This is a genomic window from Streptomyces sp. NPDC048182, from assembly GCF_043202555.1.
Classification (GTDB): domain Bacteria; phylum Actinomycetota; class Actinomycetes; order Streptomycetales; family Streptomycetaceae; genus Streptomyces.
On record NZ_JBIDAQ010000007.1, the window covers coordinates 217,986 to 273,663 of the forward strand.

Here is a 55,678-nt window from a genome sequence, read left to right on the forward strand (position 1 = left end):
CCGACATCGTCAAGGGCTACGAGGTGGGGGAGGGGGAGTACGTCGTCGTCGAGCCCGACGAGCTGGACGACATCGCCCCGGGACGCTCGCGCACCCTCGACATCACCGACTTCGTCCCGCTGGACGAGATCGCGCCGGTCTACTTCGGCCGCGCCTACTACCTCGCCCCGCGCGGAGAGGAGTACCGCAAGGTCTACGAGCTGCTGCGCTCCGCCCTGGCCGAGGCGGGCCGGGCGGGCATCGCGACCTTCGTCCTGCGCAACCGGCAGTACCTCACGGCGCTGCGCGCGGAGGACGACGTGCTGGTCCTCCAGACGCTGCACTGGGCGGACGAGGTCCGCGACCCGGGCACGGAGCTGCCCGACCTGCCCTCGGGCCGCACCGGCCGGGGCAAGGAGCTGGACATGGCCCTGCGTCTGGTCGACGCGCTCAGCACGCCCTGGGACCCGTCCCGGTACGAGGACACCTACCAGGAGCAGGTCCGCGAGCTGGTGCGGGCCAAGGCGGAGGGGCGGGAGATCGCCACCGCCGAGGGGCCGCCGCAGGCCACCGACGTGGTCGACCTGATGGACGTCCTCCAGGGCAGCCTGGACCGGGCGAAGGGGGCGTCCAAGGCGGCGGCGAAGGAGACGCCCACCGGCTCGTCGAAGGAGAAGAAGGCGTCCCGACGCGCCGAGCTGCAACGCCTCGGCAAGGCCGAGCTGTACCGCATGGCCACCGAGCAGGACGTGCCAGGACGCTCGAAGATGACCCGCGATCAGCTGGTCGACGCCCTGGCAGGCGGCGGGGCCCGCCGGAAGCGGGCGTCCGCGGCCTGACCCCGCCTGTCTCCGCCGGAACCAGCCGGTCCGGTCGGTACTTGGGTCGGTGGCTCAGCTGGTGGTGAGCATGCCCTCGCGCAGGCGGCCCAGGAGGCGGGAGATCAGGCGGGAGACGTGCATCTGGGAGACGCCCAGGCGCTCGCCGATCTCCTTCTGGGTCAGCTCCTCCACGAACCGCCAGTGGATGATCTGCCGGTCGCGCTCGTCCAGCTCGGCGATCATCGGGGCCAGCGCGTGGAAGTCGTCCACCAGCGCCAGGGCGGCGTCGTCGGCGCCGATGAAGTCGGCGAGCGCGGACTCGCCGTCCTCGCTGCCGCTGAGTGCGGCGTCCAGGGAGGCGGAGTTGTAGCCGTTGGCCGCCAGGCGGGCCTCGACGACCTCGTCCTCGGGCAGGCTCATCAGCTCCGCCAGCTCCCGGGTGGTGGGGTTGCGGCCGAGCCGGGAGCGCAGCTCCTCCGTGGCCCGGGCCAGCTGCACCCGCGCCTCCTGCAGGCGGCGGGGCACGTGCACGGCCCAGGAGGTGTCGCGGAAGAACCGCTTGATCTCGCCGACGATGTAGGGGACGGCGAAGGAGGTGAACTCGACCTCGCGGGTCAGCTCGAACCGGTCGATCGCCTTGATCAGGCCGATCATGCCGACCTGGACGATGTCCTCCATCTCCTCCGGGCCACGGCTGCGGAAGCGGCCGGCCGCGAAGCGGACCAGGGACATGTTCATCTCGATCAGCGTGTTGCGCGCGTACTGGTACTCGGCCGTGCCCTCCTCCAGGCCGGCCAGCTGGTCGAAGAACAGCCGCGACAGCTCCCGCGCGTCGCGCGGAGCCACCTTCGACGGGTCCGTGATCTCCGGCACGCCGCCGAGCCGCCCGGCACCCCGAACCGTCCCCGTCGTCGTCTCAGTCACGGTCGTCGTCATGCTGCGCCCTCCCCGGCGGTCGGCCCCATCGTCGTCCGGATCTCCTCGGACGATCACGCGATTACCCCGGTCGGCGCACCTCATGCATGCGAGTTGCGAGCGGATGCGGGGAACTAGACAGGGAGTGCGTCCTGCTGAGGGCCGGAAGGGAAGAATGGGCATGTTCGAGGCTGACAACATCCGAGACTGGCGTGGCCATGACGTCGTCGACATCGAAGGCCGCAAGATCGGGAGTCTGGAGTCCATCTACGTCGACACCGCCACCGACCGGCCGGCGTTCGGCGCGGTCACGGTCGGCCTGCCGACGCGCCGCCGGCTGGTGTTCGTCCCGCTGGAGAAGGCCACCGTGGGACCGGGCTACCTCAAGGTCACCTACGACAAGAGCCTGGTGAAGGACGCGCCCGGCATCGATCCCGACGGGGAGCTGGCCGCCGAGGCGGAGAGCGGGGTGTTCGCGCACTACGACCTGCCGTACGAGCCGGGCAGCCGCGGCGAGCGGCGCCTCGCGCGGCGCTGACCGGACATCCCGTGCCGCCCGCCGGCGAGCCCCTTCACGAGCCCACTGACGAGGAGAGCCCCCTGTGAGCCTGTTCCTGCTGCTGTTGCTGGTCGCGGTCGTCCTGGGCGCGGTCGGCCTGGCCGCCGAGGGACTGTTCTACCTGTTCGTGATCGGCGTGCTGGTCCTGGTCGCCGACCTGGTCCTGGCGGGAGTGCTGCTCGGGCGCCGGCGCCGTCCGGCCCGCTGAGCCCCGCGGCACCAGGAAAGGGGCCGGCCCCCGCCCCGGGGGGCGGGGGCCGGCCCCTTCGCGTCGACCGAGCCCCGGCTCAGCTGAGCTTCGCGCCGCGCGCGGCTGCCTCCGTCTCGGAGTCCGCGTCGCCCGTGGCCAGGGTGCCGCCGGAGCTCTCCAGGTGGGCCCGGACGAACCACTGGAACTGCTCCAGGTCGCGCAGCTGGCCGATCAGCAGGTCCTCGGTGGCGGGGTCGATGTCCCCGGCCTCCTTGACGGCGGCGCGCATGTCCTCGACCACGCCGGTGTAGACGACGTCCAGCGCGCCGAGGTGGGCGATGGCGTCGGCCCGGCCGATCGAGTAGTCGTCCCACGACCGCTCGGAGACCAGCGCCCCCGGCGTGCCCTGGGCCACGCCGCCCAGCGCGGCGATGCGCTCGGCGATGTCGTCGGCCATCTCGCGGACCTGGTCGACCTGCGGGTCGATCATCTCGTGCACCGCGATGAAGTGCGGCCCCACGACGTTCCAGTGCACGTGCTTGAGCGTCAGATGGAGATCGTTGAGCGCGTGCAGCCGCAGGCGCAGCACGCCGATCAGCCGTCCGGCGGCCTCGCGCTCGATGCCGGGGACCGTGTACTTGGGGGTCAGATCGTGCGTCATGGCGGACCTCAGCTCCTGATGCGTCGCGTTCGTTGTTGCCTGTGGACGACTGCCCCGCATCGGCGAGGCCAGACATGCACATTGCGCCTGTTCGGCACGAAGGGGGTCAGGACGGCGGTGCCGGCAGCGGCATCGCGCTGAGGGCGCGGGCGGCGTGGACCAGGTTGGAGGCCATGGCCCGGCCGGTCGAGGTCGCCCAGTCGTGGCCGCGGTCGTCGTCCAGGTAGTCGGGGCCCGGCCCCGGGCCCAGGTGCCAGTACGTCCACGCCTGGCCGGGGACGGTGTAGCCGATGTCGCCCAAGGCCCCGCCGATCTCGCTGATGACATGGTGCGCGCCGTCCTCGTTACCGGTGACCAGGACGCCGGCCACCCGGTTGTAGGCGACCGGCCGCTCCTCGTCGTCCGTCTCGCTGAGCATGGCGCCCATGCGCTCCAGGACGCGCTGGGCGATGGAGGAGGGGCGGCCCACCCAGGTCGGCGAGGCGATGACCAGGATCTCCGAGGCCAGCAGCTTCTCGTGGACGGCCGGCCAGGCGTCGCCCTCGCCCATGTCGGTCTCGACGCCGGGCCGGATGTCGAGGTCCACGGCCCGGACGACGTCCACCTCCACCCCGTGCCCCTTGAGCGCCGCGATGACGGTCTCGGCCAGGGCCTCGGTGTTGGAGGGCTGGGGGGACGGTTTGAGGGTGCAGTTGATGACGGTTGCGCGCATGAAGCTCTGTGTTCCCCGTCCGGGGGCCCTCCATCGTGGCGGCGCGGCCGGATTCACCCGGCCGCGCGACGACCGCCGCGGCGGGTCAGGCGCGCGCGACCCCGTCCAGGCCGCCGCGCTTGGCCTCCTCCAGCAGGGAGGAGAACTGGTCGGCGCTCATCTGCACACGCTGCCCGAAGTCGTCGGTGAGGACGACGCGCCGCTCGGCCGGGGCGCCGGGGTCGACGAACAGCTGCGGGCAGCCGCAGTCGCAGTTGCCGCAGAACGTCGCGACGGGTTCCAGGCCGTGGAGTTCGGTCATGCCGGTGCACCTTCCGTAGAGCCCCTGCCGGTGTCCGCACCGGCGGTCAGGGGGACTGCCCGGGGAGATACCCACCCGGGCCGCCGAGAACGCGCTCGGCCCGGGGGCGCGGGAAGCACGTGGGAGCCGTCCCGTGCGACCCCTCGCCGCCGGCGTTCCCGGCCCGGGTGTGACGGACGCATGCCATGATCACCCTGGATCCAGGGCGGCAACGCGTGCGTGCGCGTGTCGACCCGTCACCACGGAGGTTCCCGCATGACCGACGACCTGACCGACGACCTGACCGACGACCCGACCGACATCCTGAGCGACGACCGGCCCACCACCCCCCGCACCATCGCCGTACTCGGCCCCGGCGGGGTCGGCGGACTGCTCGCCGCGCTGCTCTCCCGCGCCGGACACCGGGTCGTGTGCCTCGCGGGCGACGCCACCGCCGAGGCGCTGCGCGCGGGTGGAATCACCGTGCGCAGCGCCCAGTTCGGCGCCTTCGACGCCCGGGTGGAGGCCGACACCGCGCTGCGCGGGCCCGTCGACCTGTGCCTGGTGGCCGTCAAGCACACCGCGCTCGAAGCCGCCCTGGACCGGGTGCCCGCCGAGGCGCTGGGCGAGGGGCTGGTCGTCCCGCTGCTGAACGGCGTGGAGCACCTCGCGCCCCTGCGCGAGCGCTTCGGCGCGGGGCGCGTGGTTCCGGCGGCCATCCGCGTCGAGTCCACCCGCACCGCCCCCGGCGTCATCGAACATGGCAGCCCCTTCACCGAGGTCGACCTGGCCGGTCCGGCCGACCGCCTCGCCCCGCCCGCCGCGCTGCTCACCTCGGCCGGCGTGCGGGTCCGCGTCGACGCCGACGAGGACGCCGTGCTCTGGACCAAACTGGCCTTCCTGGCCCCCTTCGCGCTGCTCACCACCCGGCACCGGCTGCCCATCGGCGGCATCCGCACCGAACGGCGCGCGGAACTGGCCGCCCTGGTGGCCGAGACCACCGCCGTGGGCCGGGCCTGCGGCACCGCCGACCTGGACGCCGACCTGATCCTGGCGCGCTACGACGCCTTCCCGCCGGAGGCCAAGTCCTCCATGCTGCGCGATGCCGAGGCGGGCCGCCCGCTCGAACTGGAGGCGATCGGCGGCGCGCTGCTCCGCGCGGCGGAGCGGCACGGCGTCCCCGTGCCGGTCGCCACCCGGCTGGTGGCGGAGCTGTCGGCGATCCGCTGACGCGGCCGGCTGTTCCGGGCTCGCGGGAGCGCGGTGGCGCGCGAACGGCGCACACGGTGAGCGCATGAGCCCTGGACGCGCCCCCGCGCTGCCGCGGACAATGCCAGTGACCGTGATCACGCGGCGCGGACGCACCCCGCCCCACCGCCGCCGCTCGGGGAAAGCAGGTCGATCACCGTGCTGTTGCGTCTGCCCAGGTCCGTGTCCGAGGCCCAGGAGGGCCTGGCCGAGGGGGCGGTGCCCATCGGCGGAGCCACCCTCGTGTGGGCGACCTGGCAACGCGACGGCTTCCCGCAGCAGGCCATGACGCTGCGGGAGGTGCCGGAGGCGAACCTGGTCGAGCCCGAGGCGCTCGGCGCGGCCGTGGTCCTGCACCGCGTCGACGAGCGCGTGCCGGAGGTGCTGCGCCGGGCGGCGGCCTCCGTGGGCACCGGAGCGGTCCGCCGCACGGCCACCGTCGGCGGCAACATCGTGGGCAGCACCCTGCGGTGCCTGCTGCCGGCCGCCCTGGTGCTGGGGGCGCGGGCCACCGTCCTCGACGCGGAGCGGTGCTACGAGGCCGAGCTGGCCGAAGTCGTGGCCAAGCGCCCCCTGATGCTCGCCCTGCGCTGGCGCACCCCGGTGGCCAGCGGCTACCGCAAGCTGCCGGCGGAGGCGGGCGGGCCGCCCCCGCTGGTGGTGGCCACCGCCGTGCACGCCGACGAGGAGGACCGGCTGCTGCTGCGGGTCGCCGTCCGCGACGGCTACGACGTGCTCAGCGAGGCCACCGCCGGCAACTCCGGCGCCGAGCGGGCGGTCGCCGCCCTGGAGCGCACCGGCCTCGGGGCGCTGCCCCCGGCGGCCCGCGCGGTGGTGCGCGAGCAGGTCGTCGCCGTCCTCGACCCGCTCAGCCGGTAGCCAGCTCCTTGACCCGGGCCAGATCGCCGTTGAACCGGTCGTGGTCGCCGACGGTCGCGCCGGTCGAGGTGTACTGCCACATGGTCTGGAAGGACCAGCCGGCCGGCAGGGTGCCCACCGTCGAGGCGTACCGGGCGACCCACAGCGGGTTGCGGGACCCGAAGCCGCTGTAGTTGCCGGTGCACTGCGTCCACCAGTTGGTGGAGGTGTAGATGACCGCCTCCCGGCCGGTGCGGGACTTGTAGCGGTCCAGGAAGGACTTGATCCAGCTGACCATCTGGCTCTTCGTGCGGCCGTAGCAGGTGGCGCCGTACGGGTTGTACTCGATGTCGAGCACGCCCGGCAGCGTCTTGCCGTCCTTGGACCAGGCGCCGCCGTGGTCGGCGAAGTAGTCGGCCTGCGCGGCGCCGCCCGAGGTGTCGGGGGTCGCGAAGTGGTAGCCGCCGCGGATCATGCCGGCGTCGTAGGAGCCGCGGTACTGCTGGGTCCAGTACGGGTTGCGGTAGGACGTGCCCTCGGTGGCCTTCACGTAGGCCCACTTGACCCCGCTCTTCCACAGGGTCGGCCAGGCGACGTTGCCCTGGTGGCTGGAGACGTCGACGCCCTCGGTCCTGGCCACCGCCGCGCGGTCGACGTCGGCGGGGCGGCCGAGCACCCCCTCGTGTTCGAGCACCCCCTGGCCCATGCGGGCGGTGCCGCGGGCCGGGACGGGCTGTCCGCCGTCGGCCGCGGCCGGGACGGCGGACAGGCTCAGCAGGAGCGACTGGGCGGCGAGGACGACACCGGCCGCGAGCAGGCGTGAGTGGCCAGGGGCCACGGCTATGGGTGAGCGCATGGCCCCATCCGACCCGCTGCCGCCCCGCCCCGCACCCCGCACTGCTCCAGACGGCGCCACCACCCGTCCGGGCGCTGCCACCCGCCTGGCAGACTTCCCGGGGCGTCCCCGCCCCCGTGACCAGGAGGTCCCCGCATGACCGAGCAGCCGCCGGCCCGTATCGCCCGCGTCGGGCGCCGGTTCGACGCGCTCTTCGAGGAGTACTTCGCCGCCCTGCCGGCGACCCTCGGCGCACCGGCCTTCAGCCGCTTCACCCCCGAGTGCGTCGACCTGCTGCGCGCGCTGTCCCTGCGGGGCGGCAAGCGGATGCGGGTGGTGCTGCTGCACGAGGCGGCCGGCCTGGTGACCGACGCCCCGGTGGCCGGCCTGGACGCCGCCGCGCTCGCCGTCGAACTGCTCCAGACCCACGGCCTGGTGCACGACGACCTCATCGACGACAGCCCCACCCGCCGGGGCGGCCCCTCCACCTACTACGCCTACCGCGAGCGGCTGCCCGGCCACCCGCGGGCGGCCCTCGGCCTGACCGTGCTCGCCGGCGACCTCGCGCTCGCCCTGTCCCTGCGCGCGCTGCTCGACGCCCCGGTCCCCGCCGAGACCCGGCAGGCCATGGTCGAGGTGCTGACCCGGGCCGCCGCCGACACCTTCGTGGGCCAGATCATGGACCTGGAACGCGACTTCGCGGACGGGGCGGTGGACGACTCGGTCCTGCACGACGTGGCCGACCACAAGTCGGCCCGCTACTCCGTCCTCGCCCCCCTGCGCCTCGGCCTCCTGGCCGCCGGGGCGCAGGGGGGCGAGTGGGACGCGGAACTGCGCCACTACGCCCGCCTGGTCGGCATCTGCGGCCAGATGCGCGACGACGACCTCGACCTGTTCGGCGACGCGGCCGTGCTGGGCAAGCCCATCGGCACCGACCTGCGCGAGGGCCGCCGCAGCTACGCCGTCGCCCGGCTGCTCGCCACCGTCACCGGCCCCGACCGCTCGGTCGTGGAGAAGGCCCTGGGCGATCCCGCCTGTACGCCCGAGACCGTCGCCGCCGTCCGCGAGATCGGCGAGCGCCACGGCGTGGCCGACGCGCTGCGGGCCGACATGCGCCGGCACGCCGAGCGGGCCGCCGAGGTGGCGGCCCGCTGGCGCCCCCGCTGGCGGGCGGAGGCGGTCGGCTTCTTCGAGCAGCTGCCGCTGTGGAGCGTACGGCGCGACAGCTGACGCCGGGCGTCAGTTCCGGTACGTCCGCAGGTAGGAGAAGCGGGCGGTGGCGCCGGCGCTGTTCATCGAGACCAGCCCGATGCCCAGCGCCTGCCCCGGCTCCCGGGGCAGCGTCCACACGCCGGTCCGCGTCCGGTGCGTCCCGTCCGTGCTCGTGGCGGCGCGGACCTCGTGCTCGTTCCCCGCGGTGTCCGCGTGGTACGACAGCCGCATCCACAGCGTCCCGGCGGCCGGACCGCCGAACATCGGGCCGTACGCCACCGGCTGCGGCGGACTGGTGGTGGGCCGGGCCCCCTCCTTGGCGAACTCGGTGACGTGCGTGACCTTCCCGGCGGTGTGCGCCACCGGCAGCACGGCGTGCACCAGCTTGAAGAAGCGGTCGTCACCCCCGTACAGCACCAGCCCCGCCTGCTGGTCGGCGGGTCCCGACGCCAGGTGCAGCTCCGTCTCCACCGTGAAGTCGCCCGCGGGGGCCGCCCGGGTGAGCACCGGGGCGGTGTTGCCGCCCAGGTACAGCTCGGTGTCGCCGGTCGGCCGGCTCAGCTCGCCGCCGGCGGTGGCGGCGCCGGGCGCCGGGCCGCGCACCCAGCTCCAGTCGGCGGACAGCGCGTCGCCGTCGAACTCGTCGCTGTAGGCGGGCAGCGCCGCGCCGGGCCCCGGTTCGGGGACGCGCCGGGCCCCCGGGCCGCCGCCCCCACCCGGCCGCCGTGGACGGCCGCCACCGGCACGTCCCGCTCCTGGACGGCCACCGCGTCGCGCAGCCGGTCGGTGCCGACCTCCACCGTCAGCCGCGTCCCGCGCAGCTCGGCGGCGGCATGGTGCCAGGTGTCCCACCGGAACCCGGGCGGCAACGGCGTCACCCTGGTGCCCCGGTCCACCCCCTGGACCCGCACGGCGGTGACCAGGGCCCCGCGGTCGCGGTCCAGCCAGACGGCGAGGTGGTCGCCGGCGCCCGAGTAGCCGAGGACCAGCCCCGAGGCGCCGCTCGCGCCGGTCACCCGCAGGTCGGCCTCGGCACGCACCCGGGCGGGCGCCGGGCCGGCGGACACGAGGTAGGCCGGGGCGGTGCCGCCGGTGTGGGCGGCGTGGGGATGCAAAATGTAGCGCACCTGTTCGGCCCCGGCGGGCTCTCCGACGGGCCGGTGGGCAGCGGACGAGACCGTTGACACGTTTCGGTGGTGAACGGGCAACTGCCGGACGGCGGCACGGAACTGACGAGACCCTCGCCGGGCTGCCGGCCCCTGTCCACCCCGGGGAGTCTTGGCTCGCGGGCCTCTAGCCCTGTCGTCCGCCCGGTGAGCCGGCGGCGGGCGAGGTCATTCGGCCGCCGCGAGCGCCCGGTTGCGGCGCACCGAGGACCAGAAGGAGGCGCCGATCAGGACGACGCCGACCAGGCCGGTGACGATCTCGTTGATCTCGTACTCGATGGTGACCAGCAGGATCACGGCGAGGGCGCCGATGGCGTAGTGCGCGCCGTGCTCCAGGTACACGTAGTCGTCCAGGGTGCCCTGGCGGACCAGGTAGACGGTGAGCGAGCGGACGTACATGGCGCCGATGCCGAGGCCCAGGGCCATCAGCACGATGTCGTTGGTGATGGCGAAGGCGCCGATCACGCCGTCGAAGGAGAACGAGGCGTCCAGGACCTCCAGGTACAGGAACATGAAGAACGCGGCCTTGCCGGTGAGGGCGATGCCCGAGCGCGCGGTGCCGGTCCGCTCCGCCTTCTCCTCGGCCTCGTGCTCGCGCTCCTCCTCCTCTTCGAGCCGGTCCTCGAAGTAGCCGGAGAGACCGCCGACGATCATGTACGTGACCAGCCCGGCCACGCCGGCCAGCAGCACCGTCTCCGCCTTGTCGGCGTGGGTGCCGCCGTGCTGGTGGGCGTGGGCGCCGACGGTGAGCGCCGAGACGAGCAGCACGATCAGGGCGAGGCACACCGACAGCATGTCGACCTTGCCGAGCCGGGCCAGCGGCCGCTCGAGCCAGCTCAGCCACTTGATGTCCCGGTCCTCGAAGACGAAGTCCAGGAAGATCATCAGTAGGAACATGCCGCCGAAGGCCGCGATCGACGGGTGCGCGTCGGTGACCAGCTGCTCGTAGCGGTCCTTGTCGGTGAGTGCGAGGTCGACCGCCGACCAGGGACTCAGCCGCGCCGTGACCGCCACGATCACGACGGGGAACACCAGCCGCATGCCGAAGACCGCGATGAGGACGCCGACGGTGAGGAAGATCGTCTGCCAGAAGGCGCTCATCTTCTTCAGGATCCCGGCGTTGATCACCGCGTTGTCGAAGGAGAGCGAGACCTCGAGGACCGCGAGGATGGCCACCAGGCCGAGCGCGGTCCAGCCGTCGTACAGCACCCCCGCCGCCAGACCGAGCAGGGTGGCGGCGAAGGCCCAGCGGAACGTCTTCACAAGCACGGGCGGACTCGATCCTGTCGTCGGTCGGTGCAGGTTGTCTACCACGATCTTCCCCCCGCCCCGCTGCCCGCCTCCGCCGGTCTCCCGCAGGTCACCAGATTGGAATCGTTCGTTTTCTTGAATCATTCCGGTTTAGGGAAGTAGGCTGCCCGCCATGACCGCATCGCCGAACACGGCCGTCGCGGCGGAGCTGCGTGGCGTCGGCCTGCGCGTCACCGCCGCCCGCGTCGCCCTGCTCGAGACCGTCCGCGCGGGCGACCACCTCGGCGTCGAGGCCATCGCCACCGGCGTGCGCGGCCGGGTCGGCCATGTCTCCCTCCAGGCCGTGTACGAGGGGCTGCACGCGCTCACCGCGGCCGGCCTGGTCCGCCGCATCGAGCCGCCCGGCGGCGCGGCCCGCTTCGAGGGGCGGGTCGGGGACAACCACCACCACGTCCTGTGCCGGTCCTGCGGCGCGCTCGCCGACGTCGACTGCGCGGTGGGCGAGGCGCCCTGCCTGACCGCCTCCGACGACCACGGCTTCGCGATAGACGAGGCCGAGGTCCTCTACCGGGGCCTGTGCCCCGACTGCACCGCGCAGGCGCCCTGACCCGGCCGCCCCCCCCGCGGCCCCACGATCTTCCTCACAGCACCCTGTTCCGCCCCGTCCGGAAGGATGTCCATGTCCGAGAACCACGACGCCATCGTCACCGACGCGAAGACCGACGAGGAGGTGCGCTGCCCGGTCGCCCACGGGGCCGCCCGGGCCCCGCACCCGACGCAGGGCGGTGGCAACCGGCAGTGGTGGCCGGAGCGGCTCAACCTCAAGATCCTCGCCAAGAACCCGGCGGTGGCCAACCCGCTCGGCGAGGACTTCGACTACGCCGAGGCGTTCCGCTCCCTGGACCTCCCCGCCGTCAAGCGCGACATCGCCGAGGTGCTGACCACCTCCCAGGACTGGTGGCCCGCCGACTTCGGCCACTACGGCCCGTTCCTCATCCGCATGGCCTGGCACAGCGCCGGCACCTACCGGATCAGCGACGGCCGCGGCGGCGCCGGCGCCGGCCAGCAGCGCTTCGCGCCGCTCAACAGCTGGCCGGACAACGTCAACCTGGACAAGGCCCGCCGCCTGCTGTGGCCGGTGAAGAAGAAGTACGGCCAGAGCCTGTCCTGGGCCGACCTGCTCATCCTGGCCGGCAACGTGTCCCTGGAGTCGATGGGCTTCGAGACCTTCGGCTTCGCCGGCGGCCGCGCGGACGTCTGGGAGTCCGAGGAGGACGTCTACTGGGGCCCGGAGACCGACTGGCTCGGCGACGAGCGCTACACCGGCGACCGCGACCTGGAGAGCCCGCTCGGCGCCGTCCAGATGGGCCTCATCTACGTCAACCCCGAGGGCCCCAACGGCAACCCGGACCCGATCGCCGCCGCCCGCGACATCCGCGAGACCTTCCGCCGGATGGCGATGAACGACGAGGAGACCGTCGCCCTCATCGCCGGCGGCCACACCTTCGGCAAGACCCATGGCGCCGGTCCCGCCGACCACGTCGGACCCGACCCCGAGGCCGCCGGCTTCGAGGAGCAGGGCTTCGGCTGGCGCAACACCTTCGGCACCGGCAAGGGCGCCGACACCATCACCTCCGGCCTGGAGGTCACCTGGACCACCACGCCCACGCGGTGGAGCAACGGCTTCTTCGACAACCTCTTCGGCTACGAGTGGGAGCTGACCCGGTCCCCGGCCGGCGCCCACCAGTGGAAGCCGAAGGACGGCGCCGGCGAGGGCACCGTGCCCGCCGCCCACGACCCGGCGAAGAAGATCGCCCCGTCGATGCTCACCACCGACCTGGCGCTGCGCCTCGACCCGGTCTACGAGCCGATCTCCCGCCGCTTCCACGAGAACCCGCAGGAGTTCGCGGACGCCTTCGCCCGCGCCTGGTACAAGCTGACCCACCGCGACCTGGGCCCGAAGTCGCTCTACCTCGGCCCGGAGGTCCCCGAGGAGACGCTGCTGTGGCAGGACCCGCTGCCGGAGCGCGCGGGCGCGCCGATCGACGCCTCGGACGTCGCGGCCCTCAAGGCCAAGCTGCTCGACTCGGGCCTGACCGTCTCCCAGCTGGTCACCACCGCCTGGGCGTCGGCCTCCACCTTCCGCCACAGCGACAAGCGCGGCGGTGCCAACGGCGCCCGCATCCGCCTGCAGCCGCAGCGCGGCTGGGAGGTCAACGACCCCGAGGGCCTCGCCCAGGTGCTCCGCGTCCTGGAGCAGGTCCAGGAGGAGTTCAACGCCTCCGCCGACCGCAAGGTCTCGCTGGCCGACCTCATCGTCCTCGGCGGCGCCGCGGCCGTGGAGAAGGCGGCGAAGGACGGCGGCCACGCGGTGGAGGTGCCCTTCACCCCCGGCCGGGTCGACGCGACCGACGAGCACACCGACGCCGAGTCCTTCGAGGCCCTGGAGCCGGTCGCCGACGGCTTCCGCAACTACCTCGGCAAGGGCAACCGGCTGCCGGCCGAGTTCCTGCTGCTCGACCGCGCCAACCTGCTCGGCCTGAGCGCCCCGGAGCTGACCGTCCTCGTCGGCGGCCTGCGCGTCCTCGGCGCCAACCACCAGGGCTCGCGGCACGGCGTCCTCACCGAGCGGCCCGGCACCCTCACCAACGACTTCTTCGTCAACCTGCTCGACCTGGGCACGACGTGGAAGTCCACCTCCGAGGACCAGAGCGCCTTCGAGGCCCGGGACGCCGCCGGCCAGGTGAAGTGGACCGGCACCCGCGCCGACCTGGTCTTCGGCTCCAACTCCGAACTGCGCGCGCTCGCCGAGGTCTACGCCTCCGACGACGCCTCGGAGAAGTTCACGCGCGACTTCGTCGCCGCGTGGGCCAAGGTCATGGACGCCGACCGGTTCGACGTCCGCGCCTGATCCGCCGATGCCCGGGCCGACCCGCCGCGGCCGGCCCGGGCACTCCGTCCACCGCAGCGGCGTCACGTCTCTGACCGGCGGAAACGTGGTTGCGGCCGGGCGGGGCCGGTGCTGAGATGGCGCGATGCGACAGGAGACCGGCCCGGACGCGGACCGGGGGAATCACCAGGACGCCGTGACCCCGTGGGAGGACCCGGAGTGGCGGGCGGCGGCCGGGGAGTGGGTGGAGCGCGTCCTCGCCGAGCACGGCCTGCGGACCACCGGACCCTGGCGGGTGCGGCTGCGGCCGTGGTCCGTGCTGGCGCGGCTCCCGCTCGGGGAGCGGGACGCGGTCTGGTTCAAGGCCAACCCGCCGGCCAGCCGTTTCGAGGGCGCGCTGACCGAGGCGCTGGCCCGCTGGGTGCCCGGGCACGTCCTGCGCCCGCTGGCCGTCGACGCCGGCCGCGGCTGGGCGATGCTGCCCGACGGGGGAGAGCTCTTCCGTGACGCGCTCGCCCGCGAACCGGTCGAGGCCGCGGAGTGGGAGGCGCTGCTCGGCCAGTACGCCGGTGTGCAGCGCGCCCTGGAACCCCGCGCGGGGGAGATCGCCCGGCTCGGCGTCCCCGACGCCACACCCGCCGCCCTGCCCGGTGTCCTCGAGCGGCACCTCTTCGAGGACACCGTCCTCGGCCCGGACGACCGCGCCGCCCTCGACCGGCTCCGGCCCCGACTCGCCGACTGGTGCGCGGAGCTGGCGGCGGTCGGCGTCGCGGACACCCTGGACCACGCCGACCTCCACGACGGCCAGCTCTTCCGCCCCGCGCCGGGCCGGTTCACCTTCTTCGACTGGGGCGACGCGGTGCTCTCCCACCCCTTCTGCAGTCTGCCGGTGCCCGCCCGCAAGGCCGTCGAGCGGTACGGCCCCGAGCTGCTGCCGCGGCTGCGCGACGCCTACCTGGAACCCTGGACCGGCGCCGGCACGAGCGCCGCCGGGCTGCGGCGCGCGGCGCGCCTCGCCTGGCGGCTGAGCGCGGTCGTCCGGGCCGGCTCCTGGGGCCGCCTGTTCCCCACCGCGCCGGGCGCCGCCCCCGCCGCCGCGCGGGCCCGCACCCTGCTGGAGCTGCTGGCGGAGCCGCCCCTGTAGGAGCGGCGTTGTCAGTGGCGGATGCGAGGCTGGGGATCATGGATGAGGCGGAGTTCATGCGCGGCCGGGTCTACGGCGCCGACCACGACGACCCCGGTCCGCGCGCCGGACGGATGTACGTCCAGCTGGTGGGTGGCCCGCTGGACGGCCTGCTCCTCGACGTCACTGAGCTGCCGGGCCGTGCGCGGGGCGGTGAGGTGGAACTGGTGACGGAACTGGGCCGGTACGGCGCGGGTGGCCGTGCGGTGTATGCGCCCCGGACTGCTGACGCCGTCCATTTCGACTGGCGCGGCGACCTCCCCTGACGCCCCGACCCACGCGGCTGCGGGCAGTCGTGCGACACCGCACCGCGCCGGGTTGCGCCAGCCCCCGGGGGCACGCCCGTCGTGGCTGGCCGCGCGGTTCCCCGCGCCCCCAGGGGTTGCCGTCCCGCCGGCCGCAAGGGCACCCCGCCGCGCCCTTGGGCGTCGCGGTCCCGCCGGCCGCAGCGGCAGCCCACCCCGCCCCGGGCCAATCCGTACCGGCCCCGGCACCGGATCACCGACGTGAGTGACGAAGCGCAGGCCCCCCGAAGCCCCGGCGGCCCGACCCGCCTTGAGGACACGCCCCGGTCCCCGCAGTGGTGGGCCCGCAGAGCCCTCGCCGCGCTGAGCGGCCTGCTGGCCGGCGCCGCCGCCCTCGGTGTGGCCGAACTGGCGGCGGCCGGCGTCCGCCCGGAGGCGGGGCCCGTCGTCGCGGTCGGCGGCGCGGCCATCGACCGCACACCGGCGCCCCTGAAGGAATGGGCGATCCGCAACTTCGGCACCAACGACAAGCTGATCCTCCAGCTGGGCATCCTCGCGGTGCTCGCCCTGTGCGCCTGCGCCCTCGGCCTGCTCGCCCTGCGCCACCGCCGCACCGGAGCCGCCGGCGTCCTCCTCTTCGGCGTGGTCGGCGCCCTGGCCGCCACCGGCCGGCCCGACTCCACCGGCTTCACCGACGCCCTGCCCTCCGTGGTCGGCGCGATCGCCGGCGCCGCAGTCCTGTACCTCCTCGCCGACCGCCTGCGGACACCCGCCCCGGGACAGAACGGGGCGTCGGACGGCGGCGGCTGGGACCGGCGCCGCTTCGTCATCGCGGCGACCGCCGCGGCAGCGGCCTCCGCGGGCGCGGGCGCCCTCGGCCGGGCCCTGAGCGGCGTGGGCGGACGCGCCGCCGTCGCCTCCCGGCAGGACGTCCGTCTCCCCGCGCCCGCCTCACCCGCCCCGGCGATTCCCCGGCGGGCCCAGGTCAGGGTGGCCGGCGTCAGCCCGTTCACCACGCCCAACGACGACTTCTACCGCGTCGACACCGCCCTCGTCGTGCCCAAGGTGGACGCCGGTGCCTGGCGGCTGCGCATCCACGGCAAGGGGGTCGCCCGAGAGCGGACCCTCACCTTCGACGACCTGCTGCGGCGCCGGCTGATCGAGCGGGACATCACCCTCACCTGCGTCTCCAACGAGGTCGGCGGCGGCTACGCCGGCACCGCCCGCTGGATCGGCGTCCGCCTCGCCGACCTGCTCGCCGAGTGCGGCGTCCGCCCGCCCTCGAAGGGCGGTCCCGCCGACCAGCTCGTCGCCCGCTCCGTCGACGGCATGACCATCGGCAGCCCCGTCGAGGACCTCATGGACGGCCGCGACGCCCTGCTCGCCGTCGGCATGAACGGCGAACCGCTGCCCTTCGCGCACGGCTTCCCGGTCCGCATGGTGGTGCCCGGCCTCTACGGCTACGTCTCCGCCTGCAAGTGGATCGAGGACATCGAGCTGACCACCTTCGACGACTACGACGCCTACTGGGTCAAGCGCGACTGGGCGCGCGAGGCGCCGATCAAGACGCAGTCCCGGATCGACACGCCGAAGCCCTTCGCCCGCCCGGCCGCCGGCACGGTCATGGTGGCCGGCGTCGCCTGGGCCCAGCACCGGGGCATCGACAAGGTCGAGGTGAAGGTGGACGACGGCCCTTGGCAGGAGGCCGTACTCGCCGCCGAGACCTCGCGCGACACCTGGCGCCAGTGGTCCCACGCCTGGCGCGCCACCAAGGGCACGCACACCCTCACCGTCCGGGCCACCGACCGCACCGGCGAGACCCAGACCGAGAAGCGCGCCGCCCCGATCCCGGACGGCGCCTCCGGCTGGCACTCGGTCGTCGTGACGGTGGACTGACGGCGGCGCGTCACCCCCGGGCCTGACGACAGCGCATCACCCCCGGGGCGACTTTGTCTCCCGGGGAGAAGAAGATTCGAGATCTTGCGCGAAAGGGGTTACGGCCCCGGACCAAGCCCGCTAACTTCCTTGAAATGAACCGGTCATGAGCGCCCCCCCCCGGGGCCCGACGGACCGGTGCCCGACGGCGCGACGGCGCGCGCCCGTACGTCAGTAACTCCCTCCACGGCAGGCCCGTACCGCCTGCCGCCACCCCACTGCCCCGGGAGAACTCTGTGCGCACGAGACCGCTCGGACACAGACGTGTCCGTACGCTGCTGACGGCCGTGGCGTGTGCCATGGGCCTGGCGCTGCCGCTCAGCCCGGCCGCCGCAGCCCCCGACCACGCCCCGGGCGTTCCCGTCGCCCCGGCCGGCGCCTCGGGGGCCGCGGCGGCCGACGACTTCCAGCAGGTCACCCTCGCCAAGGGCGTGGCCGAGACGGGCGAGCCGATGACCCTCGCGGTGCTGCCGGACCGCTCGGTGCTGCACACCTCGCGCGACGGCACCCTGCGCCGCACCGACGCGGCCGGCACCACCACCGTCGCCGGCACGCTGCCCGTCTACAGCCACGACGAGGAGGGCCTCCAGGGCGTCGCCGCCGACCCCGGCTTCGCCGCCAACCGCTTCGTCTACCTCTACTACGCGCCCAAGCTGAGCACCCCGGCAGGCGACGCCCCGGCCGACGGCACCGCCGCCGACTTCACCCCCTTCGACGGGGTCAACCGGCTCTCCCGCTTCGTCCTCAAGACCGACAACACCCTCGACCTCGCCAGCGAGAAGAAGATCCTCGACGTGCCCGCCTCGCGCGGCCTGTGCTGCCACGTCGGCGGCGACATCGACTTCGACGCGGCCGGCAACCTCTACCTGTCGACCGGCGACGACTCCAACCCCTTCGCCTCCGACGGCTACACCCCCATCGACGAGCGCGCCTCGCGCAACCCGGCCTACGACGCCCAGCGCTCGGCCGGCAACACCAACGACCTGCGCGGCAAGATCCTTCGCGTCAAGGTGAACGCCGACGGTTCGTACACGATCCCGTCCGGCAACCTCTTCCCGTCCGGCACCGCGAAGACCCGGCCCGAGATCTACGCCATGGGCTTCCGCAACCCCTTCCGGATGAGCGTCGACAGGCCCACCGGCACCGTCTACGTCGGCGACTACGGCCCCGACGCGGGCACCGCCAGCGCCACCCGCGGCCCGGCCGGCCAGGTCGAGTTCAACCGGATCACCAAAGCCGGCAACTTCGGCTGGCCCTACTGCACCGGCAAGAACAACCCGTACGTCGACTACGACTTCGCGACGAACACCTCGGGCGCCACCTTCAACTGCGCCGCCCCGAAGAACACCTCCCCGCGCAACACCGGCCTCACCGACCTGCCGCCGGTCCAGCCCGCCTGGATCCCCTACGACGGCGGCTCCGTACCGGAGTTCGGCAACGGCTCCGAGTCCCCGATGGGCGGCCCGGTCTACCGCTACGACGCCGCCTCCACCTCGGACGTGAAGTTCCCGCAGGAGTACGACGGCGACTTCTTCGCCGGCGAGTTCGGCCGCCGCTGGATCAAGCGCATCGAGGCGACCGGCGACGGCACCGTGCAGTCGATCAACGCCTTCCCCTGGACCGGCACCCAGGTGATGGACATGGCCTTCGGCCCGGACGGCGCCCTCTACGTCCTCGACTACGGCACCGGCTACTTCAACGGTGACGCCAACTCCGCCCTGTACCGCATCGAGCATCTGACGAACGGCCGCGCGCCGCTCGCCGAGGCCAAGGCCAATGTCACCTCGGGCAAGTCCCCGCTCGCCGTCGCCTTCTCCTCGGCCGGCAGCAACGACCCCGACGGCGGCGCCCTGAGCTACGCCTGGACCTTCGGCGACGGCGGCACCTCCGCCGCGGCGAACCCCTCGCACACGTACACCGCCAACGGCCAGTACACGGCGACGCTCAAGGTCACCGACCCGACCGGCAAGACCGCCACCGCCTCCGTGCAGATCACCGTCGGCAACACCGCCCCCACGGTGCGCCTCGACACGCCCCTCGACGGCCGGATCTACGACTTCGGCGCCGCCATCCCCTTCAAGGTGACGGTCACCGACCCCGAGGACGGCACGATCGACTGCGCCAAGGTCAAGGTCACCTTCATCGTCGGCCACGACAGCCACGGCCACCCGCAGACCTCGGCCACCGGCTGCACCGGCACCCTGCAGACCCTCGCCGACGGCGAGCACGACCCGAACGCCAACATCTTCGGCGTCCTGGACGCCGAGTACACCGACAAGGGCGCGAACGGCCAGCCCGCGCTCACCGCGCACGACCAGCACATCACCCAGCCCAGCCACCGGCAGGCCGAGCACTACGGCGACTCCGCCGGGGTCGGCGTCATCAACCACACCGCCGCGCACGGCGGCAAGACGGTCGGCAACATCGAGAACGGCGACTGGATCTCCTATAAGCCGTACGCCCTCGACAACGCCACCGCCTTCACCGCCCGGGTCTCCTCGGCCGGCGCCGGCGGCACCCTGGAGGTGCGGGCCGGCTCCCCGACCGGCACCCTGCTCGGCACCGCGACCGTGCCGGTGACCGGCGACTGGGAGACCTTCCAGGACGTCACGGCCCCGCTGAGCAACCAGCCCGCCGGAACCACCACGCTCTACCTCGTCTTCAAGGGCGGCAGCGGCGCCCTGTTCGACGTGGACGAGTTCTCCTTCGCCACCCCGACCGGCGGCGGCAGCCGCACCGGGGAGGTGAAGGGGGTCAACGGCAAGTGCCTGGACATCGACGGCGGGAACACCGCCGACGGCACGAAGGCGCAGATCTGGACCTGCAACTCGACCACGGCCCAGCGCTGGACGGTGGGGTCCGACGGCACGCTGAAGGCGCTGGGCAAGTGTCTGGACATCGCCGGTGGTGGCACCGCCGACGGGACGAAGATCCAGCTCTACACCTGCAACGGGACGGCCGCGCAGAAGTGGGCGGCCCAGTCCGACGGCACGGTGCGCAACCCGCAGTCCGCCAAGTGCCTGGACGCCTCGGGCGGCACCTGGAACGACGGCACCCCGGTCCACCTCTGGACCTGCCACGCCCAGGCCAACCAGAAGTGGACCCTGCCGTAACCCCTGCTGACGAAAGGAGGCGACCCACGATGCGCACCCCCTGGAAAGCGGCCCTCGGACTGATCGCCGGCGCCGTGCTCTGCCTGAGCCCGCAGGCCGCGGCCCTGCCCGGCACCGCCCCGCACCCGGCCCCCGCGGCGCCGGCGGCTGCGGCGGCCGACCCGGCGTACAAGATCCTCGTCTACTCCCGGACGGCGGGCTTCCGCCACTCCTCCATCGACGAGGGCGTCACCGCCCTGCGCGAGCTGGGCGCGCAGAACAACTTCACCCTCGACGCCACCGAGGACCCGACCGCCTTCACCGCCGCCAACCTGGCGAAGTACAAGGCGGTCGTGTTCCTGTCGACCACCGGCGACGTGCTGGACGCGGGCCAGCAGACCGCCTTCCAGCAGTACCTGGGCGCCGGCGGCGGCTACGTCGGCATCCACGCCGCCGCCGACACCGAGTACGACTGGCCCTTCTACGAGGGTCTGGCCGGCGCCTGGTTCCAGTCCCACCCCGCCATCCAGTCCGCCACCGTCAAGGTCGAGGACCGGGCGCACGACGCCACCGCGCACCTCGGCGCCACCTGGCAGCGCACCGACGAGTGGTACAACTACCGCACCAACCCCCGCACCACCGCCCACGTCCTGGCCTCCCTCGACGAGTCCAGCTACTCCGGCGGCTCCATGAACGGGGACCACCCGATCGCCTGGTGCAAGGATTACGCGGGCGGCCGGGCCTTCTACACAGGCGGCGGTCACACCGAGGAGTCCTTCGCCGACCCCGCCTTCCGCCGGCACCTGCTCGGCGGCATCCGCTGGGCGTCGGGCAACACGGAGGCCGACTGCCGACCGGAGACCGGCTACACGCCCCTGTTCGACGGCACCTCGACCACCGGCTGGAAACAGGCGGGCCCCGGCGGCTTCACCCTCGCCGACGGCACCCTCACCTCACAGGGCGGCCTCGGACTGCTCTGGTACAACGCCAAGGAAATCACCGGCGACTACTCCCTCAAGCTGGACTGGAAGGCCGCCGGCGACGACAACTCCGGTGTCTTCGTGGGCTTCCCGGCCTCCGACGACCCCTGGTCCGCGGTGAACAACGGCTACGAGATCCAGATCGACGCCACCGACACCCCCGACCGCACCACGGGATCCGTCTACGGCTTCAAGTCCGCCGACCTCACGGCCCGGGACGCGGCGCTGAACCCGCCGGGGGAGTGGAACACGTACGAGATCAAGGTCACCGGGGAGCGCCTGGAGATCTACCTCAACGGACGGAAGATCAACGACTTCACCAACACCGACCCCGTCCGCAGCCTCAAGCAGGGCTACATCGGCCTCCAGAACCACGGCGACGGCGACGACGTGTCCTTCCGCAACGTCCGGATCAAGCAGGCCGGGACCCCGCCGCCCGGGCAGCGCACCGGGGAGGTGAAGGGGGTCAACGGCAAGTGCCTGGACATCGACGGCGGGAACACCGCCGACGGCACGAAGGCGCAGATCTGGACCTGCAACGGGACCGCTGCCCAGCGCTGGACGGTGGGGACGGACGGCACGCTGAAGGCGTTGGGCAAGTGCCTGGACGTGGCCGGCGGCGGGAGCGCCGACGGCACGAAGATCCAGCTCTACACCTGCAACGGCTCGGGCGCGCAGAAGTGGGCGGCCCAGTCCGACGGCACGGTGCGCAACCCGCAGTCCGGCAAGTGCCTGGACGCCTCGGGCGGCACCTGGAACGACGGCACCCCGGTCCATCTGTGGACCTGCCACACCGGCCCCAACCAGAAGTGGACCCTGCCCTGACTCCGCGGCCTCGTTCGACCCGTCGAACGGTGATCCGCTTGTCAAACATTTGACCCATGTGAGCTGCGTTACACGGGAAGGCTCAGGGGGCCGGGCGTCTTCGCCCGGCCCCCCACGGAGGAGGACTTCACGTGTCCGCACCCACGGCACCTCCCGCACCGCCCCTCAGACACCGCGTCAGGAAGTGGGCGTCGGCCGCCACCTCGGCCCTCACCCTCACCGCCGCCGTCCTGATCTCCGGCACCCAGGTCTCCCAGGCCGCGAGCACGCTGCCCTGCGACCTGTACGCCGGCGGCGGCACCCCCTGCGTCGCCGCGCACAGCACCACCCGGGCGCTGTACGCGTCGTACAACGGGCCGCTCTACCAGCTCAGGCGCGCCTCGGACAACGCCACCCGGGACGTCGGGCTGCTGAGCGCGGGCAGCTACGTCAACGCCGCGACGCAGGACGCGTTCTGCGCCGGCACCAGCTGCGTCATCTTTACGATCTACGACCAGTCGGGACGCGGCAACCACCTCACCCAGGCGCCCCCGGGCGGCTTCAACGGGCCGGCGCCCGGCGGGTACGACAACCTCGCGGACGCGGCGGCGGCCCCCGTCACCGTCGCCGGCCACAAGGCGTACGGCGTCTTCGTCGCCCCCGGCACCGGCTACCGCAACAACCGCACCAACGGCGTCGCGACCGGCGACAACCCCGAGGGCATGTACGCGGTCCTCGACGGCACGCACTACAACGGCGGCTGCTGCTTCGACTACGGCAACGCCGAGACGACCAGCCACGACGACGGCAACGGCACGATGGAGGCGCTCTACTTCGGCACCAGCAAAGGCTGGGGCTACGGCGCCGGACCCGGGCCGTGGGTCATGTCCGACCTGGAGAACGGGCTGTTCTCCGGCCGGAGCACGCGGTACAACGCCAACGACCCCACCGTGAACAACCGGTTCCAGACCGCCGTGCTGAAGGGTGAACCGAACCACTGGGCCCTGCGGGGCGGCAACGCCCGCTCGGGCGGCCTCAGCACCTACTACGACGGGCCGCGTCCCGACGCCCCCGGCTACAACCCGATGAAGAAGCAGGGCGCCATCATCCTGGGCATCGGCGGCGACAACAGCAACGCCTCCGCCGGCACCTTCTACGAGGGCGTGATGACGTCCGGCTACCCCTCGGACGCCACCGAGAACGCCGTCCAGGCCGGCATCACCGCCGCCGCCTACGCCCCCTACTCCAGCGGCGACCCCGGCTCGCTGAACCCGGGCTCACGGGTCTCCCTGCGGGCCACCACAGCCTGCTGCGGCGGCGACTACGTCCGGCACGGAGCCGCCGACACCGATGTCGTCATCGCGCCCGTGTCCGGCTCGAGTCCCGCCGCGGACAAGGCCGCCGCCACCTGGACCGTCCGGGCCGGACTCGGCAACAGCGCCTGCGTGTCCCTCGAGTCGGTCGACGCGCCGGGCCGCTACCTGCGCCACTACGACTACCGGCTGCGGCTCGACCCGAACGACGGCAGCGCGATCTTCGCCCAGGACGCCACCTTCTGCCCCCAGGCCGGGCACAACGGCCGCGGCTACTCCTTCCAGTCCGCCAACTTCAGCGAGAAGTACCTGCGCCACTACACCCTGGGCCTCTACATCGCGGCCAACGGCGGCACCAACCCCTGGGACAACGCGGGGCTCTGGAACGACGACACCAGCTGGATCCCTGCCTCCCCCTGGGCCTGACCTCTACCCCCTCTAGGAGTCGGCATGACCTTCACCCCGAGCCGCCGCGCCGTCCTGCGCGGCGCCTTCGCCGCCACCGCCGGCGCCCTCGCGGGGCCCGCCCTGCTGTCGGGCACCGCGCACGCCTACAACTGGACGCGCACCCTGAACCAGGGCGCGAGCGGCGCCGACGTGACGGAGTTGCAGATCCGGGTCGCCGGGTGGGCCGCGGACTCGGCCGCCCAGTCGCGGGTGAGCATCGACGGCGCCTTCGGCCCGGGCACGGCCGCCGCCGTCCGCCGCTTCCAGGCCGCCTACGGTCTGGCCGCCGACGGCAGCGTCGGACCCGCGACACAGGCCCAGCTCAACGCCCTGGAACAGTCCGACGGTTCGACCGCCCACTTCGACTTCAGCGAGTTCACCGACCGCGTCAGCGGCACCTTCAGCGGCGGCAAGGTGAGCGCGAGCGCCGCCAAGGAGAACGCCCGCCGGGCCATGTACAAGCTGGAGGCGCTGCGCAAGAAGCTCGGCAACGTCCCCGTCACCGTCAACTCCGGCTTCCGCAGCATCGCGCACAACGCCGAGATCGGCGGTGCGAGTGACAGCATGCACCTCTACGGCACCGCGGCCGACCTCGACGTCCCCGGCGTGGCCAACCGCACGGTCTACCAGAAGGCGGAGACCTGCGGCTTCTCCGGCCTGGAGCGCTACACCGCGGACCACCAGCACGTCGACAGCCGCGCCGACCTGGGCCGGGCCTGGTGGTGGGAGAGCGGCACCGTCTGAGGCCGGCCGTCGAGGACCGGGCGAGCGGTCATCGGACGACGGTCACCGGGCGGTCGCGGAGGCTCCGGCCTCCGCGGCCTCCCAGCCGAACCCGTCCGGGTCGGTGAGCGGCCCCGCGTCCCCGCCGAGGACCACCCGGTGCGAACCGGTGCCCTCAGGGTCCACCCCGAGGTCCTTGGCCAGGGCGCGCCGCCGGTACAGCGCCAGCTTCAGCGGGCCGGCCCCGGCCGCGAACTCCACGTACACCTTGGCGAAGCTCTTGGCCACGGTCAGGCCGTGCTCCACGTAGAACCGCTTGCTCGCGGCGATGTCGGCGACGCCGAGCAGCAGCACGATCTCGTCGATGTCCCGGGTGGCCGGGCCGGTGTCCTTCTTCGCCGAGCAGGCCACCTTCCAGATCGTGCCGTCCGGGTCCCGCACCACACCGCCGTACCCCCACAACGACTTCGCGGCGGGCTTGAGAACGGTGGCGCCGGCGGCGACGGCCGTGCCGAGCAGGCTGTCCACGGTGGACGGCTGGGACACCGTGAGTCCCAGGGTGTAGCCGCGGAAGCCGGTGGTCGGCGCGTCGGAGGCGCGCAGACCGATCGGGGCGTCCAGACCGAAGGACTCGGTCAGGAACCGACGGGAGGCCGCGGGATCGGCCACTTCGAGGGTGAGGGATGCGAGGAAGCTCATGCCGGCAACGCTAGGCGCGCCGCCACCACCGGGGCTTCTCGATTCCTGACCGCTTCGGCCCGCCGCCTCAGAACGACACCTCGCGCACCCCGGCCTGGCTGCGCGGCACCGTCGTCGCGGTGACCTCCGAGCGGTGGCGGCTGCCGGAGAACGTCACCGTCAGCTTCTCCGGCGCCTCCTGCCGGGTGCCCACCGTGAACCCCTGGTTCGGCACCGCCGAGATCAGGCACACCCCGCTCGCCCCGAACCGCACCGTCACCTTCCCGCCCTCCGACGGCACCGTGTACACCCCGGCCCCGCCCTCGCAGCCCTGGGCACCCCCGCCCGCCGGGGACGGAGCCGGAGCGGACGGGGCGGTCCGGGTGGGCGTCGGGCTCGGCGTGCGCGGCGCCCGCGCCGTGGGGGAGGGAGGCGGGGTACTGGGCCGCGCGCTGCTCGGCGAGGGGCTGGGCGCGGGCGGTGTGCTCGCGGCCGGCGTGGGGCGCGGAGAGGGCGTCAGTTCCTCCGGCGCCGACCGGGCGACCGGCGCGGTCGGCCGGGTCGAGCCCACCACGAAGTGGATGGTGATGATCACGGCCGTGACGCTGGCGGCGGTGCAGCACAGCCAGATGACCAGATAGCGCAGGAGGCGGGACACGACACCATAGTGGCGGACCGGCTAACGTGCCTGCCCATGGCCTCCGTACTTGTCGTCGAGGACGACCCCGTGATCCGGGCCGCGCTCATCGAGATCCTCACCGGGCACGGCCACGCGGTCCGCACCGCCCACCAGGGCTTCGAGGCGCTGCGCGAGATCACCCAGGCCCCGCCGGACATCGTCGTCCTCGACCTCGGGCTGCCCGACATCGACGGCATCGACGTGCTGCGGATGATCCGGGGCGTCTCCCGGGTCCCCGTCCTGGTCGCCACCGCCCGCGACGACGAGAGCGAGATCATCCGGCTGCTCAACTCCGGCGCCGACGACTACCTGGTCAAGCCCTTCTCCGGCGGCCAGCTCGCGGCCCGGCTCGGCGCCGTGCTGCGCCGCTCGGCGCCCGCCGACACCCCGGCCGCCCGGCAGCCCGCCCTCCAGGTCGCCGACCTGCGCGTCGACCCCACCGCGCGCACCGCGCACCTGGCCGGCCGCGAACTGACCCTGACCCGCCGCGAGTTCGACCTGCTCGCCTACCTGGCCGCCCACACCGACCAGGTCATATCCCGGCAGCGCATCCTCACCGAGGTGTGGCGCCAGCCCTACCTGGAGGAGCAGACCGTGGACGTCCACCTCTCCGCGCTGCGCCGCAAACTCGGCGAGAAGGCCCGGCGGCCCCGCTACCTGCACACCGTGCGCGGCATCGGCATCAAGCTGGTCGCCTCGCCATGAGACGCGCCCTGGCCGGCATCGCGCTGGCCGTCACCTCCATGGTGGCCCTCTCCTTCCTCGTCCCGCTCGCCCTCCTGGTGCGCGAACAGGCCCGCGACCGCGCCACCACCGCCGCCGAGCAGCGCGCCGCCGCCCTGTCCCCGGTGCTCGCCCTGACCACCCGGCGCGCCGACGTGCAGCAGGCCGTCGCCGAACTGGCCGCGCCCGACCGGCTCGTGGTGCGGCTGCCCGACGGCGGCTTCGTCGGCACCCCGCACGCTCCCGAGGGCACCCTCGACCGGGCCGTACGGGGTCGCGAGACCGTCGCCGTGGACACCGCGGACGGCTGGGTCTACCTCCAGCCCGTCGTGCTGCGCGGCGACCGGGTCGCCGTGGTGGAGGCGTACGTGCCCGCCGCCGACCTCACCCGGGGGGTCGCCGCCTCCTGGGGCGTGATGGCGCTGCTCGCCCTCGGCCTGGTCGGCGGCTCCGTGCTGGTCGCCGACCGGCTCGGCGCCCGCGTCGTACGCTCCTCGCGCGGCCTGGAGCGGGCCTCGCTCGCCCTCGGCTCCGGCGACCTCGACGTACGGGTGGCGCCCGACGGGCCGCCCGAGCTGCAGGAGGCGGGGGCCGCCTTCAACACCATGGCCGACCGGGTCGTCGACCTGCTCGCCGTGGAGCGCGAACTGGTCGCCGACCTCTCCCACCGGCTGCGCACCCCGCTGACCGCCCTCTACCTGGAGGCCGACCGGATGGGCGCGACCCCGGCCGGGCACCGGGTCACCGAGGCCGCCGCCCAACTGGAGAGCGAGCTGGACGCCATCATCACCGCCGCCCGCAGCCCGCTCGCCGCAGCGCCGTCCGGCGGCCCGGCCGCGAGCCCGGCGAAACCGGCCGACCTGGCCGAGGTGATCGCCGTACGCCTGGACTTCTGGTCGGTCCTCGCCGGCCAGCAGAACCGGCCCTACGAGCGCTACCTCACCCCGCGGCCGACCCCCGTCGCCTTCGCCGAGGACGACCTGGCCGCCGTCGCCGACGCCCTGATCGGCAACGTCTTCCGGCACACCCCGCAGGGCACCGGCTTCACCGTCCGGGTGGAGCGCGTCGACCGGTACGTGTTCCTCACCGTGGACGACGCGGGCCCGGGCGTCGCCGACCCGGAGGCCGCGCTCACCCGGGGCGTCAGCGTCGGCGGGTCCACCGGCCTCGGCCTGGACATCGTGGCCCGGGCGGCCCGCGCCGCCGACGGCGAGATGGAGATAGCCCGGGCGCCGCAAGGGGGCGCCCGGGTGAGGGTGTCGTTCCTGCTGACCGCCACCGGGGGCTGAGCCCCGCCCGGCACCGGCGCGGAGCCTCAGCGGCCGGTGCCGAAGTCCTGGGTCCACCAGGGGCCGCCGTCGCCCATGTGGACGCCGACGCCCAGCTCCTTGAAGGAGCAGTTCAGGATGTTCGCCCGGTGGCCGGGGCTGTTCATCCACGAGTTCATCACCGACGCCGCGTCGGCCTGCCCCCGGGCTATGTTCTCGCCCAGCGCGGACCACTGGTACCCGGCCGCCTCCACCCGGCCCGCCATGGTGGAGCCGTCGGGGCCGGTGTGGGACATCACGCCGCTCGCGGCCATGACATCGCTGTAGTCGTCGGCGGCGGTGGTCAGCCGGCCGTTCGCGGTGAGCGGGGAGCACCCGGCCCGGGACCGCTCCTGGTTCACCAGCGCCAGCACCTGCGCCTCGGGGCCGCCCGCCGCGGAACCGCCGGTGTCGCCGGAACCGCCCGTCCCACCGGAACCGGAGGACGGCCGCGTGTCCGAGCCGGAGCCCGACCCCGTGCCCGTACCGGACCCGGCACCGGAGCCCGCCGGGGAACCGCCACCGCCCGCCGACGACCCGCCCGGGTGCGAGCGCGCCGGGGACGCCGCCGGGGCGGACTTCACGGTCGGCCGGGCCCGCCCCGCCGCACTGGCCGATGCCTTGGCCTTGGCCTCGGCCTTCTCCTTCTCCTTGGCCTTCGCCTCGGCGGACGCCGACGCGGCGGCCCCCGGCGTCCCGCTCGCCTTGGTCCCCGCCGATGCCGAGGCCGGCCCCGTCGCCGAGGCGAGCGGCACCGCGTCCCCCGGCACCTCGCCGGCGGCGTTCGTGGTGACCTGGTCCGAGGCGCCGCCGTCACCGCCGCCCAGCACCGAGAAGGTGATGCCGACACCCGCGGTCACGGTCACGGCGCCCAGTGCCAGCACGGCTCCCCGCCGTCCCGGACCCCGGCGGTGACGGGCGCGGGCACGGGAGGAGTGGGTGACGCGGCGGGAACCCATGTGGAGGACACCTCGGCTCTAGGGGGCGGTTCGACCCGGTGGACGCGGCGGCCGGGGCCGGCCACCGCGCCCACCGGGACTGTGGGGGGTAGCCGTGAGCCTAGGACGGAAACGCGGCCGTGCGGCCCCGGGAAGGTCAACTTCAGAAACCCTTAAAAGAGCGGCCAGAGTCCGTTGAGGAATCTTCCTTCGCCCGGATGCGGGTAGGCGGGCGGGGGAGAACCCGAAGGAGGAGCGCCATGACGACGTACGTCATCTCGGTACCGGGGACCTTCACCGGCACCGTCCAGGACGTCACCAAGGACGAACTCGCCCGGGCCCTGCGACCGGCGGACCCGCACCGCACCCAGGGCGGCGAGGAAGAGGACATCGAGGTCCTGTCGGTCAACGAGGACGACACCTTCACCATCCGCCTCACCGTCGAGGCCGACAGCACCTCCCACGCCGAGCAGCGCGCCCGCGACCTGGCCGGCTCGGCCCTGCGCTCCGTCGGCCTGGACGAGGCGGGAGCACCCCTGGGCCCGCCGGCCGTCACCGGAATCGACTCCGACCTCTGAGAGCCGCCGCGTGGGCCGGGCGAGTGGCCCGGCTCACATGGCGTCCGGCAGGCCCCGCCGACACGATGGTCTCGTCACCCGGCAGGCTGAAGGGATCCCACATGTTCCGCAAGGTGCTGGTCGCCAACCGCGGGGAGATCGCGATCCGGGCGTTCCGCGCGGGCTACGAGCTGGGCGCGCGCACCGTCGCCGTCTTCCCGCACGAGGACCGCAACTCGCTGCACCGGCTCAAGGCCGACGAGGCATACGAGATCGGGGAGCCGGGACACCCGGTGCGCGCCTACCTCTCCGTGCCGGAGATCGTGCAGGCCGCCCGCCGGGCCGGAGCCGACGCCGTCTATCCGGGCTACGGTTTCCTCTCCGAGAACCCGGAGCTGGCCAAGGCGTGCGAGGAGGCCGGGATCGCCTTCGTCGGGCCGGACGCCCGGATCCTGGAGCTGACCGGCAACAAGGCACGCGCCGTGGCCGCGGCCCGCGAGGCCGGCGTCCCGGTGCTCGGCTCCTCGGCGCCCTCCACCGACGTCGACGAACTGGTGCGCGCCGCCGACGACGTCGGCTTCCCCGTCTTCGTGAAGGCCGTCGCGGGCGGCGGCGGGCGCGGCATGCGCCGCGTCGAGGAGCCCGCGCAGCTGCGGGAGGCCATCGAGGCCGCCTCCCGCGAGGCCGCCTCCGCCTTCGGCGACCCGACCGTCTTCCTGGAGAAGGCCGTCGTGGAACCCCGCCACATCGAGGTGCAGATCCTCGCCGACGGCGAGGGCAACGTCATCCACCTCTACGAGCGGGACTGCTCGGTGCAGCGCCGCCACCAGAAGGTCATCGAGCTGGCCCCGGCGCCCAACCTCGACCCGGAGCTGCGGGACCGGATCTGCGCCGACGCCGTCCGCTTCGCCCGGCAGATCGGCTACCGCAACGCCGGCACCGTGGAGTTCCTGGTGGACCGCGCCGGTCACCACGTCTTCATCGAGATGAACCCGCGCATCCAGGTCGAGCACACCGTGACCGAGGAGGTCACCGACGTCGACCTGGTCCAGGCCCAACTGCGCATCGCCTCCGGCGAGACGCTGGCCGACCTCGGCCTCAGCCAAGAGGGCATCACGCTGCGCGGCGCCGCCCTGCAGTGCCGCATCACCACCGAGGACCCGGCCAACGGTTTCCGCCCCGACACCGGGCAGATCAGCGCCTACCGCTCACCGGGCGGCTCCGGCATCCGCCTGGACGGCGGCACCACGCACGCCGGCACCGAGATCAGCGCCCACTTCGACTCGATGCTGGTCAAACTCTCCTGCCGGGGACGGGACTTCCCCACCGCGGTGGGCCGCGCCCGGCGCGCGGTCGCCGAGTTCCGCATCCGCGGCGTCTCCACCAACATCCCCTTCCTGCAAGCCGTCCTGGACGACCCCGACTTCCAGGCGGGCAACGTCACCACCTCGTTCATCGAGCAGCGCCCGCACCTGCTCACCGCCCGGCAGTCCGCCGACCGCGGCACCAAGCTGCTCACCTACCTCGCCGACGTCACCGTCAACAAGCCGCACGGCGAACGGCCCCACCTCGCCGACCCGCTCGCCAAGCTGCCCGCCGTCCCCGCCGGCGAACCCCCGGCCGGCTCCCGCCAGTTGCTCGCCGAACTCGGCCCGGAGGGCTTCGCCGCCCGGCTGCGCGCCGCGCCGGTCATCGGCGTCACCGACACCACCTTCCGCGACGCCCACCAGTCGCTGCTCGCCACCCGGGTGCGCACCAAGGACCTCCTCGCCGTCGCCCCGGTCGTCGCCCACACCCTGCCGCAGCTGCTGTCCCTGGAGTGCTGGGGCGGCGCCACCTACGACGTCGCCCTGCGCTTCCTCGCCGAGGACCCCTGGGAGCGGCTGGCCGCCCTGCGCGAGGCGGTGCCCAACCTCTGCCTCCAGATGCTGCTGCGCGGGCGCAACACCGTCGGCTACACCCCGTACCCGACCGAGGTGACCGACGCCTTCGTGCAGGAGGCCGCCGCCACCGGCATCGACATCTTCCGCGTCTTCGACGCCCTCAACGACGTCGACCAGATGCGGCCCGCGATCGACGCCGTCCGCGAGACCGGCACCGCCGTCGCCGAGGTCGCCCTGTGCTACACCGGCGACCTCTCCGACCCGGCCGAACGCCTCTACACCCTCGACTACTACCTGCGCCTCGCCGAGCGCATCGTGGCCGCCGGGGCGCACGTCCTCGCCGTCAAGGACATGGCCGGACTGCTGCGCGCGCCCGCCGCGGCGACCCTGGTGTCCGCCCTGCGGCGGGAGTTCGACCTGCCGGTGCACCTGCACACCCACGACACCGCCGGCGGCCAGCTCGCCACCTACCTCGCCGCGATCCAGGCCGGCGCGGACGCCGTGGACGGGGCGGTGGCCTCCATGGCCGGCACCACCTCGCAGCCCTCGCTGTCCGCGATCGTCGCCGCCACCGACCACACCGAGCGGCCCACCGGTCTCGACCTCCAGGCCGTCGGCGACCTGGAACCGTACTGGGAGGGGGTCCGCAAGGTCTACGCGCCCTTCGAGGCGGGCCTCGCCTCGCCGACCGGCCGCGTCTACCACCACGAGATCCCCGGCGGCCAGCTCTCCAACCTGCGCACCCAGGCCGTCGCCCTCGGCCTCGGCGACCGCTTCGAGGACATCGAGGCGATGTACGAGGCCGCCGACCGGATGCTGGGCCATCTGGTGAAGGTCACGCCGTCCTCGAAGGTCGTCGGCGACCTCGCCCTGCACCTGGTCGGCGCCGGCGTCGCACCGGCGGACTTCGAGCGCGACCCGGACCGGTACGACATCCCCGACTCCGTCATCGGCTTCCTCCGCGGCGAGCTGGGCACCCCGCCCGGCGGCTGGCCCGAGCCGTTCCGCAGCAAGGCCCTCAAGGGCCGCGCCGGGGCGAAGCCCATGGCCGAGCTGGGCGCCGACGACCGCACGGGGCTGGCCAAGGACCGCCGGGCCACCCTCAACCGGCTGCTGTTCCCCGGCCCGGCCCGCGAGTTCGAGACGCACCGCGGCACCTACGGCGACACCGGCGTCCTGGACAGCAAGGACTTCTTCTACGGCCTGCGCCCCGGCACCGAATACACCGTCGATCTCGAACCCGGCGTGCGGCTGCTCATCGAGCTGCAGGCGATCGGCGAGGCCGACGAACGCGGCATGCGCACCGTGCTGGCCACCCTCAACGGCCAGCTCCGCCCCATCCAGGTCCGCGACCGCGCCGCAGCCTCCGACGCCCCGGTCACCGAGAAGGCCGACCGGACCGACCCCGGCCACGTCGCCGCGCCGTTCGCCGGCGTGGTGACCCTGGCCGTCGCCGAGGGCGACCAGGTCGAGGCCGGCGCGACGGTGGCCACCATCGAGGCGATGAAGATGGAGGCCACCATCACCGCCCCCAGGGCGGGCACGGTCGGCCGCCTCGCCATCAACCGCATCCAGCAGGTCGAGGGCGGCGACCTCCTGGTCCAGCTGACCTGACCTGCCTAGCCGGCCTTCGGGGCCGCCTGCTGGACCACCTCGAAGGACCACAGCGTCGACCCGCTCGCCGCGGGCCGGGGGCGCTCGCCGCCCCCGGCCCCGCCGCCCTGCGCGTCGCCGCCCCGGTGGGCCGCCTGCATCGGGCCCGCCATCCACGCCTGGAAGGCCGCCTCGTCCCGCCACCGGGTGTACACCAGATAGCTGTCGGTGCCCTCCAGCGGGCGCAGCAGCTCGAACCACTCGAAGCCGTCGGAGTTCTCCACCGCGCCCGCGCGGGAGGAGAAGCGCTGCTCCAGCGTCTCGCGCTGCTCGGCCGGCACGGTCAGTACATTGATCTTGACTACGCTCATGGCCCCATCCTGCCGCACCGCCCGCCCCACCGGTCAGCAGGCCCGGCGCCACACCCCCAGCTCGGGCTTCTTCTCCATGGAGGACAGCCCCAGCCGGCGGGAGTCGGCGCAGAACCGCCTGGCCGGCACGGCGTACTCGACGTGGAAGACCGCCTTGCCGGCCGCGATGAACGGCTTCAGCCGCTCGCACTCGCCGTACTGCGCGCACTCCTCGTTGACCGCGAAGTCGAAGGCCCCCAGCAGCTGGGGGATCTGCGGCAGGTCGTTCTTCAGGCCCACCGAAAGACCGCGTTCGTGGGCGATGTCGGCGATCATGCGGTTGTAGGCGAGCTGGTGCGCTGCGGTGAGCGGGAAGCCCGTCTCGTTGCCGTAGCCCTCCACCAGGTCCGGCTCCACCGCGTCGAAGCCCTTGTCCCGGCACATGTCGAAGCGCCGCTCCATCAGGGGCCGCAGCACGGAGATCCGGCGGATGTCGAGCCAGCGCTCGCCCTCCCAGCCGTTGGACTCGCCCAGCAGGGCGCGCGGGAAGGCGTCCTGGTCGGGCCGGAAGCTCTCCCAGGCGCCCACGTTGATGTAGCAGATCACCTTGCGGCCCGCCCGGTGCAGCCGGGCCACGTCGGCCGCGTCGTTCTCGAAGCCGTCGATGTCGTAGACCGGCACGTCGACGGACGGATCGGCCCTCTCGTCCAGCTGCCACTGCCAGTCGAGGCCCGGCTTCGGCCGCCAGAGCGCCGACGAGGGCGAGGGCGATGCGGTGGGCCGCGCGGAGCCGCCGTCCGCGTCGTCGTCACCCCCGCCCGAGCACCCGGCAGCCACCAGCGCCGTCAGCGCCACGAGCACCACCGCCCACGCCCGCCCCGCCCGGCGCCTCATCGCTCCGCCCCGCTCAGTACGGGGCTCAACCCGCGCCACGGGTTGGGCAGTTCGCCGGTGACCGGTCCCGAGACCGCCGCGCCCCGCTCGGCGGCGGTGCGCACCGCCAGCGGCGCCAGGGCCTCGGGGACGGCGTACACCAGATGGCAGAAGCGCTCCGGCGGGTGCCGCCTGGTCCAGTCGGGACGGCTGAAGGCGGACACATACGCCGACCAGGGACCCTCGAAGGTGACTACCAGGTCGGCGATCCGCGCGTAACCCGGGTCCGGGTGCACTCCCGGGTTCAGCACCACCGGGCCCGCGCCCTGCCTGCGCAGCTCGCGCACCAGGGCGCGGTAGGAGGGCAGTTCGCCGGCGGCGGCGCTCACCCGGTCCAGGAAGCAGCCGTCCGCCCCGTACCACTCGCGGTGCCGCCGGGCGTCCGCCAGCACGCCGGCCGCGGCCCGCGTGCCGTAGTCGGTGTCGACGTAGCCGAGCAGGCGCGCGCCCGCCGCCCGCAGCGCCCCGGCCGCCGCGGTGAACGCCGGGTCGGGGGTGTCGCCGGGGCCGTCGGCGGGGTTGAGCACCACCGCCCAGGTGCGGTCGGCGGCCGAGACCAGCCGGTGCCAGGCACCGGGATCCTCGGCCGGATGGACGTACAGCGGGATCAGCAGGCTCACGTGACGCAGTCGCTCTCCAGGTGGCGGGACGGCGCCGCCTCCCCGGTGACCGCCGCCCACAGCGCGGCCAGCGACGCCTCCACAGGGTACGTGGGCCGCCAGCCGAGCGCGGACCGGGCCGCCGTGATGTCCGAGCACTGCCAGGACACCTGCCCCGAGCGGGCCGAGCCCGCGCCCTGCTCCTCGATCCGGCCGCGGAAGCCCGCGGTCTCCGCCAGCGTCCGCACCAGCCGGCGCACCGGAACGGCCTCCCCGCCGCCGATGTTGAGCACCCGCGGCAGCGGCTTGGGCGCGGTCACCGCCCGCTCCACCGCCGCGGCCACGTCGCGTACGTCGACGAAGTCCCGGAAGGCCGACAGGTCGCCGAGCCGCAGCACGGCGTCCGGGTCGGGGCCCGCCGCCCGCAGCAGTCCGGCCACCCGGCCCGGCAGCCCCGTGACGGGCGCCCCGGGGCCCACCGGGTTGCCGACCCGCAGCACCACGGCGTCGAGGGCGGAGGCGGTGACCGCGACGGTGCCGGCCAGCTTGGTGGCGCCGTACGGGGTGAGCGGCCGGGTGGGCGCCGACTCCGGGGTGCGCACGCGCGGGGTTCCCGGGCCGTACTCGGCGGCCGACCCGAGGTGGACCAGGCGGGCGCCGGGCGCGGCCCGGCCGAGCGCCGCGCACAGCACGGCGGGGCCGCGGGCGTTGGCCTCCGCGAGCGCCACCGGGTCGCCGCCGGTGGCGCCCGCGCAGTTGACCACGGCGTCGGGCGCCGCCGAGGCGAGGATCCCGGCCAGCCGGCCGGTGGAGTCGGCGGCCAGGTCGACGGGCACGCCGGCACCCGGCCGGCGACCGCCGTCGAGGACCAGCACGCCGGGCACGGTGCGCAGCCGCTCGGCGACGTGCGCGCCCAGATAGCCGGTCGACCCCAGGACGAGGATGCGCATGCGGGGCTCAGGCTCCCTTGAGCAGCAGGGACCTGCGGCTGGTGAACTCCGCGTTGGCCCGGTCGTAGTCGTCGGGCCGGCCGATGTCCAGCCAGTAGCCGTCGAAGTCGTAGGCCCGCGGCGGGTCGCCGCGCTCCAGCAGGTCGAGCACCAGCTCGTCGAAGCCCAGCGGCAGGCCCGCGGTGTAGCCGTCCAGCGTCGAGCGGGTCAGGCCGTACACCCCCATCGAGACCCGGTAGTCCAGGCTCGGCTTCTCGGTGAACGCGACGACCCGGCCGGCGTCGGTGGTCAGCACCCCGAAGTCGATGCGCACCTGGCGCGCGTACGTGGCGATGGTCAGCGGCGCCCCGCCCTCCCGGTGCCGGCGCAGCACGTCGGCGTAGTCGAGGTCGGTGAGGATGTCGCCGTTCATCACCAGGAAGTGCTCGGGGAGCCGGTCGAGCATGGTGAGCAGCGGCCCCATGGTGCCCAGCGGGCTCTCCTCGGTGGCGTAGTCGACGCACAGCCCCCACTGGGAGCCGTCGCCGACGTACGCCCGGATGATCTCGCCGAGGTGGCCGATCGCAATGGTGCAGTGGGTGAAGCCGGACTGCGCCAGCTGGCGCAGGACGATCTCCAGGATGGCGTGCTGGTCACCGATGGGCACCAGCGGCTTGGGCAGGGCGGTGGTGTAGGGCCGCAGCCGGACGCCCTTGCCCCCGGCCAGGATCACTGCGTGCATGGGATGCCCCCTTGGTGGTCGTGGCGCTCGCGGTCAGATGTTGTAGATGCCGGTCTTGTAGCGGGCCAGGTTGGCCGGGTCGCGGAAGAACTCCACGGTGTGCGCGAGGCCGTCCTCCAGGTCGTGCGCCGGGCTCCAGCCGGTCGCCTCGCGCAGCCGGGTCGCGTCCGCCACCAGGCGCATCACCTCGGAGTTCGCCGGGCGCAGCCGCTCGGGGTCCTCCCGCACGTCCAGCGGGGTGTCCATCACCTTGCCGATCAGCGCGACCAGGTCGCCGACGGAGATCTCGCCGCCGGTGCCGGCGTTGAAGGTGCGGCCCACCACCCGCTCGGCGGGCCCGGTGCCGACCGCGAGGAAGGCCCGTGCGGTGTCCTTGACGAAGGTGAAGTCGCGGGTGGGCCGCAGGTCGCCGAGGGTGATGGCGCGTTCCCCCGCGGCCACCTGGCCGATGACGGTCGGGATGACGGCGCGCATGGACTGCCGGGGGCCGTAGGTGTTGAAGGGCCGCAGCGTCACCACCGGGGTGTCGAAGCTGGCGTGGTAGCTGTCGGCCAGCCGGTCGCCGCCCGCCTTCGACGCGGCGTACGGCGACTGGGTGTTGATCGGGTGGTCCTCGGTGATCGGCACGGTCCGCGCGGTGCCGTACGTCTCGCTGGTGGAGGTGTGCACGAGGCGGGGTGTGCCGGCGGCGCGCACCGCCTCCAGGACGTTCAGCGTGCCGGTGACATTGGTGTCCACGTAGCTGTGCGGGGCGCGGTAGGAGTACGGGATGGCGATGAGCGCGGCCAGGTGGTAGACGCACTCGGCGCCCGCCACGAGGTGGCGCACCGAGCCGGGGTCCCGGACGTCGCCGAGCACGATCTCCACCTGGTCGAGCACCTCGGGCGACAGCGTCTCCAGCCAGCCGTAGGACGAGAAGGAGTTGTACTGCGCCATCGCCCTCACCCGGTACCCGGCGGCGACCAGCGCCTCGGTGAGGTGGGAGCCGATGAAGCCCTCGGCTCCGGTGACGGCGGCGAGCGGTGTGGCGGTCACGCGGGGTCCTTCCGGTCGGTGGTGCGGCGGGGGAGCGGGGCGGGGCGGATGCCGTCACCCGTGGGCGGAGGGCCGGCCGAGGAGCCGCAGGGCGTGCAGCGTCAGGCAGAGCGCGGCGGCGCCGCAGGCGAGCGCCAGCGAGGTCCCGTCCGGCGCGCGGTCGGAGAGCACGGCGGCGGCACCGGCGCCCGCGGCCCCGAGGCACAGCGCGGCCGGCGGCCACGCCGCGCCGAACGCCTGGAGCAGCAGCGACGTCCACAGCGCGGCGCCGAGCGGCAGCAGGACGGCGAGGTCGGCATGGAGCGCGAGGCCGGCCGGGACCAACGGGCCGAGGTAGGCCACCAGGCAGCCGCCCAGCACCGCCGCCGACCTGGTCCGGAAGCCGGCCGGGGTGGCGGTGGCGCGCAGGGCGGCCACCGCCAGGCCCCGGTAGCGGTACAGCAGCCACTCGGCGGGACCCATGCTGAGCGTCAGCACGACCACCGCCCACGGCTGCTCCCGGCCCGCCAGGAACACCAGCCCGCCGGCCGCCAGCCCGAACAGCCCGTACGGCAGCGACCCGAGGAGCCGCGGGCGGGCGGCGTCGGGGTCGGCCGGGGCGGCGAGCGCCGCACGCAGCGCCCAGCCGGCCGCGAGGGCCGTGCCGAGCACCGACAGCAGCGGCAGCCCGGCCCGCAGCGCGCTGCCCGGCTCCCACCAGGGCAGCACCGCCGCACCCGCGGTCACCGGCAGCAGCGCCGCGAGCAGCAGCCGCTCCCGGCCGAGCACCAGCAGCACCCCGGCCGCCGCCAGGTACACCGACTGGGCGGCCAGGAACAGGGCGCCGGCGCCGGAACCGAGGAACGCGGCCCCCGCGAGCACCGCGGCCCCGGCCCCCGGCGGCGCTCCATTCAGCAGTGTGCGGCCCGCCTCCCCGCGCCCGGCCGCCAGCCTCAGGTGGGCCCGGTGGCCCAGCGCCTGGTTCCACGCCCAGGACACCAGACCGGCCACCACCAGCGCCCGCAGCGCGCCCTCGTGGGGCAGCAGCCGCCCGGCGAGCAGGTAGGCGAGGCCGGGCAGCGCGAACAGGGCGCCGCGCAGCGCGCACCGCAGGTGGTCGGGCCGCCAGGGGTCGGCGGGGCGGGGCGGTTCGGGGCAGGAGCGGGGCACCAGGTCGTACAACGCGGCGGCCAGGGAGAACAGGTCGGGGTGCCCGTACCGCTGCCGGATCGTTTCGCCGCTCAGCCCCTCGGACTCCAGCAGCGCGGCCACCTCGTAGGAGTGCACGGCCGGCGCGATCCGGTCGGCCAGCTCGGCGGCCAGCCGGTCCACCGCCTCGCGCCGGCCGGCGTCGCCGGGCCGCACCAGGGCGAGCCCGTGGCCGTCGGCGAGGCGCCTGGCCAGGCCACTTTCGTCGGCGAGCCGCAGGGTCAGCGTGTCCTCGGCCACGCCTCCCGGTTCCAGCGCCATCGGACCGCTCATCCGGTCGCCCTCCCCACCGGCGCCCCGGTCACCGCGCCGGACCCGTCCTCGGCGGCAGACAGCTCCAGATAGACGGAGCGGAAGGTGTCGATCGTCTGGCGGAGCGTGAACTGCTCGATCACCCGCAGCCGGGCCGCCTCGCCCATCGACCGGCGGCGGCCGGCGTCGCGCAGCAGCTCCAGGGCCGCCCCGGCCATGGCGGCCGGGTCGCGCGGCGGCACCACGAGCCCGGTGTCGCCGACGGCCTCCCGCACACCGCCGACGTCCGTGGAGACCGTCGCCCGGCCGCAGGACATCGCCTCGATGAGCGTGAAGGGGAACCCCTCGCTGATGCTGGACAGCATCACGACGTTCCCGGCGGCGTACGCGTCCTTGATGTCGTCGACCCGGCCTTCGAAGACCACCGCGTCGCCGTGCCCCAACTCCGCCGCGAGCGCCGCGCAGCGCTCCCGGTACCCCTCCCCGCCGCGCGGCGTGCCGCCGAACAACCGCAGCCGGGCGGCCGGAAGCTCGGCGCGCACCAGTGCGAAGGCGCGGATCAGGGTCTCCAGGTCCTTGATCGGGTCGACCCGGCCGGCCCAGCTCAGCACGGCGTCGGCCGGCTCGGGCCCGGCGGGCGGGAACGCGGCCGGGTCCACGCCGTTGTAGACCGTGCGGATGGCCTCGGGAGCGGCACCGCCCCGCTCCTCCCACAGCCGGTTGTAGCGGTTGCCCGGCGTGATCAGGGCGGCCCGCCGGTACGTCTCCTCGGCCAGCAGCCGGAAGAAGCCGAGGATCACCGCCTTCACCGGCCGGCTGTAGGGCGCCGTGCGGTAGCCGAGGTAGCGCTCCCGCAGATAGACGCCGTGCTCGGTGAGGAGCAGCGGCACCCCGTGCCGCTCCCGCGCCACCAGCCCGGGCAGCACCGCCACCCCGCCGCTGACCGCGTGCGCCACCCCGTCCCGCGGGTACGGCGCGGCCAGTGGCCGCAGGGCGTGCTCCAGGAGACCGGTCGCGGTCACCGCGTCGTGCAGCGTCGGCCGGGCCTCGCGCACCGCGATCCCCGGACGCCGCCACACCGCCGTCAGGACGCCGAGCGCCGCGTCCCCGCGCAGGAACGGGCCCAGCCGGCCGTCGGCCGCCGCCCGCGCCAGCTCGTACAGGGCGGGCCCGAAGCCCTCCTCGGCGCCCGGGTCGAGCAGGGCGGTCAGGAACCGCTCGTAGGCCGTGCGCAGCCGGTCGCGCTCCCGTCCCCTGCTGGGCCGACCGGGTGCGGCGGGCCCCCACATGGGCACGGAGACGACCCGGCGGACGTGCGCGGGGATGTCCCAGACGACCGGCTCGCGGCCGGTGCCGGTGACGGCGAGGACGTCGAAGGAGAGGTCGGGCATGCCGGTGACGAGCTGGTCGCACCAGACGCTGACGCCGCCGTGACTGTGCGGGTAGGTGCCCTCGGTGAGCAGGGTGACACGTGGCGCGCCGGGGTGTGGCGCGCCCGGGGGAACGGGCATCTGAGGGCTCCGGTGCCTGGAGGGGTCGGCCCGGCCGGCGCCGGCCGGGCCGCGGAAGGAGGACGCGCTCAGCGCGCGGCGGGCAGGGTGAGGGTGACGGAGCCCGATGACGGCGCCGCCCACCCGGAGACCGCGCCGGCGTAGGCGGAGCCGAAGGCCGTCAGCGGGCCGCTGCGGGTGCCGGCCGGCATGGTCGCCGGGACCGTCGTGCCGCTGGGCGCCTGGACGGTGACCGTGCCGCCGATCCGGTAGGCGGTGACCTTCCCGGCGTCCACCGCGGCCCGCCAGGCGTCCCGGCGCTGGAGCTCGGCGCCGATGTCCTTCATGCGCGGGTTCACCACCGGCGTGTTCGCGGCGAACAGCTCGTCGTAGCCGCCGAGGACGCCGTCCAGGACCGGGTACGCGATGCGCTCCTCGGCCAGGTTGGACTGGTGGATGAAGTGCGGCCTGGGGTCGTTGGACAGCACGTGCCCGAGCGCGGTCCGGGTCTCCAGCGGCACGATGTACCCCGCGTAGCCGGTGGCCGGGTCCAGCGGCGCGGGCAGGCAGGTGCTGGTCGCCGGGTTGTCCTCGCAGATGCCGCTGCCGCCCTGGGCGCGGGACGTGTAGATCCAGTTGTACTCGTCGACCTGCTCGGCGGCCCGCCCGGCGTTGTAGAAGACGTTCATCGGGTAGCGGGAGACGGTGGTGGCGCTGCCGACCCGGCGCTGCACGGGGTCGCGGGAGTGGTCGGAGCCGAGCCAGCCGATGCCGGTGTCGGTGAGGGCGGGGCCGAGGTTCGGGTTGTCGACGGGCTGCTGCGGGGTCACCTTCAGGCCGGAGTGCTCGCCGGTCACCAACTCGTCGCCCGCCAGCGGCAGTCCGTGCTGCTGTCCCCAGGTCCGGTTCGCGGTGATCTCGTCCGCGATCTCGCCCCGCGAGACCCACTGGGTGCTGCCGTCGGCGTTGGTCGCGCACTTCCACGGCACCACGGAGACGTCCTGGCGGCAGCCGAGGAAGGCGTGCGTGTAGGTGTGGTTGATCCAGCGGAACGCCGCGCGGTCGGTGACCAGCCGGTCGGCGAGCGGGTCCGCGCCACCGTTCTCCTCGGCGTGGTCGACGCTGCCGGAGGCGTTGTAGGCGAGGTCGAGGGTGAAGCCGCGGCTCTTCTGCCAGGCGACGGCGCGGTCCACGTCGGCCGGGACCATGCGGATCGGGTGCGGGGTGCCGGTGCCCGGCGCGCAGTCCACGTCGCCGGGCGTGCAGTTGAGGGCGCTGTCCCAGCGGTCGTCGGCGGCGAACACGTCGTCGACGTGCACGGCGAAGTAGTTCCGGTCGGCGCCCAGGTGCACCCCGCCGGTCATCCACTCCACGATGCCGCGGGCGAGGAGCCGGTACTGCTGCTGGTACCGGTTGTAGACGAAGGTGACGACGAGTTCGCGCCGCCCGTCGTGCCGGTACTCGCCGACCAGGGAGCCCTTGGCCGGCCGGCCGGGTCCGGCCGCCTGCACGTAGGGGGTGAAGTCGGCGCCGGGCGCGGGCTGCGCGAGGTAGGCGTAGGACTCGCCCACGGTGGGGGAGTTGTCCTCGAAGGGGACCGCGCCCTCCAGGTAGCCGAAGGGTCCCGCCTTCCCCGCCGGGGTCACTTCGGCGCGCACGCCGTCCAGGCTGCCGGCGTAACCCGCGTAGTCCAGGCCCACGTCGGGACGCGCCCAGGTGTAGGCGTCGACCTGCGGGACGGCGTAGGCGCGCTCGTAGGCGGTGAGGGCCGCCATCTCGGCCGAGCCCGCCGGGAAGGGATTGTCGTTGGGCAGCACCACCGCCTGGAACCTGGCCCGGGGCCGGCCGGCCACCGTGTCGGCGAGGAAGCCGGCGTCGATCACCGGCCGCGCCGTGTTCGCCAGGTCGACCTTGGTGTACGGCGTGCCGGCGCTGTCCAGTTCGGCGGCGATGGCGTCGGTGGCCGGGCCGCCGTCGCTCACCACCAGGACGCGCAGGTCGACGCGTGGCGCCGGATCGGCCGCCGTGGCGGCGCCGGCGGGTGTGCCGAGCGACGCGATCAGCGCGCCGACGGCGAGCGCGGTGATGCCCATGGTGCGCTTCATGCGGTGCTGTTCCCTCCCCAGGACGGACGCGCCGGTTCGTCGGCGCGTCCGTCGGCTCACATAGTGATCTCCGTGTGGAGCTTTTGTGTGCCCGCTGGGGAACTTGACGGAAAAGCATGGGTGTCAAACTGGCAACACCCGGTCACCTACGATCGGTTGAGCGAAATCAAGCCAATCGTGTCACGGGAACTGGACGACCTTGGACGGCACGGTGTCCGTCCCCGACGTCGGCGCGCCGGTGTCGTTGATGACGTGGGCGTACTGGCCCTTGCCGCCGAGCGAGATCACCATCAGATGGCGCATCTTCACGCCCGCCTTGACCGGCACCTGGAACCCGTGCCGCTGCACGATGCTCGGATCGGCGGTGAAGTTGCAGTAGCTGCCGAGCCCGATGGCGTCGTGCTCGTTCACCGTGTCGGCGACCTTGTAGGCCGCGTACCCGACGATGCCGTCATGGGTGATGGCGGCGGCGTTGGGCGCGTCGTAGGCCTTCTCGTTCTGGAAGAAGATCGTCCGGCCGCGCTCGCCGCTCCAGTACACGTCGTACTTGTTGAAGTGCTCCACGAACAGGCCGGTGGCGAGCACGTCGTCGCCGTTGACCCGCAGTCCGTAGTCGGCGCGGTTGGTCTCCCAGCCGACGCCGTCGCCGTGGTCCGCGCGCCAGATCCAGGTGTGGTCGATGATCACGTCGTCGCTCTCCACCACGACCGAGTCGGTGGCCTTGCCGGGACCCGCGCCGCCGACCCGGATGAACACGTCCTGCATGGTGGTCGGGTTGGCCGCGTGGTCCGCGCTGGAGCCCGGCGCCCCGATGCGCAGCAGCGCCGCGGAGTTGACCGGACCGGCGTCGATCAGGAAGCCGGCCAGCCGCACGCCGTCCACGTCGGCCACGTGCATGGCGTCGACGCCGCCGTCCGGGACGATGGTGGCGAGGCCGAGACCCAGCACCACCGTGTTGGCCCGGTTGACCTCGATGGTCCGGTCGAGGTGGTAGACCCCCGGCGTGAACAGCAGGTTGAGGCCCTGGGCGAGCGCGGCGTTGATGGTGGCGGCCGTCGCGCCGGGCTTGACCACGTAGAACTGGCTCAGCGGCAGGGAGGTGCCGCCGGCGTTGGCCGGCCAGGACACCCCGCGCGCGTTGGTGCGCTTGCCGGGCACGAAGACCTTGTACTGGTTGCCGTCCAGGTACAGGAACGGCTTCTCCCTGGAGACCGGCGTCGTGTCGAGCGTGGTGTACGGGCCGGTGGCGAAGTTGTCCGCCGGCGCGCCCTGGACGCCCGAGAAGGTCATGTTCCACACGCCGTTGGTCCAGCCGCCCACCGAGCTGTCGCGGGTGTACCACTGCTGCTGGGAGTACGGGCCCACCGTGCCGTCGACCTTGGAGTCGGCGATGTAGCCGCCGGACGCCCAGCCGTAGCCGTTCGGCGCGAGGTTGAGGCCGCCCTGCACATGGATCCGGCGGAACGGCGCGGCCTGCGCCACCGCCCAGCGGTCGGTGCCGTTCACCGGCCGGATGGCGAGGTTCTCGGCCGAACGCCAGAAGTTCTGCGTGGCGTTGCCGTTGAACCAGCCGGCGTCCACGGTGATGTCACCGTTGATCTGGGTGTCGTCCGGGTTGAGGCCGAGGCCGGAGACCGAGGTGTAGAAGCCGAGCTGGGCGTTGATGCCGTTGTAGGTGCCCGGCTTGAGCAGGAACTGGTAGCGGCCGCTGCCGAACTGGGCGGTCTCCTGCTGCGCGAAGACCTGGTCGAACTTCTGCTGGAGGTTCGGCGTGGAGGGGTCCACCACGATGACGTTCGGGCCCAGGTCGCCGCCGCCCTCGATGGGGCCGGTGCCGCCGCCGGTGGAGGTGGTGTGCACGGCGACGTCCCAGAGCGAGTAGCCGTAGCCGGTGCCGCGGGCCGTGCCGTAGATCCGCAGGTAACGGCCCGAACCGCTCACGTCGTAGGAGGACTTGCCGCCGGTGGCGCCGGTGACGGACTTCAGGGTCTGCCAGCTGGTGCCGTCCGAGGACGCCTCGATGCGGAAGTCCTTGCCGTAGGCGGCCTCCCAGTTGAGGTCCACCTTGCAGATGTTCTGCACCGAGCCGAGGTCGACGCGGAGCCACTGCGGGTCGGCGGCCTGGCTGGACCAGCGGGTGCCGGCGTCGCCGTCGAAGGCGGCGGAGGCCGGGGTGCCGGCGTTCTCGGTAGACGAGGCGGAGGCGGCCTTGCCGCGCGCGGCGTCGGCCGTGTCGCAGGTGCCGGGCGAGGTGCCGCCGCCGGCGGTGCCGAAGACCTGGAACTCCCACAGGGAGTAGCCGTAGCCGGTGGCGCGGTGCACGCCCTGCAGGCGGACGTAGCGGCCCTGCCCCGAGACGTCCAGGGTGTCGGTGCCGCCGTCGCCGCCGGTGACGCTCTTGGCGTCGGTCCAGGTGCTGCCGTCCGTGGAGAGCTGGACCTTGTAGTCCTTGCCGTAGGCGGCCTCCCAGTTCAGCACGACGCGGTTGACCGTGGCCGTCGCGCCGAGGTCGACCTGGAGCCACTGGTCGTCGCTGGCGGCGGAGGACCAGCGGGTGCCCGTGTCGCCGTCGACGGCGTTTCCGGCGGCCGTCCCGCCGTTCTCGGTGGAGGAGGCCGTGGCGGTGCGGCCCTGGGAGAGCGGGGTCTCGGCCGCGGAGGCCGTCAGCTGAGCGGGCAGGGTGAGGAGCGCCGCCGTGGTGGCGAGCGCGGCACCCAGGGATCTGAGTCTCATAGGTGGGGGCTTTCTGCCGGTGGGGAGGGGGAGCGTGCGTGCGGAACTGAACGGCTTAGTTCAAGGTGTGATTTAAGAGGTGAGGCAACGCGGGGGCAATACCCCGGACACGAGTAATTCCCTTGCGTGTGCCACGGGTTGGCTGCGCCGCAGGTCCGGGCACGGCAGAGGCCGCGGAGCGAGCAGCTCGCTCCGCGGCCTCCGGGGAGGGTGGGTCAGCGCCGTGCGGCCAGCGCCTTCACCTCCGCCAGGCTCTCGCCGGTCAGCTCCGCGATGCGGTGGGCCGGCACCCCCGCGGAGAACGCGCGGGCCAGCAGGGCGTCCCGGCCGTCGGTGAGCGTCCGGTAGGTGAGGAGTTCTTCCTCCACCCGCGCGATGGCCGGAGGAGCGCCCTGGTGGCGGACGAGGGCCAGCTCCTCGTCGCTGAGCGGCACCGGCAGCCGCTCGACGTCCTCGGGGATGGCCGCGGTCTCCTCCGGGGGCAGCACGCGCAGCAGCGGGGAGGCCGCGGCGGCGCCCTGCGCGCCGAGCCACCCCAGGACCGCCGGCGTGTCCATGCAGGCCAGGCCCCCGAGGGCGGCCGGTGGGACACCCAGGTCGGGGGACCCGCCGTGCAAGAGGACGAGGTAGGCGTCGTCGGTCATCCTCGGGGTTTCCTTCCGGTGGTTCGCTGTGCCGATGGCCCACCTATACCCCCTCGGCGGTCCGGGACGCTCCGGCGGAAAGGTGAGGGGATTGTCAGTGCCGTACCGAAGAATGCGGCCGAGCGAGATCAACTCGGGCCGTTCCGGGTAGGCGGTCTCGTGTCCCTGCCCCGAAAGGCCACGCCGATGCCGCTCACCGCCAGCCCGACACCCCTCGCCCACGCCCGGCGCCGCCGCCCGGCCGGCCCGCTGAGCACCGCCGAGGCCGAGGTCCTGCGGATCGTCTCCGACACCCGGACCCCCGTGTTCGTCACCGAGCGCGCGGGCGGCCGGCGCAGATACAGCTACTGGCGGCCGGTGGACTCCGCCACCGGCCGCGGCGGCTGCTACGCCGCGCTGCCCACCGACGTCTGCGACCGGCTGCGCGAGGCCGGTCGCATAACCCTGGGCGAGGCCGTCACCGACACGGCCCGCACCACCCGCCGGGTCAGCGCCGTCCGGCCCCCGGCCGCACCGCTGCGCGCGGTCCCCGACCGCCGCCGGGCCCGCGCGGCGTGAGCGGCGCCGGAGAGGAGGACGGTCCCATGGACAGTGAGCGTGCGGAGCGGGCGAAGGCCGCGGAGGCCACCGGCGAACCGGCCGGCGAGGCCCTCCTGGACGGCCTGCACGTGGACGAGCGGCGCCCCGAGCGGCCGGTGCTGCGCAAGGCCGACGGCTCCGCCGTCGACACCTGGCGGGAGAACCACCCCTACGACCGCAAGGTCCGCCGCGCCGACTACGATCGGCAGAAGCGCATCCTCCAGATCGAACTGCTCAAGATGCAGCGCTGGGTCAAGGAGACCGGGCAGCGCGTCGTCGTGCTGTGCGAGGGACGCGACGCGGCCGGCAAGGGCGGCACCATCCAGCGCTTCACCGAGCGGCTCAACCCCCGGGGCGCCCGCGTCGTCGCCCTGGACAAGCCGACGGAGCGCGAGGCCGGGCAGTGGTACTTCCAGCGCTACACGGCCCATCTGCCGGGCCGCGGCGAGATCGTCTTCTTCGACCGCTCCTGGTACAACCGGGCCGGCGTCGAGCGGGTGATGGGCTTCTGCACCGACGCCGAGTACCGCCAGTTCCTCGACCAGGCGCCGCTGTTCGAGCGACTGCTCACCGACGACAGCATCCTGCTGGTGAAGTTCTGGTTCTCCGTCTCCCAGGCCGAGCAGCGCACCCGGTTCGCGATCCGCCAGGTCGACCCGGTGCGCCGCTGGAAGCTGTCGCCGACCGACCTCGCCTCCCTGGACCGCTGGGACGACTACACCACCGCCAAGGTCGACATGTTCCGCGCCACCGACACCGCGCACGCCCCCTGGACGGTGGTCAAGAACAACGACAAGCGCCGGGGCCGCCTGGAGGCCATGCGCAGCCTGCTGGACCGCTGCGACTACCCGGCGAAGGACCGGGCGGCCATGGGCACCCCGGACCCGCTCATCGTGGGCGCCGCCGACACCCTCCTGGAGACCGGCGAGGACTCCGTCGCCCTGTCCCCGACGCCTCTCGCCGGCCACGGCGACGGACCGGGCACCCACCCCGACCGGCCCGAGTGAGCCGGCCGGGGCGGCCCGCCCGTCAGTGGTTCAGGGCGTCGCGCAGGGCCGGGTCAGCGGCGCGGTGCCAGGTCTCCGGCAGCTCACGCCGCCGCTGTTCGGCCCGGGAGCGCTCCTGGCCGAACAGCAGCCCCCAGGTGAACGCCGACTCGTGCGCCGCGTGCGCCGCGACCCCCAGCTCCCGCAGGACCTCCTGGGCGACGACCGCGTCCTGGTGATCGCCCAGCACCTTCTGCACGGCCTTGGCGCGCTTGCCCAGCCGCCCGGCCGGCTTGCCGAGCGCGGGGCGGGCCACCTCGGCCGCGTAGCGGACCTTCTTGGCCTCCTTGCGGGCCTGGTGCAGTGCCACGTCCCTGACCTGCCCCGGCGGCTGGTCCAGCGCGTGCTCCATGCGCTCCACGAGGCGGTCGTACTCCTTGAGCACGCCCTTGCCGAGCACCTTGCCGGTCTTGCCCGACGCCTTCGCCCGCAGCGGCGGCTCGGTCATCAGGGCGTCCAGCGCCTCGAGGAGACGCAGATAGCGGGCCGAGCCCAGCGCCCGACGGGTCCGGGCGCGCGCCTCGCCGCCACGGCCCGCGTCCCACACCTGGAGCCGGGCGGCGACCGGACCGAGCAGCAACTCGTCGGGCAGCGCGGCCAGACCCGCACCCAGCCGCTCGCGCAGCACCTCCTGGTCGCGCTCCACGCCCAGCTCGCCCGCCAGCCACTTCAGCTCCGCGCGCAGCGGATCGGTGACCCGGCGGTCCAGGACCGACCGGTACGCGCGCAGGCAGCCGCGCAGCCGCCGGCAGGTGACCCGCATCGTGTGCACCCCGTCGGGCAGATCGCGCCGGGCCGCCGCGTCGACCGCCACCAGCAGCCCCACCTGTTCGCGCAGATAGGCCAGCACGTGCGCCCCGGGTGTCCCGGGCTCGGGCTGCCCGGCGGCGCCCGGCCGCGCGGCCCGGGCGCGGACACCGGTCTCCCGCAGCGCCCGGTCCAGCTTCGAAGGGCTGTCGGACGGGGCGAACCCCTTCTTGCCCAGCCTCTTCTCCAGTTTGTCCAGCAGTCCCGGAGCGACGCCGTCGGCCAGCTCGACCTCCAGCTCGGTCCACGCCGCGCTGCCGCCCCCGGGCGCGAGGGCCTTCGCGCGCACCTCGTCCAGGCTCAGCTCGGCCAGCACCCCGCCCTCGGCGTCCCGCAGCAGGCACACCGAGCGGACGGTCCTGATCCGCACCACCGGATGGAGGGCCGCACCCCTGGTGCGGGAGAGCACCAGCTCGCGCAGCGCCTCGGGGACCTGCTCGGACAGCGGGGCGCGCACCTCCTCCCGGGTGTCCCCGGCCGGCGGCAGCTTCAGGTGCCACCCGGCGTCCGCGCCCCCGGTCCGGCGCCGCAGCGTGGCCGCCGCGCCGGCCAGCCGCAGGTCCGCCGTGTCGTGATAGACCGCGTCGAGTTCCTGGATCTCGGCCTCGGTGACCGAGGCGACCGGGCCGGCCCCGGTCAGGTCCGGCAGGCGCCCGCCGGCGCCGGGGGAGGTGGGCTCGTACTTTCGCTCTGTCTCGTACGTGGACTGCGTCTCGTGCCTGGACTGCGTCATATGGTCTGCATGGACACGATCCGCCGGATCAAACCCGCGGCACGGCGCACAATCCGCCCGCGCCGGGGCAGACGGCAGGTCCGGGAGAGAGGTGTGGCCACGTGGTCGAGCGACGGGAGCGGCAGTGGGCGGCGATGACACCGGGCGATTTCGACCGGGAGGCCCCGCTGCGCCTGGCCGTCGGCACCGGCCCCGCCGCGGTACCCGCCGAGCCCGACGAGTACGGCACCGAGCCGCTGTTCGGCGAGGAGAACCGACCGCCCGCCGACCGCCGCGCCCGACGGCGCCCCGAGTCGCGCGCCGACCAGCAGCGGCTGTTCTGACCGGGTGGCGCCCCGGGTGTCCCTGCGCCCCGCACGGAGGACGGCGGGGCATGCTGGGGCCCTGACCGCGCATGTGGAAGGGGAACGGAGGCCCTGGTGGCGCAGGACCCGCAAGCGACCCTGCCGGAGGCGGAGGCCGGCGCCGTCGCGGACCGCTTCAAGGAACGGGTCTACGCGACGATCACGATGATCGCCGTGGTGGTGGGTCTCTCGGTGAGCGAGGCCGACGCGACCGGCGCCGCGCTCACCGTCCTCACCACCGCCGTCGGCCTCTGGCTGGCCGCCCTGGTCGCCGACCTCCAGGCCCACCGCATGGCCCACCGCCGCTTCGCCACCGGCCGCGAGTGGCGGCGGATGGTCTACGTCAGCGGCCCGCTGCTGTCCTGCGCGGTGGGCCCGGCCGTGACGATCGCGCTCGCCGCGCTGGACGTCATGTCGCTGACCGCCGCGCTGCGCACCGCGGCGGGCGTCGGCATCGCCTCGCTGTTCGCCTGGGGCCTGCTCGGCGGCCTGCGCATGGGCGGCGGCACGGCGCTCGCGCTGCTGGCCGGCCTGGCCGACGCGGTGATCGGCCTGGCCGTCGCCCTGGTCAAGGCCACCGCGGGGCACTGACGGCGCGGCCCCCGTGCCACGCCGTCAGTGCCGCACCGGCCCGTCAGGAGGCGGGCACCTCGTCCACGAACGCCTTGCCCGCGCCGCGGTAGCCGGCGACCTTGGCCGCCACCTGCGCCGGGGTGAGCACCTGGTCCTTGACGTGCAGGACGTAGTCCACCTGCTGGTCGTAGGCGCGGCGGGTGGTCGAGGTCTGGCCGTCCAGGTCGATCAGCCACTGGTTGAAGTTGATCGACATCGGCCGCTCCGGCAGGTACTGGGCGTCGTGCGTGCCGAAGACCTGGCCGTCGACGTAGTACGTGATGGCGCTGTTGTCGATGGTGACCACCAGATCGTGCCAGCCCGCGTAGCTCTGGCGGGCCTCCGAGTGCTGGTTGACGGCCTGCCAGGGATCGGGGTTGTAGGTCTCCCAGGAGGTCGTGTACAGGATGTTCGACTGCTCGCCCCAGCCGCCGTTGGGCAGGTACTCGAAGTCGTACTCGGCGTAGTCGTCGGCCATCGGGGCCTTGAGGTCGTTGATGGTGAAGAACGTCTGGACGAGGTGGTCCCCGTCCGGGCCGGTCTTCGGGGTGTCGGAGAACTTCACCCGGGCGGCGTAGGTGCCGTTGCGGAACTTCGTCGCCTTGGTGAGCACCTCGGTCTGCACGGTGGACCCGCCGGTGCCCGCGGTGGAGGTCTCCAGGTTCATCACCGTGCTGCCACCCGAGGCGACGAAGGTGACCTTGGACGGGTCCCAGGTGGCGCCGGGCACGCCGGGGCCGCCGGAGTTGGAGCGGACGCTCCAGCCGTGCGTGCCGAGCGCCGGGTCGGCGGACGAGCCGTAGCTGAAGTCGTCGAAGAGGGTCTGGCCGCCGCCGGGCGGGTCCGTCGGGTCGGTGGGCGGGTCCGTGGGGTCGGTCGGGTCGTTGCCCGCGGGGGCGGTGCCCCACACGGTGGAGCCGGCGAGCTGCGCGGTGACCTTGTCCCAGTTGGCGTACGCGGTCTGGGCGCCGTTGAAGGAGTAGTCGTCGCTCTGCCGCAGGGTCTGCCAGTTGCTCTGGTAGAAGCGCAGCTGCATGTCGCCGGTGTCGGTGCCCGGGGCCAGGCTGCCGGCCGCCGCGGTGAAGCCGATCTCCAGGTAGCGGTCGGCGGTCGCGGTGGGCTTGCTCAGCGTCCCGAAGGTGCCGGTGACGACGGCGCAGCCCTTGACCGCCCAGGAGCAGGCGAAGCGGTAGGAGGCGCTGGGGGAGTCCGCCTTGAAGTAGTAGCGGATCTTCACCTGGCTGAGCTGCACGGCCGCGGTGCCGGTGTTGCGGACCTTGAACCAGGGCTCGGCCTGGTCCGCGGTGGCACCGCTCGCGCTGGTGCGGTACTGGACGGCGAGTCCGCCGGCCGCCGCCGGGGCGGCCTGCGCCGCGGGCAGCGCGGTCAGCGCCCCGCCGGCCAGCAGGGCCGCGAGCGCGAGGGCGAGACGGGCACGGCTGACGGTGGATCGGGTTCTCATCCGGATTCCTTTCGGCACGGCCTCCGAGGGGGACGGAGGCCCGGTGGGGTGGTGCGGAAGGACGTGCGGCGGTACGGACGGGACGGGACGTGGGTCGATGGGCAGAGGTGTGACCCGGGTCAGCGGGGTGTGGTCGCCGGGGTGCGGTGCTGGGTCGGCGGGGTGGCGTGGGGGATGCCCAGGGCGTCCAGGCGGGCCGTGTGGCCGGTCAGGCGGGCGGCGAAGTCGGGCCAGCCGGACGTGCCGTCCCACACCCGCTCGGCCAGGGCGCACAGCCGGGGAAAGGCCAGGTACTCGATGTGCGCCGGCGTCCGGACGAACTCGGTCCACACCTGGGCCTGGGCGCCCAGCACCCGGGCGGCGGCCCCGGGGCCGGCGTCCGGCGGGGCGAGGTCGACGCCGTACACCGCGCGCAGGTCGACGGGCGGGCCGACCTGGGCGGGCGGCTCCTCGGGGCCGGTGCCGCGCGCGTAGTCGAGGTAGGTGGAGCGGTGGTCGACCTGGACCACCGGGTGCCCGCGCCGCGCGGCCACCGCCGCGTGGGCGGGGTCGCGCCAGCTCATCACCGTCACCTCGGGCGGCAGCGCCAGACCGTCCTCCGCCCACACCACCGGCCGGCGCCCCGCCCGGGTGACGTGGCCGGCCGTGCGCGCCAGGAACCAGGAGTGCAGCGCGCGGGGTCCGGTCAGGCCCTCGCGCGCGGCCCGGGCCCGGGCCGCCGGGCTCCGCTCCCACTCGGTGGTCGGGCACTCGTCGCCGCCGATGTGGACGTGGGGCGAGGGGAAGACGTCCAGCACCTCGTCCAGGACGGCGCGGACGAACTCCAGGACGTGGTCGCCGGTGCCGAGCACGTTCTCGCACACTCCCCACCGCGTCCACACCCCGAGCCGCCGCGAGGGATCGTTGCCCAGCTCCGGGTAGGCGGCGAGGGCGGCGCGGACGTGCCCGGGCACATTGATCTCCGGCAGCACCGTCACGCCGCGCTCGGCCGCGTAGGCGACCAGCTGCCGCAGCTCGGCCGTGGTGTACGAGCCGCCGTGCGGCACCCCGTCGAACCGGTCGCCCTCCGGGCCGATCATCGACTCCGCGCGCCATCCGCCGACCTCGGTCAGCCGGGGCCACGCGGGCACCGGCATCCGCCAGCCCTGGTCGTCGGTGAGGTGGAGGTGCAGCACGTTCATCTTGTGCAGGGCCAGCAGGTCGACGTAGCGCCGCAGGTAGGACACGGGCTGGAAGTGCCGCGCCACGTCGAGCAGGCTGCCGCGCCACGGATGCCGGGGCAGATCGGTGATCTCCACGGCGGGCAGCTCCCACGCCACCCCGCGCACCGGCTCGGCCGACAGGGCCTCGTACGGCAGGAGCTGACGCATCGTCTGCACGCCGCGCAGCAGCCCGGCCGGGCGGCCGGCGCGCAGCAGCACGCCCTGGCGGCTGACGGTCAGGCCGTAGCCCTCCTCGCCCAGGCCGGTCAGCGCGGGGTCGAGGGCGAGGACGAAGGCGCCGTCCTCGGCCGCCGGCAGCGCCAGGCCGGTGGCGGGCGCGAGCAGGGTGCGCAGCAGCGCCGCGGCGGGACCGGCACCGGGGGTGACCCGCAGCCGGGTGCCGGCGTCCAGGCGGAAGTGGCCGCCGCGCACGGAGAGCTTGCGGGGGAGGGGGACGAGGGCCTGTTCGGGGCGGGACGGGAACACGGGGCGGCTCCGGTGGTCGGCGGGGCACGGCGGACGGCGGCGGCGCGGGCGGCTCAGCCCTTGACGCCCCCCGAGGCCAGACCGCTCGTCACATGGCGTTGCAGGGCGAGGAAGATGATCAGCGCGGGCAGGGCGAAGAGCGTGGAGGCCGCCATGGTCGCCCCCCAGTCGGTGCCGAAGGTCGACTGGAACGAGGAGAGCCAGACCGGGAGCGTGCGGCTGTCCTGCTGCTTGATGATGAGGAAGTTGGCGTAGGTGAACTCGTTCCAGGCGGTGATGAAGCCGAACAGCGAGGTGGCCATCAGCCCCGGCGCGAGGAGCGGGAAGGCGATGCTGCGGAAGGCCCGGGCCCGGGTGCAGCCGTCGACCTGTGCCGCCTCCTCCAGCTCGGGCGGGATGCCGGCGATGAAGCCGCGCAGCACGACCACCGTGAACGGCAGCGTGATCATGAAGTAGATCAGGGTCAGCGTCGGCAGCCGGTCGAGCATGCCGGTGTCCCGGGAGATGATGTAGACGGGGATGATCAGCGACTCCCAGGGCGCCATCTGCGCGATGAACACCGCGAGCATGAACTGCCGCCGGCCGCGCCAGCGCATCCGCGCCACGGCGTAGGCCGCGCCGAGCGCGACGACCAGGGCGAGCAGCACCGCCGAGCCGGTGACCAGGATGCTGTTGCGCCAGAACAGGGCGAAGCCGTCGGCGTCCACGGCGTCCCGGAAGTGCTCCAGCGTCCAGGTGCGGGGTACCAGGCCCGGGTCGTAGGACTGGATGTCGGTCGACGGCTTGAAGGCGGTCGTGACCATCCAGTAGACGGGGAAGAGGCAGATCACCACGGTGAGCGCGGCGGCGGCGTTGAGCGGGAGCCGGCGCAGCGCGCGGCGCCGGACGGCGCTTCTGCGGACGGCGCCCTGACGGACGGTGCTCACAGCTGTTCTCCCTCCTGGCGGAAGAGTTGGCGGAAGTACAGGACGAGGACGCCGCTCATCAGCAGCACCGTGAGCATCGAGGCGGCGGACCCGAGGTCGTAGCGCTGGTCGGCCAGCGCGGTCTGCACCGCGTACACCGGCAGGATGGTGGTGGCCCCGCCCGGGCCGCCGCGGGTCATCACCCAGATCTGCACGAACGCCTTGAACGTCCAGATCACCTCGAGGGACAGCACCAGCATGAAGATCGGCCGGATCAGCGGGAAGGTCACCGAGCGGAAGACCCGGACCCCGCCCGCGCCGTCCATCCGCGCCGACTCGTACAGCTCGGCTGGCACGGTCACCAGCGCCGAGTAGAGGGTGATCGCGGCGAACGGCACGGACTGCCAGACGATCAGCGCGGTGACGATGGCGAACGCGGCCCCGCCGTGCGCGAACCAGGGATACCCCTCGTAGGAGTCGAAGCCGAGGTCGGTGAGGGTCTCGTTGACGATGCCGAACTCCGAGTGGAACAACCACTGGAAGACGGTGGTGGCCGCAACCACCGGCACCGCCCAGACCAGTACCAGGGAGCTGAGGACCACGGTCCTGACCACTCTGCCGAGCCGCTCGGCCATCAGGGCCACCAGGGTGGACAGGATCATGATCGCCACCACGTTGACGGCCATGAACAGGAAGGTGCGGCGCACCACCTCCCAGAACCGCGGATCCTCCAGGAGCGTGCGGTAGTTGCGCAGCCCGACGAAGTGCGCGTGGCCCAGGATCAGCTGGCGCAGCCGGAAGTCCTGGAAGGAGATGAGCACCGCGCGGGCCAGAGGATAGAGCAGCAGGTAGAGCATGCCGAGCACGGCGGGCGCGATCAGCAGGTACGGCCAGGGGCCGGCGGACCGGCGCCGGACGCCGGGCCGCTTCGCCGGGGCGGCCGGGCGCGGCGGGCGGGAGCCGGCGGTGGGCAGGGAGCTTCGCTCACGGACGGTCGACACGGTGGACTCCCGCTTCCCGGGTCAGGAGCCGCTGTTGAGGGTCGAGGTGATGGTGGCCGACGCCTTCGCCGCCTCCGACTTCGCGTCGCGGCCGGTGAGCACGGCCGTCATGTACTCCTTGACCGGGTTCTTGGCCTCCACCGCCGCCCACTGCGGCGTGTTGGGCGTGGCGTGGCCGTTCACGGCGCCGGCCGCCATGGCCGCGGTGCCGGGGTCGGCGGAGACCGCGCCGGCCAGCGTGACCTTGTTCGGCACGTAGCTCATGGCCACCGCGAGCTTCTTCTGCCAGGCGTCGCCGGTCAGTTCCTTCAGGAAGGTGTACGCCTGCTCCTGGTGCGCGGCGACCGCCGGGACGACCAGGTCGGAGCCGCCGGTGAACACGGCACCGGGCTGCGCGTCGGTCTTGCCGGGGATCGGGAAGAAGCCCAGTTTCCCCTTCAGCGCCGGGTTCTTCTCCTCGACCACTTTCGCGCCGCCGGGGACGGCGATGATCTGGGCGATCTGCCCCTTGGCCATCACCTCCGCCTGCGGCGGCTGCGCCTCGTCGGAGTCCTTGGGCCCCTTGCCGAGCGCCTGGAGCCCCTGGTAGAAGGCCATCGCCCGCAGCGCCTCGGGGCTGTCCAGGCCGCCCTTCCACTTGCCGGCGGACTCGACGGCCAGGTCGCCGCCCTCGTCCCAGACGAAGCCCGACAGGGTGTACCAGTTCTGCCCGGGCAGGTAGATGCCCTGGGTGCCGCCCTTGTCCAGCTTCCGCGTGGCGGCCGTCCACTGCTCGCGGGTCTTGATCTTCGCGGCGTCCACGCCCGCCTTCTGGAACAGGTCGGTGCGGTAGATGACGACCCGG

The 55,678-nt window shown here is 73.8% G+C and carries 51 protein-coding genes (2 of these 51 only partly in view); 24 read left to right on the forward strand and 27 right to left on the reverse strand.

Annotated features, from left to right (window positions below):
• Window positions 1-818, forward strand: partial view of a Ku protein gene (locus tag ACGFZL_RS16595; protein ID WP_393692263.1) — the 3' portion only. Its footprint begins 175 nt before the window's first position; 818 of the gene's 993 nt are visible here — the last part of the coding sequence; the start codon falls outside the window, past its left edge; the stop codon is at window positions 816-818.
• A 54-nt stretch (window positions 819-872) separates the two neighbouring features.
• Here the strand turns inward: ACGFZL_RS16595 and ACGFZL_RS16600 are convergent, their stop codons facing one another.
• On the reverse strand, window positions 873-1,736 hold the full coding sequence (locus ACGFZL_RS16600) for an RNA polymerase sigma factor SigF (RefSeq protein ID WP_393692265.1): 864 nt from the start codon (window positions 1,734-1,736) through the stop codon (window positions 873-875).
• A 160-nt stretch (window positions 1,737-1,896) separates the two neighbouring features.
• On the opposite strand from ACGFZL_RS16600, the gene ACGFZL_RS16605 reads away from it, so the two are divergent.
• Entirely contained in the window at window positions 1,897-2,253 is a 357-nt protein-coding gene (locus ACGFZL_RS16605; RefSeq protein WP_355173673.1) for a PRC-barrel domain-containing protein, read from the forward strand.
• A gap of 64 nt (window positions 2,254-2,317) precedes the next feature.
• The gene (locus tag ACGFZL_RS16610; RefSeq protein ID WP_393692267.1) at window positions 2,318-2,482 is read left to right on the forward strand and encodes a hypothetical protein; all 165 of its coding nucleotides are present in this window, start codon (window positions 2,318-2,320) and stop codon (window positions 2,480-2,482) included.
• 79 nt (window positions 2,483-2,561) lie between these two features.
• Here ACGFZL_RS16610 and ACGFZL_RS16615 read toward each other — a convergent pair whose 3' ends face one another.
• From ACGFZL_RS16615 to ACGFZL_RS16625, 3 genes are all read right to left on the reverse strand, one after another.
• Window positions 2,562-3,125 carry a Dps family protein gene (locus ACGFZL_RS16615; protein WP_393692269.1) on the reverse strand — a complete coding sequence of 188 codons (564 nt, stop codon included), beginning with the start codon at window positions 3,123-3,125 and terminating at the stop codon, window positions 2,562-2,564.
• Window positions 3,126-3,231: 106 nt separating this feature from the next.
• Window positions 3,232-3,837, reverse strand: a complete 606-nt coding sequence (locus tag ACGFZL_RS16620; RefSeq protein ID WP_355173679.1) for a flavodoxin family protein — start codon at window positions 3,835-3,837, stop codon at window positions 3,232-3,234.
• 85 nt (window positions 3,838-3,922) lie between these two features.
• The gene (locus ACGFZL_RS16625; RefSeq protein ID WP_355173681.1) at window positions 3,923-4,138 is read right to left on the reverse strand and encodes a hypothetical protein; all 216 of its coding nucleotides are present in this window, start codon (window positions 4,136-4,138) and stop codon (window positions 3,923-3,925) included.
• Window positions 4,139-4,393: 255 nt separating this feature from the next.
• On the opposite strand from ACGFZL_RS16625, the gene ACGFZL_RS16630 reads away from it, so the two are divergent.
• Together ACGFZL_RS16630 and ACGFZL_RS16635 are read left to right on the forward strand one after the other, a co-directional pair.
• Window positions 4,394-5,347: a ketopantoate reductase family protein gene (locus ACGFZL_RS16630; RefSeq protein WP_393692272.1), complete on the forward strand. Its 954-nt coding sequence runs from the start codon at window positions 4,394-4,396 to the stop codon at window positions 5,345-5,347.
• Window positions 5,348-5,524: 177 nt separating this feature from the next.
• The gene (locus ACGFZL_RS16635) at window positions 5,525-6,244 is read left to right on the forward strand and encodes an FAD binding domain-containing protein (RefSeq protein WP_393692274.1); all 720 of its coding nucleotides are present in this window, start codon (window positions 5,525-5,527) and stop codon (window positions 6,242-6,244) included.
• On the opposite strand, the gene ACGFZL_RS16640 is transcribed toward ACGFZL_RS16635, so the two are convergent.
• Window positions 6,234-7,079, reverse strand: coding sequence for a lysozyme (locus ACGFZL_RS16640; protein WP_393692276.1), 846 nt, complete (start codon window positions 7,077-7,079; stop codon window positions 6,234-6,236). The genes ACGFZL_RS16635 and ACGFZL_RS16640 overlap by 11 nt on opposite strands.
• A 135-nt stretch (window positions 7,080-7,214) precedes the next feature.
• On the opposite strand from ACGFZL_RS16640, the gene ACGFZL_RS16645 reads away from it, so the two are divergent.
• The gene (locus ACGFZL_RS16645; protein WP_393692278.1) at window positions 7,215-8,288 is read left to right on the forward strand and encodes a polyprenyl synthetase family protein; all 1,074 of its coding nucleotides are present in this window, start codon (window positions 7,215-7,217) and stop codon (window positions 8,286-8,288) included.
• A 9-nt stretch (window positions 8,289-8,297) separates the two neighbouring features.
• On the opposite strand, the gene ACGFZL_RS16650 is transcribed toward ACGFZL_RS16645, so the two are convergent.
• The 3 genes from ACGFZL_RS16650 to ACGFZL_RS16660 all read right to left on the reverse strand — a co-directional run bounded on the left by ACGFZL_RS16650 (window position 8,298) and on the right by ACGFZL_RS16660 (window position 10,705).
• Window positions 8,298-8,873: a hypothetical protein gene (locus ACGFZL_RS16650; RefSeq protein ID WP_393692280.1), complete on the reverse strand. Its 576-nt coding sequence runs from the start codon at window positions 8,871-8,873 to the stop codon at window positions 8,298-8,300.
• Complete coding sequence (locus tag ACGFZL_RS16655; RefSeq protein ID WP_393692282.1) at window positions 8,828-9,385, reverse strand: hypothetical protein; 558 nt, start codon at window positions 9,383-9,385, stop codon at window positions 8,828-8,830. Before ACGFZL_RS16655 ends, ACGFZL_RS16650 begins: the two co-directional genes overlap by 46 nt.
• Before the next feature lie 219 nt (window positions 9,386-9,604).
• Complete coding sequence (locus tag ACGFZL_RS16660; protein WP_393692284.1) at window positions 9,605-10,705, reverse strand: DUF475 domain-containing protein; 1,101 nt, start codon at window positions 10,703-10,705, stop codon at window positions 9,605-9,607.
• Window positions 10,706-10,859: 154 nt separating this feature from the next.
• Here ACGFZL_RS16660 and ACGFZL_RS16665 point away from each other — a divergent pair, with 154 nt between their 5' ends.
• The 9 genes from ACGFZL_RS16665 (at window position 10,860) to ACGFZL_RS16705 (ending at window position 24,320) form a co-directional block, all read left to right on the forward strand.
• Window positions 10,860-11,294, forward strand: a complete 435-nt coding sequence (locus ACGFZL_RS16665) for a Fur family transcriptional regulator (protein ID WP_393692286.1) — start codon at window positions 10,860-10,862, stop codon at window positions 11,292-11,294.
• A 72-nt stretch (window positions 11,295-11,366) separates the two neighbouring features.
• Complete coding sequence (katG, locus tag ACGFZL_RS16670) at window positions 11,367-13,598, forward strand: catalase/peroxidase HPI (protein ID WP_393692288.1); 2,232 nt, start codon at window positions 11,367-11,369, stop codon at window positions 13,596-13,598.
• 124 nt (window positions 13,599-13,722) lie between these two features.
• Window positions 13,723-14,721: an aminoglycoside phosphotransferase family protein gene (locus ACGFZL_RS16675; protein WP_393692290.1), complete on the forward strand. Its 999-nt coding sequence runs from the start codon at window positions 13,723-13,725 to the stop codon at window positions 14,719-14,721.
• 38 nt (window positions 14,722-14,759) lie between these two features.
• A complete protein-coding gene (locus ACGFZL_RS16680) occupies window positions 14,760-15,026 on the forward strand; it encodes a hypothetical protein (protein WP_393692292.1) in 267 nt (88 codons plus the stop codon).
• Window positions 15,027-15,266: 240 nt separating this feature from the next.
• Window positions 15,267-16,901, forward strand: coding sequence for a sulfite oxidase (locus tag ACGFZL_RS16685; protein ID WP_393692294.1), 1,635 nt, complete (start codon window positions 15,267-15,269; stop codon window positions 16,899-16,901).
• A gap of 275 nt (window positions 16,902-17,176) precedes the next feature.
• A complete protein-coding gene (locus tag ACGFZL_RS16690; protein ID WP_393692296.1) occupies window positions 17,177-20,053 on the forward strand; it encodes a lectin in 2,877 nt (958 codons plus the stop codon).
• 29 nt (window positions 20,054-20,082) lie between these two features.
• Window positions 20,083-21,837 (forward strand): lectin, encoded by a 1,755-nt coding sequence (locus tag ACGFZL_RS16695; protein WP_393692298.1) that lies wholly within the window; start codon window positions 20,083-20,085, stop codon window positions 21,835-21,837.
• Between the two features lie 131 nt (window positions 21,838-21,968).
• A complete protein-coding gene (locus ACGFZL_RS16700) occupies window positions 21,969-23,555 on the forward strand; it encodes an alpha-L-arabinofuranosidase B (RefSeq protein WP_393692300.1) in 1,587 nt (528 codons plus the stop codon).
• A 24-nt stretch (window positions 23,556-23,579) separates the two neighbouring features.
• Window positions 23,580-24,320 carry a D-Ala-D-Ala carboxypeptidase family metallohydrolase gene (locus tag ACGFZL_RS16705; RefSeq protein ID WP_393692302.1) on the forward strand — a complete coding sequence of 247 codons (741 nt, stop codon included), beginning with the start codon at window positions 23,580-23,582 and terminating at the stop codon, window positions 24,318-24,320.
• Between the two features lie 42 nt (window positions 24,321-24,362).
• Here ACGFZL_RS16705 and ACGFZL_RS16710 read toward each other — a convergent pair whose 3' ends face one another.
• Window positions 24,363-24,998, reverse strand: coding sequence for a glyoxalase (locus ACGFZL_RS16710; RefSeq protein ID WP_393692304.1), 636 nt, complete (start codon window positions 24,996-24,998; stop codon window positions 24,363-24,365).
• 119 nt (window positions 24,999-25,117) lie between these two features.
• Here ACGFZL_RS16710 and ACGFZL_RS16715 point away from each other — a divergent pair, with 119 nt between their 5' ends.
• The 3 genes from ACGFZL_RS16715 to ACGFZL_RS16725 are packed head-to-tail and all read left to right on the forward strand — an operon-like array spanning window position 25,118 to window position 27,668.
• Window positions 25,118-25,618, forward strand: a complete 501-nt coding sequence (locus ACGFZL_RS16715; RefSeq protein WP_393692306.1) for a hypothetical protein — start codon at window positions 25,118-25,120, stop codon at window positions 25,616-25,618.
• Window positions 25,619-25,671: 53 nt separating this feature from the next.
• On the forward strand, window positions 25,672-26,361 hold the full coding sequence (locus tag ACGFZL_RS16720; protein ID WP_393692308.1) for a response regulator transcription factor: 690 nt from the start codon (window positions 25,672-25,674) through the stop codon (window positions 26,359-26,361).
• Window positions 26,358-27,668: an ATP-binding protein gene (locus tag ACGFZL_RS16725; RefSeq protein ID WP_393692310.1), complete on the forward strand. Its 1,311-nt coding sequence runs from the start codon at window positions 26,358-26,360 to the stop codon at window positions 27,666-27,668. The genes ACGFZL_RS16720 and ACGFZL_RS16725 overlap by 4 nt, the downstream gene beginning before the upstream one ends.
• A gap of 26 nt (window positions 27,669-27,694) precedes the next feature.
• Here the strand turns inward: ACGFZL_RS16725 and ACGFZL_RS16730 are convergent, their stop codons facing one another.
• Window positions 27,695-28,645, reverse strand: coding sequence for a CAP domain-containing protein (locus ACGFZL_RS16730; RefSeq protein ID WP_393692312.1), 951 nt, complete (start codon window positions 28,643-28,645; stop codon window positions 27,695-27,697).
• Window positions 28,646-28,884: 239 nt separating this feature from the next.
• On the opposite strand from ACGFZL_RS16730, the gene ACGFZL_RS16735 reads away from it, so the two are divergent.
• Both ACGFZL_RS16735 and ACGFZL_RS16740 read left to right on the forward strand, forming a co-directional pair.
• Window positions 28,885-29,202: a hypothetical protein gene (locus ACGFZL_RS16735; protein ID WP_355173733.1), complete on the forward strand. Its 318-nt coding sequence runs from the start codon at window positions 28,885-28,887 to the stop codon at window positions 29,200-29,202.
• 101 nt (window positions 29,203-29,303) lie between these two features.
• Window positions 29,304-32,678, forward strand: coding sequence for a pyruvate carboxylase (locus ACGFZL_RS16740; RefSeq protein WP_393692314.1), 3,375 nt, complete (start codon window positions 29,304-29,306; stop codon window positions 32,676-32,678).
• Between the two features lie 5 nt (window positions 32,679-32,683).
• Here ACGFZL_RS16740 and ACGFZL_RS16745 read toward each other — a convergent pair whose 3' ends face one another.
• The 11 genes from ACGFZL_RS16745 to ACGFZL_RS16795 form a co-directional block, all read right to left on the reverse strand.
• Window positions 32,684-33,028 carry an antibiotic biosynthesis monooxygenase gene (locus tag ACGFZL_RS16745; RefSeq protein ID WP_355173737.1) on the reverse strand — a complete coding sequence of 115 codons (345 nt, stop codon included), beginning with the start codon at window positions 33,026-33,028 and terminating at the stop codon, window positions 32,684-32,686.
• Between the two features lie 33 nt (window positions 33,029-33,061).
• Entirely contained in the window at window positions 33,062-33,901 is an 840-nt protein-coding gene (locus ACGFZL_RS16750) for an endo alpha-1,4 polygalactosaminidase (RefSeq protein ID WP_393692316.1), read from the reverse strand.
• The gene (locus ACGFZL_RS16755) at window positions 33,898-34,560 is read right to left on the reverse strand and encodes a spherulation-specific family 4 protein (RefSeq protein WP_393692318.1); all 663 of its coding nucleotides are present in this window, start codon (window positions 34,558-34,560) and stop codon (window positions 33,898-33,900) included. The genes ACGFZL_RS16750 and ACGFZL_RS16755 overlap by 4 nt, the downstream gene beginning before the upstream one ends.
• Window positions 34,557-35,489, reverse strand: coding sequence for an NAD-dependent epimerase/dehydratase family protein (locus tag ACGFZL_RS16760; RefSeq protein WP_393692320.1), 933 nt, complete (start codon window positions 35,487-35,489; stop codon window positions 34,557-34,559). The genes ACGFZL_RS16755 and ACGFZL_RS16760 overlap by 4 nt, the downstream gene beginning before the upstream one ends.
• Window positions 35,490-35,496: 7 nt before the next feature.
• Window positions 35,497-36,210: an NDP-sugar synthase gene (locus ACGFZL_RS16765; RefSeq protein ID WP_393692322.1), complete on the reverse strand. Its 714-nt coding sequence runs from the start codon at window positions 36,208-36,210 to the stop codon at window positions 35,497-35,499.
• A gap of 33 nt (window positions 36,211-36,243) precedes the next feature.
• Window positions 36,244-37,245, reverse strand: coding sequence for an SDR family NAD(P)-dependent oxidoreductase (locus tag ACGFZL_RS16770; RefSeq protein ID WP_355173746.1), 1,002 nt, complete (start codon window positions 37,243-37,245; stop codon window positions 36,244-36,246).
• 54 nt (window positions 37,246-37,299) lie between these two features.
• A complete protein-coding gene (locus ACGFZL_RS16775; RefSeq protein WP_393692324.1) occupies window positions 37,300-38,706 on the reverse strand; it encodes a hypothetical protein in 1,407 nt (468 codons plus the stop codon).
• Window positions 38,703-40,196: a GT4 family glycosyltransferase PelF gene (pelF, locus tag ACGFZL_RS16780; protein ID WP_393692326.1), complete on the reverse strand. Its 1,494-nt coding sequence runs from the start codon at window positions 40,194-40,196 to the stop codon at window positions 38,703-38,705. Before pelF ends, ACGFZL_RS16775 begins: the two co-directional genes overlap by 4 nt.
• Window positions 40,197-40,264: 68 nt before the next feature.
• Window positions 40,265-42,280 (reverse strand): hypothetical protein, encoded by a 2,016-nt coding sequence (locus ACGFZL_RS16785; protein WP_393692328.1) that lies wholly within the window; start codon window positions 42,278-42,280, stop codon window positions 40,265-40,267.
• A 180-nt stretch (window positions 42,281-42,460) separates the two neighbouring features.
• Complete coding sequence (locus tag ACGFZL_RS16790; protein ID WP_393692330.1) at window positions 42,461-45,013, reverse strand: discoidin domain-containing protein; 2,553 nt, start codon at window positions 45,011-45,013, stop codon at window positions 42,461-42,463.
• A 215-nt stretch (window positions 45,014-45,228) separates the two neighbouring features.
• A complete protein-coding gene (locus tag ACGFZL_RS16795) occupies window positions 45,229-45,657 on the reverse strand; it encodes a DUF6003 family protein (protein ID WP_393692332.1) in 429 nt (142 codons plus the stop codon).
• 159 nt (window positions 45,658-45,816) lie between these two features.
• Here ACGFZL_RS16795 and ACGFZL_RS16800 point away from each other — a divergent pair, with 159 nt between their 5' ends.
• Together ACGFZL_RS16800 and ppk2 are read left to right on the forward strand one after the other, a co-directional pair.
• A complete protein-coding gene (locus tag ACGFZL_RS16800; protein WP_393692334.1) occupies window positions 45,817-46,215 on the forward strand; it encodes a hypothetical protein in 399 nt (132 codons plus the stop codon).
• Window positions 46,216-46,241: 26 nt separating this feature from the next.
• Window positions 46,242-47,243 (forward strand): polyphosphate kinase 2, encoded by a 1,002-nt coding sequence (gene ppk2, locus ACGFZL_RS16805; protein ID WP_393692336.1) that lies wholly within the window; start codon window positions 46,242-46,244, stop codon window positions 47,241-47,243.
• A gap of 22 nt (window positions 47,244-47,265) precedes the next feature.
• Here the strand turns inward: ppk2 and ACGFZL_RS16810 are convergent, their stop codons facing one another.
• Window positions 47,266-48,822 (reverse strand): CHAD domain-containing protein, encoded by a 1,557-nt coding sequence (locus tag ACGFZL_RS16810; protein ID WP_393692338.1) that lies wholly within the window; start codon window positions 48,820-48,822, stop codon window positions 47,266-47,268.
• 101 nt (window positions 48,823-48,923) lie between these two features.
• On the opposite strand from ACGFZL_RS16810, the gene ACGFZL_RS16815 reads away from it, so the two are divergent.
• Window positions 48,924-49,145: a hypothetical protein gene (locus tag ACGFZL_RS16815; RefSeq protein ID WP_393692340.1), complete on the forward strand. Its 222-nt coding sequence runs from the start codon at window positions 48,924-48,926 to the stop codon at window positions 49,143-49,145.
• 96 nt (window positions 49,146-49,241) lie between these two features.
• Complete coding sequence (locus ACGFZL_RS16820) at window positions 49,242-49,757, forward strand: hypothetical protein (protein WP_393692342.1); 516 nt, start codon at window positions 49,242-49,244, stop codon at window positions 49,755-49,757.
• Between the two features lie 43 nt (window positions 49,758-49,800).
• Here ACGFZL_RS16820 and ACGFZL_RS16825 read toward each other — a convergent pair whose 3' ends face one another.
• From ACGFZL_RS16825 to ACGFZL_RS16845, 5 genes are all read right to left on the reverse strand, one after another.
• Window positions 49,801-51,240 (reverse strand): cellulose binding domain-containing protein, encoded by a 1,440-nt coding sequence (locus tag ACGFZL_RS16825; RefSeq protein ID WP_393692344.1) that lies wholly within the window; start codon window positions 51,238-51,240, stop codon window positions 49,801-49,803.
• Between the two features lie 119 nt (window positions 51,241-51,359).
• Window positions 51,360-52,928, reverse strand: coding sequence for a beta-N-acetylhexosaminidase (locus ACGFZL_RS16830; protein WP_393692346.1), 1,569 nt, complete (start codon window positions 52,926-52,928; stop codon window positions 51,360-51,362).
• Between the two features lie 53 nt (window positions 52,929-52,981).
• Window positions 52,982-53,854, reverse strand: a complete 873-nt coding sequence (locus ACGFZL_RS16835) for a carbohydrate ABC transporter permease (RefSeq protein ID WP_393692348.1) — start codon at window positions 53,852-53,854, stop codon at window positions 52,982-52,984.
• Window positions 53,851-54,834, reverse strand: coding sequence for a carbohydrate ABC transporter permease (locus ACGFZL_RS16840; protein ID WP_393692350.1), 984 nt, complete (start codon window positions 54,832-54,834; stop codon window positions 53,851-53,853). The genes ACGFZL_RS16835 and ACGFZL_RS16840 overlap by 4 nt, the downstream gene beginning before the upstream one ends.
• A gap of 21 nt (window positions 54,835-54,855) precedes the next feature.
• Window positions 54,856-55,678: the 3' portion of an extracellular solute-binding protein gene (locus ACGFZL_RS16845; RefSeq protein WP_393692352.1), read on the reverse strand. Its footprint extends 446 nt past the window's final position; 823 of the gene's 1,269 nt are visible here — the last part of the coding sequence; its start codon lies off the right edge, out of view — the gene reads right to left on this strand; the stop codon is at window positions 54,856-54,858.

What these genes read in the sequence shown, in the direction of transcription:
- ACGFZL_RS16600 (WP_393692265.1), bottom strand. Translation starts at nt 1,736, where the DNA reads ATGACGACGACCGTGACTGAGACGACGACGGGGACGGTTCGGGGTGCC.
- ACGFZL_RS16605 (WP_355173673.1), top strand. Translation starts at nt 1,897, where the DNA reads ATGTTCGAGGCTGACAACATCCGAGACTGGCGTGGCCATGACGTCGTC.
- ACGFZL_RS16615 (WP_393692269.1), bottom strand. Translation starts at nt 3,125, where the DNA reads ATGACGCACGATCTGACCCCCAAGTACACGGTCCCCGGCATCGAGCGC.
- ACGFZL_RS16620 (WP_355173679.1), bottom strand. Translation starts at nt 3,837, where the DNA reads ATGCGCGCAACCGTCATCAACTGCACCCTCAAACCGTCCCCCCAGCCC.
- ACGFZL_RS16625 (WP_355173681.1), bottom strand. Translation starts at nt 4,138, where the DNA reads ATGACCGAACTCCACGGCCTGGAACCCGTCGCGACGTTCTGCGGCAAC.
- ACGFZL_RS16630 (WP_393692272.1), top strand. Translation starts at nt 4,394, where the DNA reads ATGACCGACGACCTGACCGACGACCTGACCGACGACCCGACCGACATC.
- ACGFZL_RS16640 (WP_393692276.1), bottom strand. Translation starts at nt 7,079, where the DNA reads ATGCGCTCACCCATAGCCGTGGCCCCTGGCCACTCACGCCTGCTCGCG.
- ACGFZL_RS16645 (WP_393692278.1), top strand. Translation starts at nt 7,215, where the DNA reads ATGACCGAGCAGCCGCCGGCCCGTATCGCCCGCGTCGGGCGCCGGTTC.
- ACGFZL_RS16665 (WP_393692286.1), top strand. Translation starts at nt 10,860, where the DNA reads ATGACCGCATCGCCGAACACGGCCGTCGCGGCGGAGCTGCGTGGCGTC.
- katG (WP_393692288.1), top strand. Translation starts at nt 11,367, where the DNA reads ATGTCCGAGAACCACGACGCCATCGTCACCGACGCGAAGACCGACGAG.
- ACGFZL_RS16675 (WP_393692290.1), top strand. Translation starts at nt 13,723, where the DNA reads ATGCGACAGGAGACCGGCCCGGACGCGGACCGGGGGAATCACCAGGAC.
- ACGFZL_RS16680 (WP_393692292.1), top strand. Translation starts at nt 14,760, where the DNA reads ATGGATGAGGCGGAGTTCATGCGCGGCCGGGTCTACGGCGCCGACCAC.
- ACGFZL_RS16695 (WP_393692298.1), top strand. Translation starts at nt 20,083, where the DNA reads ATGCGCACCCCCTGGAAAGCGGCCCTCGGACTGATCGCCGGCGCCGTG.
- ACGFZL_RS16705 (WP_393692302.1), top strand. Translation starts at nt 23,580, where the DNA reads ATGACCTTCACCCCGAGCCGCCGCGCCGTCCTGCGCGGCGCCTTCGCC.
- ACGFZL_RS16710 (WP_393692304.1), bottom strand. Translation starts at nt 24,998, where the DNA reads ATGAGCTTCCTCGCATCCCTCACCCTCGAAGTGGCCGATCCCGCGGCC.
- ACGFZL_RS16720 (WP_393692308.1), top strand. Translation starts at nt 25,672, where the DNA reads ATGGCCTCCGTACTTGTCGTCGAGGACGACCCCGTGATCCGGGCCGCG.
- ACGFZL_RS16725 (WP_393692310.1), top strand. Translation starts at nt 26,358, where the DNA reads ATGAGACGCGCCCTGGCCGGCATCGCGCTGGCCGTCACCTCCATGGTG.
- ACGFZL_RS16730 (WP_393692312.1), bottom strand. Translation starts at nt 28,645, where the DNA reads ATGGGTTCCCGCCGCGTCACCCACTCCTCCCGTGCCCGCGCCCGTCAC.
- ACGFZL_RS16735 (WP_355173733.1), top strand. Translation starts at nt 28,885, where the DNA reads ATGACGACGTACGTCATCTCGGTACCGGGGACCTTCACCGGCACCGTC.
- ACGFZL_RS16740 (WP_393692314.1), top strand. Translation starts at nt 29,304, where the DNA reads ATGTTCCGCAAGGTGCTGGTCGCCAACCGCGGGGAGATCGCGATCCGG.
- ACGFZL_RS16745 (WP_355173737.1), bottom strand. Translation starts at nt 33,028, where the DNA reads ATGAGCGTAGTCAAGATCAATGTACTGACCGTGCCGGCCGAGCAGCGC.
- ACGFZL_RS16750 (WP_393692316.1), bottom strand. Translation starts at nt 33,901, where the DNA reads ATGAGGCGCCGGGCGGGGCGGGCGTGGGCGGTGGTGCTCGTGGCGCTG.
- ACGFZL_RS16760 (WP_393692320.1), bottom strand. Translation starts at nt 35,489, where the DNA reads ATGCGCATCCTCGTCCTGGGGTCGACCGGCTATCTGGGCGCGCACGTC.
- ACGFZL_RS16765 (WP_393692322.1), bottom strand. Translation starts at nt 36,210, where the DNA reads ATGCACGCAGTGATCCTGGCCGGGGGCAAGGGCGTCCGGCTGCGGCCC.
- ACGFZL_RS16775 (WP_393692324.1), bottom strand. Translation starts at nt 38,706, where the DNA reads ATGAGCGGTCCGATGGCGCTGGAACCGGGAGGCGTGGCCGAGGACACG.
- pelF (WP_393692326.1), bottom strand. Translation starts at nt 40,196, where the DNA reads ATGCCCGTTCCCCCGGGCGCGCCACACCCCGGCGCGCCACGTGTCACC.
- ACGFZL_RS16785 (WP_393692328.1), bottom strand. Translation starts at nt 42,280, where the DNA reads ATGAAGCGCACCATGGGCATCACCGCGCTCGCCGTCGGCGCGCTGATC.
- ACGFZL_RS16790 (WP_393692330.1), bottom strand. Translation starts at nt 45,013, where the DNA reads ATGAGACTCAGATCCCTGGGTGCCGCGCTCGCCACCACGGCGGCGCTC.
- ACGFZL_RS16795 (WP_393692332.1), bottom strand. Translation starts at nt 45,657, where the DNA reads ATGACCGACGACGCCTACCTCGTCCTCTTGCACGGCGGGTCCCCCGAC.
- ppk2 (WP_393692336.1), top strand. Translation starts at nt 46,242, where the DNA reads ATGGACAGTGAGCGTGCGGAGCGGGCGAAGGCCGCGGAGGCCACCGGC.
- ACGFZL_RS16810 (WP_393692338.1), bottom strand. Translation starts at nt 48,822, where the DNA reads ATGACGCAGTCCAGGCACGAGACGCAGTCCACGTACGAGACAGAGCGA.
- ACGFZL_RS16825 (WP_393692344.1), bottom strand. Translation starts at nt 51,240, where the DNA reads ATGAGAACCCGATCCACCGTCAGCCGTGCCCGTCTCGCCCTCGCGCTC.